Raw genomic sequence first — 46,469 nt, 5'->3', positions numbered from 1 at the left:
GATGGCGGTGAGCTTAAATTGCTCTGTGTACTTATTCATGTTGAAAACCCAAAAAGTTGGATGGGTGTCCAACTTTTGGGGGCAGTTCAATCTGTAGGAGCGAGCTTGCCTCGCGATCTTTTGATCTTCCCAAGCCGGGTCCTCCTTGTATCGGACAGCTTGACCCATATCAACATTGTCTTCATAAAGTAGCGGCACAATGATGGCACCTTGCCAATATTGTGTTCGCCACATCAGAGAAGACCTTCCATGGGTGCCTGGCTTAGCAACATCTCGCTTAAATACAAATTCTGGGCTGTGAATGCGGTGGCTTTTGTCACCACGTTGCTGCTGGTGCTCTACGCCGTGCAACTCGAACAGCAATCACGCAGTAACGCCGCCCACGCCAATGCCAAGGCTCAGGCGCACCTGCTCAGCGTGTGGCCGGCCAATCAGCCACTGCCCGAAGCCCAAGACCTGCTGCCACTGGCGCCCAACACGGTGCCGACCGTCAACGATCAGCCGTTGCCGCAATTAAGCGACGCCAACGGCTGGGTATCGCTCAATCACATGCCGCTGTTCGGGCAAAACCCGCTGTCCGGGGCCGAGGTGGTCAGCCGCGAGAATGGCCAGAAGGTCGCCGTGCTGGCCTATGCGCCCAGCCTGGCGCAAGTGTTCGTCGAGCGTTTGCCCAATTATGCAGCGGCCGTCCTGGTGCTGATGCTGGCCATGCTCTGCGCCTCTCAATTGTTGATTCGTTTTCTGCTCAGCCAGCTCAACACCCTCAAGGATGTGATGCTGCACGTCGAAAAAACCGGCGATTTGTCGGCCCGCGTGCCGTTGGCCTGCACCGATGAAGTCGGCCAAATGGCCAGCGCGTTCAATGCCATGCAGGCCGGTTATCAGCGGGTGGTCAACACCGTTGCAGACACCGCCGCGCAACTGGATGCCGGGGCCGCGCGCCTGGCCAGCAGCATGAACGAAGTGCAACACGGCATGCTCGGCCAGCAAAGCGAGACGGACCAGGCCGCCACGGCCATCAATGAGATGACTGCCACGGTCCATCACATCGCCCAGCACGCAGGTGCCACCCGTGATTTGTCGCAAACCGCCGATGACCTGGCCGGCAGCGGGCAACAAGTGGTCAGCCGCGTGCAAACCTCCATTGCCAACCTCTCCGATGGCGTGCAAAAAACCGCCGAGATGATTCAGCAACTGGCCCAGGACAGCCAGCAGATCAATAGCGTGGTCAGTGTGATCCACAGCATCGCTGAACAAACCAACCTGCTGGCGCTCAACGCTGCCATCGAAGCCGCCCGGGCCGGCGACATGGGCCGTGGTTTTGCCGTGGTGGCCGACGAAGTGCGGCACTTGGCCAAGCGCGTGCAAACCTCTACCGACGAAATCACCAAGATGGTTTCAGCCTTGCAGGCCGGCACCCGTGATGCCGTGGACTTTATGCAAGAAAGCTCGTTCAAGGCCGACGATTGCGTGCAACAGGCTCAAGAGGCAGGCGCAGCCTTGGCCGAGATCACCCACGCGGTGGCGCAAATGCGCGAAAGCAATACGCAAATCGCGGTCGCGGCCGAGCAGCAAAGCCAGGTGGCCGAAGAAATGAACCGCGCCGTGGTCAGCATTCGTGATGTCACCGAAGACACCGTGCAACAAACCGTCGATTCGGCGACCACCAGCAATCAGTTGGCAACACTGGCCGGTGAGCTGAATCGGGCCATTGGTCAGTTAAAGCTATAAGGCCTATAGCCAGAGTCGATTCGCCGTTCGCCCGGCTCGCCCCTATTCTTGGCTCATCCGGTTCAGACAAGACTGAACCCTTGAACCAAGGAGAGAAATCATGGGCAAACGTCATCCTGATCTACCCGCCTGGCAATGGCGCTCTAACCCACAAGGCACCCGCAGTGCCAGCCATCAGGCGCTGAGCCTGCTGGCTGTGGCGATGATGGTGTTGGCGTTCCTGCTGCTGGCCACCGGCGTATTCAGCAACGATGCTTCTGGCGCCGTGATTGGCCTGGTGGCGCTGTTCGCCGGCATGGCCATTCAGCACCAGAGCCGCCAGTTGGATGCCAAGGCTGAGCAGGCACAGCGCAGCAAAACGTTTTAACCGAAGATGGCGACGGTCTGGCGACTGATAGCAATCAGCTCGCCATTGGGTGCCCACAGATTGGCCGCCACATGGCCATAGCCGTCACGGGCATGTTCGATCACCGCCAGGTATTTGCACCAGTCAAGGGTGTTGGCGTCGGGTAGCGGCTGCACAAACTCCACCGTCCAGGTCAGCGTGCTGCCCGCCGTCGGTTTGTTGAGCAACGGCAACAACGCCGGAGGCCAGGTGTCGATCAACGCCAGCAGATGGGTTTCTGTGAGCGACTGCTCTGCCACCTCACCGGCAAAACGCACCCAACCGCCCATTTCACGTGTGCCGCGCCCGGTAAACGGAATGGCGCCCACGGCAAACGCCATCGACAAGTGCCGCATGAACTCCGGGGTCACCCCTTTGATGTAGGGCAATAGCGGGCATTGCTCTGGGGCTTTCATGTCCGGGGCTGGCAAGCTGTCTACCTTCACCGCCGACTCGCGGGCACCACCAAAACTGCCTTGCACCAGTGTCACCACCTGGCCGTTTTGCACGGCCCGACCCAGCACCTGGCTCACTGCCTTGCCTTCGCGGAGCACCTCGACTTCAAAACTCACCGGCACACCCGGCTCGGCGGGCCCGACAAACGTCACCGCCAATGAGCGCAACGCCCGCTCGCTGGACACTTGAGCGCGCATGGCTTCGTACTGCAACGCCACCATCAGCCCACCAAAACTGGCCCGCCCCTGCCCCCAATCTTCAGTGATGGTCACATCCAGGGGGTTTTTACGTACAGCGTCGACCAATTCAGAAAACTGCATACACACCTCAACGCTGAACAATAGGCCGTGATACTACTGACCCGCCCGCCTCGGCACAGCGCCTATATGCGCCAAATGAAGCAGTGAAAAACACAAATCCGTAGGAGCTGCCGAGGCACGAAGGCTGCGATCTTTTAAAGATCAAAAGATCGCGAGGCAAGCTCGCTCCTACAGAGGTGCTTAGCGCAATTTGGCCAACACCCGGTCGGCGCGTTTCTCGCCTCGGGCCAAGGTGGCGCGCCATTGCTCAACGCACGGCTGCAAGTCAGGCTGTTGCTCAGCCTGAGCGAGCCACTGCCAGGCGTCATGCCATTCACCCAAGGCCTTTTGCGCGTCTTTCAGGTGTTTCATCACGGCCTTGGGCACGCGGTCCAGCTCGGGATAGGCCTCGGCGCCATAACGCACACGCTTGATCAACAATCGGACCTTATGCCGGTCGTGGGCCGGGTCTTTCAGGGCTTTGTGCAGCGCCTGCCATTGCTTGGCCAAAATCGCCTCAATGCGTTGGCGCAACCCGCGCAACAAGCACTCGCGCTCGCTGGCGCGCAAAAAGCGTGGGAACGCCTCGAGGATCATCAGCAATTGCGACAGCTCAGTACTGGCCGCCACCCGCGGGTAGCTGCCGGCCAATTGGGTTAACCGGCGCTTGGCCAGGGTCGGGTGGCCCTGTTGCTCCAGGTGCGCCGCCAACACTTCAAGGTCACGCAGCGGGGTTGTCAAAACGCCGACCTGCGAGGCCGACATTTCAAGCTGGACCACGCCCGGCAACCCCCGCAGCGGACGTAACAGGCTGCGCAAACGACGGACCGTGGTGCGCAGGTCATGCAGTGCTTCAGGATCGGTTTGGGCCTCTAAACGCGCCTGGCAGGCCAACAACTTGACCTCCAGGCGCAAGCAGTTAGCTACGATCCGATTAACCAAATCAGACATCCCTACTCTCCCTCGTCAGGTTGGCGCCTCAACGCCCGGCGCGGGACTCCTGGATATAGAAGCGCGCCTTCTCGGCCTTGGTCGTGCAGCCTTCAAAGGCCTCGAATTGTTGCTGAGTTTTCGCCGCCGTCAGCAAAGACAGGGCTTTGGAATAGCTGACCGTACCGGCAAAGCCTTCGGCCTTGGCCAGGTCCAGTTCGTGCCAGGCCGCGTCTAGCTGCGTGCCGCAACTGTCACGGTAAACCTTCTTGCCCGCGCAACCGACCAAAGCAATCGCCATTAATGGCACACAGATCCAAGCTTTCATGGGGCAAATCCTCAAATAATTGTTCAGTGCTAAGACGGGCAACCGGCCTAAAAGTGCCGTAACGCAAAACGTCGTGGAGCAAGACTAGCTCGCCAAACCGCTTTGAGCTGTCACTGACTCACACAAAAAGGCATTGTAAGCACTTGTCTTGCAAAGGACCGGCTCATGAAAAAACGTATTGCACTGGTATTGGGCTCCGGAGGCGCGCGGGGCTATGCCCACATCGGGGTCATTGAAGAGCTTGAAAGCCGGGGTTACGAGATTGCCTGCATTGCCGGCTGTTCGATGGGCGCCGTGGTGGGCGGGATTTATGCCGCCGGCAAGCTTGACCAGTACCGCGACTGGATTCAAAGCCTGGATTATCTGGATGTACTGCGCCTGGTGGACGTGAGTTTCCGCCTCGGGGCCATTCGTGGCGAGAGAGTCTTCGGGCAAATTCGCAACATTGTCGGCGAGATCAATATTGAAGACCTGCGCATCCCTTATACCGCCGTCGCTACCGACCTGACCCATCAGCAGGAAATCTGGTTTCAAGAAGGCTGCCTGCACCAGGCCATGCGCGCCTCGGCAGCCATCCCCAGCCTGTTTACCCCGGTGATGCAGGGCAATCGCATGCTGGTCGATGGCGGTTTGCTGAACCCGCTACCCATCGTTCCGGTGGTGTCCAGCCACTGCGACCTGATTGTCGCCGTCAACCTCAACTCCACCACGCAAAACCATTACCAGCTCCCGGTGATCCCGCGCCCGGCGGCCTTTAAAGGCCGGTTTAACAACCTGATGAATTCGCTGGGCTCGCACATGCCGTTTCGCACCCGCCAGGCAGAGCACCTGCTCGACCTTGAACAGGAGATGCTCAAGCCTGCCACCGAACCAGAAGCCGAAGTGCCCTTTAATCCCTGGATCGACTCAGCGACCCCCAAGCCTGCGCCCACCCTTGGGGCCAACACGCAAGGCGCGCCAAAGTCCGCCACGGGTTCAGTCATCATCGACAACGTCGGCCCGGCGTCGCTGCTGGATCTGATCAACCAGAGCTTCGAGGTGATGCAGACCTCTTTGGCGCAGTACAAAATCGCCGGATACCCGCCGGATATTTTGATCAACGTGCCAAAACGGGTGTGCCGCTTCTTTGAGTTTTACAAGGCCGCCGAACTGATCGCCTTAGGCCGGGAAATTGCCAAAGACACGCTGGACCGCTATGAATCTGACCAGCGCTCGCAACCCTGACGCGGCGTCAGCTCAACAGCCGGTAGCCCACACCGGCCTCGGTGGCGATAAAACGCGGCGAGGTCGGATCATCGGCCAGTTTTTGCCGTAAATGCCCGATCACGATCCGCAGATAATGGCTGTTCTCGACATGGCTCGGGCCCCAGATGTCCTTGAGCAATTGCTGCTGGGTAATTACCCGCCCCGGATGGCTCGCCAGTTGCGCCAGCACCGCGTATTCCTTGCGGGTCAGGCCCACTTCTACGCCGTCGAGCAGCACCCGGCGAAACGCCAGATCAATGATCAAGGGGCCCAGTTCAACTGCCGCTTGCCGGGTTTCTCCGCTGGGTGCCTGACGCAACAAGGCGCGGATGCGCGCCAAAAACTCCTGAATGCCAAACGGCTTGGTCACGTAGTCATTGGCGCCACCGTCCAGCGCCTGGACTTTTTGCGCTTCGCTGGCGCGCACTGACAACACCAGCACCGGCGCCGTCGACCACTCGCGAAACTCGCACAACACCTGCTGGCCGTCCATGTCCGGCAAGCCGAGGTCGAGCACCATGACGTCCGGTTTGTTCAACGCCGCCTGGCTCAAGCCTTCGGCTCCGGTCGCCGCCTCAAGCACGGTGTAGCCCTGGGACACCAGGCTGATGCGCAAAAACTTGCGGATCTGAGGTTCGTCATCAATGACCAAAATCGTCGCAGGCTGGCTCATGGCAATTCATCGCAACAAAAGTAGGGCCAAAGAGTATCAGTCTTCACGCTCCGCCTCTTCCTGATCCATGGCCGGTTGATCGCGCAGCGGCAAATACAGGGTGATACAGGTGCCCTGCCCGTCGATGCCTTCACCGACAGTAATGCGCCCGCCATGGGCGCCGACCATGCCGAGGCAAATGGCCAGACCAAGCCCGGTGCCCTGCCCGCCTCGGTCGCCACGGGCAGCGGTGTAAAACATGTCAAAAATCTTGGCACGGTCTTCTTCGGGAATGCCCGGCCCTTGATCACTCACCGCAAACCACAACTCCCCTTCATGCGCCCCGGCGCTCAGGCGCAGTTGCCCATGGGGCGGTGAAAAGCGTGCAGCGTTCTCCAGCACATTGACCAAAGCCTGTTCGATCAACGCCGCATGCACATGCAACAGCGGCAATTGCGGCGGCACGTCCACTTGCACCTGCAACGGCGCCAGCACGGCACGCAGCCGGTTCAAGGCACTGCCCACGATGTCGGCGGGTGACACCCAGTCACGGGCCAGTTTCAAGGCGCCGTGGCCCAAGCGGGTCATGTCCAGCAGGTTCTGGATATAGCGATCCAGTCGCTCAGCTTCATCGCGGGTGCCTTCGAGCAACTCACGTCGATCTTCCAGCGCGATCGCTTCCCCCAGCGCCAGCAGCGTGTCGATGCTGCCGCGCATGGTGGTCAGCGGGGTGCGCAAGTCATGGGACACCGAGGCCAGCAAAGCACTGCGCAATTGTTCGGTTTCGCCATGCAGGCGCGCAGCTTCCAGGTCTTGCGCCAACCGCGCACGGGCCAGCGCCTGGGCCAGCGGCTGACTCAAGGCCATCAACAGGCGCCGACGTTGGCCACTGAGGGTTTGCCCGTCTTTGGGGCTGACGCCGAGCAAGGCCAGCGGCCCTTCTTCAGCGCTGATCGGCCACCACCACCAATTGCCCATGGGCAACGTGCCCGTGCCTTTGCCTGCCGGTTGAAGGTGTGCCCAGGCCCAGTCCGCAGCGGCGCGCTCGGCTTCGTTGAAATGCAAAGGGCCGCCGGTTTCGATGGTCCAGTCGCCTTTGTCATCGCGCTTGAGCAGGCACATGTTGAGCTCTTTCCAGCCACTCAAATGCTGGGCGGCGGCATTGATGACTGCCTGACGGTCCGTGGCGGCGGTAAGCTTGCGCGACAAGTCGAGCAACTGCGTGGTCTCTTCCTGGGTGTCGCGTAAGGCTTGCAGTTGTCGGCGTTGGCGCGCGGCCAGGTTACCGGTAAGAGCCGCCATCAACAGAAAGAACAACAGCGTGAGCACGTCTTCTTCGCGCTGGATGCTGAACGAGAAATTGGGCGGGATAAACAGAAAGTCATAAGCCAGAAATGACATCGCCGCACAGGCCAGCGCTGGCCCAAGGCTGCTGCGCACCGCCACCAGCAACACCGCCGCAAGAAACACCAGCGAGATGTTGGGCAACGCCAACACACTGGAAACCCCCCAGGCCAAGGCGCTGGCAAGCACCGTGGCCACCAGCGCCAGACCATAGTCAAACCACACCAGCGTGTGCTTGCCACGGGTCACCACCGGCGCGGGCGATTGCTCGTGGTCGAGCACGTTAATTTCCAGGCCATGGGCATCGCGCAGCAAGCGCGCTGCCAGCCCGCCGCCAAACATCCGGCGGCGCCAGGTCAGCCGCGACTGGCCCACCAGCAGCAGGCTGGCCCGGCGCTCGCTGGCGTGCTGGATCAAGGTTTTGGCCACCTCGCCCGCACGCAGCAACACCACTTCGCCGCCCAGGCGCTCGGCCAATTGCTGGGCACTCTGCAAGCGCAGGCGCGATTGCTCGTCACGCACGGTGCCGTTATCCACATGCACCAGGCTCCAGGGCAAATGCCGCCGCTCTGCGACCCGGCTGGCATGGCGAACCAAACGCTCGGCATGCACATCACCGTCCACGCCCACCAACAGCCGCCCGCGCAGCGCCGGGGCCGATTGCCCTTGCTGCCGATAGCCTTTGTCCAGCTCATCGTCGACGTACACGGCGGCGGTCTGCATCGCCAGCTCGCGCAGGGCGTTGAGGTTGGTCTGGGAGAAAAACGCATCGATGGCCGCACGGGCCTGCTCAGGCACATAGACTTTGCCTTCACGCAGACGCTCCAGCAGCTCACGGGGTGGCAGGTCGATCAACAGCAGCTCATAGGCTTCCTGGACGATCCAGTCGGGCACGGTTTCACGCACTTGCACCCCGGTGATACCGCGCACCTGGTCGTTGAGGCTTTCGAGATGTTGAACGTTGACCGTGGTATAGACGTCGATACCCGCTGCCAGCAACTCCTGCACGTCCTGCCAGCGCTTGGCATGACGGCTGCCGGGTGCATTGCTGTGGGCCAGTTCATCGACCAGCACCAGCTTGGGCTTGGCCGCGAGCAGGCCATCGAGGTCCATTTCTTCGAGCTGCACGCCGCGATACTCCGAGCGCAGCATGGCCAGTTGAGGCAAGCCGTTGAGCAACACTTCGGTTTCAGCGCGGCCATGGGTTTCGACCACCCCGGCCAACAGCGTGACCCCTTGGCGCAATTGGGTGTGCGCGGCCTGCAGCATGGCGTACGTCTTGCCAACGCCGGGGGCCGCGCCCAGAAACACTTTGAGCCGGCCACGGCCTGCGCGTGGCAAGTCAGCTAACAACGCATCGGCGCGACCGGAATGGCTCATGGGTTTGTCCTGATGAATACATAAACTGTAGGAGCGAGCTTGTCTCGCGAGTTTTAAAGATCGCGAGGCGAGCTCACTCCTACAGGAGATTTACTGCAACTGCGCCAACGCCTGGTTCAGCAACAGCACATTGACCACCGGCGGGCCTATCAACGGTTGTTCGATGTGTTGTTCAAGCAACTGTTCAACCGTTTGTACCGGCAAGTGCCGAGCCGCTGCAACCCGTACCAGTTGATAGCGAATTGCCTCCGGTGGCAAGTGCGGGTCCAGACCGCTGCCCGACGTGGTCAGCATGGCCATCGGCACCGGGCCTTGATCCGGCACGGCAAGCTGCGCTGCACTCTCCTTGACCCGTGTGGCCAGGGCCGGGTTGCTCGGCGCCAGGTTGCTCGCCGAGCTCGACACCGTGGCAAACGCCCCCGCCGAAGGCCGAGGGTGGAACCAGTCATCACCGGTAAAGTCTTGCGCAATCAATGCCGAGCCCTTGACCTGCCCGGCGCTGTCACGCACCAGGCTGCCGTTGGCTTGCTGCGGGAACGCCACTTGGGCGATCCCGGTCACGACCAGCGGGTAAGCCACGCCGGTAATGACAGTCATCAACAGCATCAGGCTCAAGGCCGGACGTAATAAATTTGCCATGATCAATCTCTCCGAAAACGCTTAAACCAAGTGCAGCGCAGTGAGCAGCATGTCGATCAGCTTGATGCCGATAAACGGCACCACCAGCCCGCCCACGCCATAGATCAGCAAGTTGCGACGCAGCAGGTGTGCAGCGCTGGCCGCCTGTACCCGCACCCCGCGCAGGGCCAAGGGGATCAACACCACGATGATCAAGGCGTTGAACACGATGGCCGAGAGAATCGCGCTCTGCGGGCTGGCCAGGTGCATGATGTTGAGCACGCCCAACTGCGGGTAGATCGAGGCAAACAGCGCCGGCAAGATCGCGAAGTATTTCGCCACGTCGTTGGCAATCGAAAAGGTCGTCAGCGCGCCTCGCGTCACCAACAGTTCCTTACCGATCTGCACCACGTCCAGCAGCTTGGTCGGGTCGCTGTCGAGGTCGACCATGTTGGCCGCTTCACGCGCCGCCTGGGTGCCGTCGTTCATCGCCATGCCCACGTCAGCCTGAGCCAGCGCCGGGGCGTCGTTGGCGCCGTCGCCGCACATCGCAACCAGGCGGCCGTCGTTTTGCTCATGGCGAATGCGCGCCAGTTTTTTCTCGGGTGTGGCCTCGGCCAACACATCATCCACCCCGGCTTCGGCTGCGATTGCGGCGGCGGTCAACGGGTTGTCGCCGGTCACCATCACGGTCCGAATGCCCAGCTTGCGCAGTTCGGCAAAGCGCTCGCGAATGCCGGGTTTGACCACGTCCTTGAGGTGGATCGCGCCAAGCAAACGGCCCTGGCCACAGACCAGCAACGGGGTGCCGCCACTTTGTGCGATTTTGTCGATTTCACGGGACAACGCAGGCAGCACTTCGTGACGTTTCATTCCGACAAAGGCCAGCACGGAGTCCACCGCGCCTTTGCGGTACACCCGGCCGTGGTAGTCGATGCCCGACAAGCGTGTTTCGGCGGTAAACGGCACCGCTGTGAATTCCTCGGCCGCAGGTTCAGTGAAGCTGTGCAAGCCGCGAATGAATTCGACGATGGACTTGCCTTCCGCTGTGTCGTCCGCCAGCGACGCACGCAGCGCCCCTTCGGCCAGCTCTTTGGCGGTCACACCGGGTGAGGCATACAGAGCGGCGCAACGGCGGTTACCAAAGGTGATGGTGCCGGTCTTGTCGAGCATCAGTACATGCACGTCACCCGCTGCTTCAACCGCGCGGCCCGATTTGGCGATCACGTTAAGGCGCACCAGACGGTCCATACCGGCGATACCGATGGCGGACAGCAAGCCACCAATGGTGGTCGGGATCAGCGTGACCAACAGCGCCACCAGAAACACCAGCGGCAGGCTGCCACCGGCATAGAAGGCAAACGGTTGCAGGGTCACCACCACGATCAGGAAGATCAGGGTCAGACCGATCAGCAGAATATCCAGGGCGATTTCGTTCGGGGTTTTCTGTCGCTTGGCGCCTTCGACCAGGGCAATCATGCGGTCCAGGGTCGACTCGCCGGGGTTGGTGCTGATGCGCACCAGCAGCCAGTCCGACACCAACCGAGTGTTGCCGGTGACCGCCGAGCGATCCCCGCCCGACTCACGGATCACCGGCGCAGACTCGCCGGTAATCGCGGCCTCATTGACGGCGGCAATCCCTTCGATCACCTCGCCGTCACCGGGGATCATCTCCCCGGCCTCAACGCGCACCACATCGCCTTTGCGCAGACGGGTGGCCGGCACGATTTCAAAGCTGCCCGTGGTGGTCCGGCGGCGAGCACTCAAGCCCTCACTGCCGGCCTTGAGGCTGTCGGCGCGGGCTTTACCGCGACCTTCGGCCAAGGCTTCGGCAAAGTTGGCGAACAACACGGTGAACCACAGCCAGATGGCGATTTGCACGGCCACCGCAGTGGGCACCGACGCCTCCGGCATAAAGCACAACACTGAGGTGAAAATGGCGGTCAGCTCAACCACCAGCATCACCGGCGAGCGTTTCAACTGGCGCGGGTCGAGCTTGACGAAGGCTTGCAGCAACGCCGGGCGCCAGAGGTCGGCAAACGCCGTTTTAGGGGTTTGCGGCGCCTGGGTTTCAGGCGTAGGCGTCAATTTTGAAACAGGAGCAGGCATAGTCATGATCGTCTCCTTAGAAGCCCATAGTCAGTTGTTCAGCGATGGGACCCAGTGCCAGCGTCGGCAAGAAGGTCAGGCCGCCTACCAGCAAAATGGTCACGGTCAGCAGTGCCACAAACAGCGGGCCGTGGGTCGGAAAGGTGTTTTGGCCAACCGGTGCGGTTTTCTTCATAGCCAGGCTGCCCGCCAGGGCCAGTACCGGGAGGATGTAACCGAAGCGTCCGAGCAACATGCCCAGGCTCAGCATCAGGTTGTAAAACGGCGTGTTGCCACTGAGCCCGCCAAACGCCGAGCCGTTGTTGGCACTGGCCGAGGTGAAGGCGTACAAGATCTGGCTGAAACCGTGTGGGCCGGGGTTACTCACCGCCGCCACTGCGCTGGGCAATACCGCCGCAATGGCGGCCAGCACCAGCACACCCACCGGCATCACCAGCAGGGTCACCACCAGCAATTGCACTTCTTTGGCCTGCAGTTTTTTACCGAGGTACTCCGGGGTGCGGCCGATCATCAAGCCAGCAAGGAACACCGCGATCAGCACGTTGAGCAACATGCCGTAAAGCCCGGCACCGACACCGCCGAAGATCACTTCGCCAACCATCATGTTGACCATCGCCACCATCCCGCTCATAGGGTTAAGGCTGTCGTGCATGGCGTTCACCGAACCGTTGGAAGCGGCGGTAGTGGTCTCGGCCCACAGCACTGTGGCGGTGGTGCCGAAGCGGACTTCCTTGCCTTCCAGCGGCGCAGTGTGCTCAACCAGCGGGCTGTTCAGCGTCGGGTTGGGCTGGTACTCGGCATACAGCGCGGTGCCACCACCGATCAGGAACAACGCCAGCATGCAGGCCATGATGGCCCGGCTTTGGCGCAAGTCTTTGACGTAATGGCCAAAGGTGAACACCAGCGCCACCGGGATCAGGATGATCGACGCCAGTTCAAACAGGTTGCTCCAGGCTGTCGGGTTCTCGAACGGGTGCGCCGAGTTGGCACCGAAGAAACCACCGCCATTGGTGCCCAGTTGCTTGATCGCAATCTGGCTGGCAGCCGGGCCCAGCGGGATCACCTGGTCGACACCTTGCATCGTCACAGCGTTGACATAGTGAGCAAAGGTTTGCGGCACGCCCTGCCACACCAGAAACACTGCCAACACCAGGCACAACGGCAACAGGCCGTACAGCGTGGCGCGGGTCATGTCCGCCCAGAAGTTACCCAGCGTTTTGGTTGAGCGGCGGCTGATACCGCGACACAGCGCAACCAGGACCGCAAGACCGGTGGCCGCACTGACAAAGTTCTGCACGGTCAGGCCGACCATCTGGCTGAGGTAACTGAGCGACGCTTCGCCGCTGTAACTTTGCCAGTTGGTGTTGGTGACAAAGCTCACCGCCGTGTTGAACGCCAGCGTCCACTCTTGCCCCGGCAAATGCTGCGGGTTGAGTGGCAGGTACTGCTGAAACAGCAGAATCGCGAACAGGATGACAAAGCCCGCAAGGTTAAAGGCCAGCAGCGCCAGCATGTACTTGACCCAGCTTTGCTCGCTGTTCGGGTCTACCCCGGCAATGCGATAGCACACGTTTTCGACGGGCCCCAGTACCGGGGTCATCCAGGTACGCTGACCTTCCATCACTTTGTAATAAAAGCGCCCCAGCCACGGTGCTGGCAGTAATACCAGAACGAAGAAGGCCAGAATCAGCGCATAGTCATAACTGTGCATATCCGCTCCTAGTTCTGATCTGCGCGCAACAGCGCAACCAACAGATAAACGAACAGCCCCACTGCCAGCAGCAGGGACACCCCATCCAGAACGCCCATGACAACTCTCCCAAAGCGGCACGTGCCGCGTGTAGGAAGAGTGTGTGCAATGTGGGCGTAAAGGATCGAGATCGAGAGGGGTGCGGGGGCGTAAAGAAGGCGTAAAAAAATCAATGACCCGTAGCAATTATCTCTACGCAGGAAACCTTTTGCTCCGCAAGTTGTAACGTGGTCCCGTTAGAGCGGTTGCCCAGACAAACCGACTCCAGGCTGGCGGCGACCACCATTTCAGCCTGTATTTTCTATTAAGCCTTTACTCAGGACCAAGAGCCAAATCGTTCCCAAACGGTTCCGTACCTATAGCCTCCAAAGTCGGCCCCCTGCACGACTGCTACATACGCCTCGCCTTTAATCAAGGGATGAAACGAAGCACCCGCCGCGTACTTAGAAGCTGTTTGTTGATATACCGCAGGATTGTTATCTATACCTTCCTTCTGCAAGCGAAAAACTGTTATCTCCACTTGATCGAAGTCGTAAGCGCTATTTACATCCAACATGATGAAAGCGATCCTATCTAAACCACTACCATAAATAGGTATACTCTTTATTTTAGGCTTTCCAGAACCACTTGCGGCACCAAGCGCAATAACAGGAGCGGGAGCATTTGTATTAACGCTTATCACTTTAGACCCTGTAATTTTCCCTTTAGCATCCAACGCACGAACAGCCAAATTGAACATCTGATTCCTCGCGGCGGGGATTTCAATATTATGGCAACCATTAGATAATGTGTGCGGATACGCCGTAAAACCCCTTCCAAGCAAATCGATCTGATATTGCATCACTCTCTCATTTGACTTAATGATTAAATAGACTTTTTCCGAAATATAGTTATACCCACTCTGCTCAAGTTCAGGCGCATAAAACGGCGCAGCATCAACATTGTAATTTATACACCTCTCAATCAAACCATGATCAAGCTCCGAGATGCCGCCCGGCTGACCATTTCTCATAGCAGGAGGACTGGCATTAGCCACACAGAGTGTTGAAGAACACTCTGTGTCCGCATTATGAATCACATAGACCTGCATTGTAGTTTTCTGATTGACACCTGCAGGCACAGTTGTATTGATCCAGCCTTGCCAGCGACAAGGCCATATCAAATCATCCTCCGCACATTCATCCCAACTGAGAATAATGTTTTTCCCCCAATAATCATGGTGAATTTTACCCAGCGTTAAAAGAGCCGCCTTGCGGGGGATCAATCCCGTTGACTGCAAGCCATTGACGAAGAGATTTTTTAGCTGTACATAATCGAATGCTCCGCTGAGCGAATAACAATCACGAATATTCAAAACAAGGATTTCATTGATAGCAGTTGAATCAGACGCGCTGTAATAGGCATTACACCAATCTATCAAGCTCTGCACTGTATTAGCGGAAGGTTGGTTGTTGTAGTGAAATACCCACTGCCCGGACCCGATTTGGCAAATACGTAAATCCAGAGCCCTGACACCGGCCTCAATCTGGATATCCCAAAGCGCTCCAGATGAATCAGGAGTACTACGTGTGTACGCTTGGGCATCGAATTCAAACGTACCGGAATGCATAGTTGAAGGGATTTTCAGCTCATGTAATTTTAACGTAGCCAACACAGAATGATACGTTGTCATCCAGTGTTCTACGTCACCTGAAGTCAGGTTTTCCACGGCCTTGCTATTGGCTATTGACACATTCATTGTGTATACCCTCTGAAGATTTTCCGGTTACACAGAGATACCGATGACACTCACTGGGTGCACAGCAACAGAACACTATCTGTTGATATCAAGGTGTGACAGCTGAACTGCATTATTCATAGAATTAATAATATCGACATACTGAGACAACGGTAATGGCACCGCCATAAAACCATGCACCGACACATCATCAGTTCCAAAAACTCCGGCTATGACAGCAAAGCTGCCTGGAGCGACCGTGTCCGGCTCAGTATAAACACCACTGTCCTTATCAAGGCTGCCTTCGCCGGCCAATAAAGTCCAACGGGCAGGTGTTAAAGGTCCCTTACTGCTTAATAGGTTAAATTTCAAACTCCTCTGCTCCGACTCACTCAACTCCTCTATTCCTACTGGCGCAGTTAAAGGATTATGCTGAATAAGCACATGAATATACGCCGTTGCATTGCCATTTTTCACCTCAATGACATCCACCGGGTAAGATACATCCGAACTAACTATGCCACCGGCGGTATACAGCCGTTGATTGACTTGACCTGATACCTCGGTCAATGTAGACCCCCACTCGGGAGTCATTAAAGTAAACGTCAGCGGTGCATTATCCAGTGCGATGGCTGACAGTTCCTTGGTTTTACTGAGATCACACGTTAAAAATAAATCGCTAACCTGAATAAGGCTGCGCATGACCGATATCAATGCAGAGCTTTTCACTATTTGTCCCCGCAAGACGCCTGTCACGGTGATCATTACTGTCAGGACCCCGCTGGCCAGGTGCGCTTGTGTCGGCGCCGTATAGTAGCCAGTTGAACTGATTGTGCCGACCTGCTCAGCTTTTGCGTCGACGTCTCGTACCGACCAGCCAGGGTTGCTTAATACTTGAGACACCTTAAATTGTATGTGGCCGCCTGCTTCAATCGTGTGCCTCAAAGGGGAGATGGAGACAGACGTCAGAAGAGGATCAATGTGACCAAACAGGGCAAGATCCCCTGGGACAAATGCCTGAGTCAGTTGCAAAGCATTTTGACCTGAGAACAACAGGTTTCGAATGAGATAAGTATCCACTGACGGAATGTCAAATTTTTTGATGACGCTCTTAAGAACACCTCTGATACACCCTTCAATTGCCGCTTTATTAGCGGCCTTACCGTCCGCATTCCAATAATCCCCACCATCATTTAGAAAATTTATCTCGCTGCTTTCTTTTAAAACTCTTGCATCACCAAAACTAACAATACCCGTCAGCGTATTAAGTAATAGATCACACACCAATTCGATATTAAAGCCATATTGATACCCCACCCGCCAACTGTTATTTATCACGTACTCATCTACACCAGCAGCCCCCCACGTGACACGCACATCCAAACCTTCAGCCCCGGTGCTTACACGTAAATTATGAGAACTATCACCCTGAAATTTATAAGCAAGTGTTTCAATATTCGCATAAGCAATTCTTAGTACAGGGTTCCCCCCTATACTGTCTTGCCCCCAGTATGAAAAGGGAGCATTAATACCGGTTACACCTCCACCTGCAGTCGCCATCAAACCACTGCTGATACCAGCATCAAAACCCTGGCGCGACAACACAAGCCCATTCCCTATCGCCGCTTCCAATACGGGCTTTATCACTTTTTCCATGAATACCCTGCTCGACAGCAAGACAGTAGCGGTATATAGATCTCCATTTTGATCCGTTGGAATCAGGTAGTCGCTTGTTTCATTTGGGAATGCAACGCCATCCTTTCCACCGGCCAAAGTAACAAACAACATGATCGCCCCATCACCATATTCTGGGGTCTGCATCAATGCAGAAGGCGCAGACGCTCTCGTTTTTATCTCAAAATTTTGAGGTGTCAACACACCATTCGGTAAACAGTTTAATGTTCCCAGCGAAAAGCGCTTTTGTTCTGCATCCAGCGCTTTAAAATATTCTTTAAACAGCCTACCGACGTCATCTTGAGAACTGCTGCCGACAACAAAGTTCGCTTTGAAGTTGTCGGCTTTACCTATATCAATCAATACTTCACCACCCGCACCTACCGACCCTTTGGTCAGCGGTTGATCCATCCATATTTGCGGCCCTCCCACCGGTAAAACCTGTTTTATTCGCGAGACATATCTACCCCCACCCGGGAGTGTGTTAGTGCTAACTATCATACCGCCGATCATATCCAGGGTCAGACGTGTGCGCGGTGGCTGCTCAAGGCTGGATATTTCAAAGGATAGTTTAGGGGCACCTAATTTCAGACCAAAAAGATGCTCAATATAACTTCCATCTCCCCAGACCATCTCCATCGATGCAGGTTCAATAATACCTTCACCCGTGCTGTACCGCTCAACATATAACTGATAAAGGAGTTCGTTAGTTTTGCGTTGATCGTACATCACCACGGCATCCCAACCTACCGTGCAGGATTTTCCTTGCATGGACTTTAACAACTCACCCAATGGCCTTTTGCTCATACTCGCCCCTTAAAACACAGCGACTCCCATTAAAGGATGTCGCACACGTTCAGACACTCCATATTGACATCGTACAAACTAAAACAATACATAGCGCAATCTCTTATGGACACAAATAGAGAGTATCAACCCCCAGCCAAGGCACTATTCAAGCATCACCAAGGACACTTGTACGCTATTTACCGCCCCCCGAACACTAGCAGAAGTACTAGGTTTTTCAAAAATCCAGTCAAAACGTTTTAAACTGCAGAGGTGAAAAATTGAGTACTTTGCTCCCACCAAAACCTGATAACGTAATGAACACACCTTTTCAAAACGCCCAGTAAATTTTAGCCGGAGGGATACATCGCCTGCTTTTAAACCACCTTATATAGCCCTTAACTACTTGTAACATACACACTTCAAATACTCATACCCGAATGCTAACCACTGCCTTTCGAATCGAACGACCTGTTATGTGTAATCGATGATCAAAGCCCCCCGCGATTAAAGCTCCACCTAAATTCATGAAAGTGCCCACAATACGTTCAGCCCCCGTCGTTTCCGAAAACCAACGCCCGGCTGAACGTGAATGTGCACCGGCGTTAGAAATATTTCCATCAGCTACTAAGTGTGCATCGCCCAGATAAGCACGGGCGTGAGGAACACTCAGACTTTGATCTGCGTGTGAAATAAGGTTCTCATTGGTTTCGAATAGCCGCTTGATAAAGGGTTCATTTTTTGGGACTTCGTCAAGCCCATTACTCAGGAGATTCCTGCTATATGCAATTGACTCTGGAACAGCGTCACTGCGTGTCAATGACTTTCTGACAAGGTCGAAAGCTTGTTTCCATGAGCCAATATTGTCACTAGCCGCACTTGAGGCCGTCACTCCAAGAACACTCAACAGTTTTGCAGGCAAACGAATATGCCCCGTTGGATCCCGCCAATTGACCGGATCACCCGAACAATACGCGTAGGCATTAATACCGCCTTTCGCAAAGGGGCTCAGCGAGTCAGGGCTGTTAAATCGCATCAGTACCGGGTTATATGCCCGATGACCATTGCCCAATAAATAATGACCGGTCAAGGCCTCAGGCAATTCGCCGTTAAACCCCACCAACGCCCCTGCACTGTCGAGAGACCGGGAATAACCATATGGGCTATAGACAACGTTACTAACCGGATGCCGTGGCTTGACAAGGCTTATGGCAGAACCGGACAAGTCGGTTGTCAGTAAGCTGGTCCCTGTAGGGTCAAGCTGTGCAAGCGCTTGATGATTATTACGCAACAGCGAAGAGACCACGTTGCCCTGAATGGCCGTTACCCACTGATCTCTCTGATAGAAACGCAACCTGACAGGCTCACCCGAACGCGCGCACATTGTGCAGCGATCAAGGGGATCGTAGTTAAAGCTGATGATTGAAACCGTCATCGTTTGACACTCCAGTAAATGAAACTGAAGTGTCAAACATGTGGTTGCATGGGACTCCTGACGGTATGACTAGGTTGTGTGCCCAAACATGTAAATCAATATCAGTACGATGCTCACCTTAGCGCAGCAAAGGACTGTCCAGCACACTGGAGTTCCCACCCAGCACACTTTCGCTGAGCTGGATAAACGACGCAGTGTTGACCTTGTCCATGCGCATCAGCGCCCTGCTCACGTCATCCAGCGAGCGCTTGTTGTGGGTTTGCAAACGTATTTCGCGGTCCAGCGCCTGCAACACAGTCACCGCACGTGCCTGCATCGCCTGGTTAACGGTCGCTGCGCGCAAATGAGTAACGCCTTTACCGGCCGCATTGAGCCGATGCTGCAGGGTCTGGTAACGCTCATCGCTCATGCCGCCCGCACGGCGCAGCAGTTCAATGGCGTAGTACTCACTGAGACCGTCAACGATCCACTCATGGCTTGGCTCGGCATTAATGCCGGCAAACACTTGCACCACTTCTCGCAGCAACGGGCTGCTGCCGCTTTCGCTGACCAGCGGCAAGACGCTGGAGAGATAAATTGAATTGTGGTCTGCCGTACTGCCTCTCCACATCGGGCTGGCCGCCCCCACGATCAACAGTTTAGGGGGGTTACGCGGGAACACGGCTTGCACTTGCGGCCACACAAACGTCAGCAAGGTGATGACATCCATGCGGTGCATGCCCTGCCCTTTTGGCGCCGATACGGTCACTTCGGTTTCACCCAGGGTGGTACGCCGGGTGCCTAGCGTGCCAGCGAGCATCCAGCCTGTAGGCCGATCAAACACCCGGGAAGCATCGTCAATACGAAAGCGGTTCTTACCGATACGCGGCCACGCGGTTTCAACACTTTTCCAGCCCTTAGGCAACTCAAACTCAAGCCGCGAGACCAACTCGGTGCCGTCTTGTTGATCGAGGCTTGCAGGCGGGACCAACTGTTCACCGCGAAACAAAGCCCACGTCGGGGTCATGAGGGTGTCGTAGCTGCCATTTTTGAGCGGGTGATTCAACCGCACGCGGTAAGTGAGGCTGGCCTTGCCCGGCCCCGGATGCCACAGGCCACGGCTGTGCTCGGGGTCCGGGGTCAATTGCCATTGCCCGTCCGCCTTGAAATCGCTGTAACTGTCGGGCACCCCCAGGTCGAAGTCCAGGCTACGCACCGCAGAGCCATCAGCCAGGGTCACGCGCACCTGCGCCTGATTGCTCTGCGGCATCAGTTGCACGTGGTAATCCAGGTCGACTTTTTTGCCCGCCCACAGCGGGCCGCTGGCGATGATCAGCAACACGCCCAAAGGCCATTTAAAACACAGCGGCATACACACTCCTTTGCACCGCTCCGGCACTTAACCGGCGCGGAAAATCAGATGATCTTCCCAGTCGTCTTCCGGCACGCTGCCCTCGGCCAGCATGTGCCCGGATTGCGAAATGCGCTCATGGTGCACGGCCTCAGGGTCCCCGCAGACCAGGTGGTGCCAGAGCGGCAAGTCCTTGCGCTCGCTGACCAGCCGGTAACCGCAGGTGGGCGGCAGCCACTTGAACTCTTCAGCCTTGCCGGGTGACAACTGGATGCAATCAGGCACGCTGTCACGGCGGTTGGCATAGTCGCTGCACTGGCAGGTTTTCATGTCGAGCAATTTGCAGGCGATACGGGTGTAGTAGACGCTGTTGTCCTCTTCATCCTCGAGTTTTTGCAGGCAGCACAGGCCACAGCCGTCGCACAACGACTCCCACTCCTCTTGATCGAGTTGATCGAGGGTTTTGCGGATCCAGAAGGGTTTTACGATTGCGGCCATGGCTCAAACATCAACATCAGGGAGTGGAAAAGGCCGCCAGTCTAGTGCCCAAGCTGCCGTGGGCCAAGCGCTTGTGACTGACGGCGTAACAGGACTTGTCAGCTGGCAGACATGACAGTAGTTTTGCGGCTGGTCAAATCCACTCAGGAAACTCGAATGCCAACCTCCAACCGCGTTGCCGAACACCCGATTCACGAGCAATTCACCCAGCGCTGGTCACCGCGCGCCTTTACCGACGCAACCCTGGACAAGCCAACCCTGCTGAGCTTTTTCGAAGCGGCCCGCTGGGCCCCGTCGGCGTACAATGCACAGCCTTGGCGCTTTTTGTTCGCCCTGCGCGGCACCCCTGAGTTTGAGCGTTACTTGAGCCTGCTGGTTGAGTTCAACCAAGGTTGGGCCAAGCACGCCGCGGCATTGGTGGTGATCGTGTCGAAAACCACCTTCGCCGCACCGGGCAGCACAGAAGAAAAACCTGCACCCACCCACGCCTTTGATACAGGCGCCGCGTGGGGCCAACTGGCCTTGCAAGCGCACTTGAGCGGTTGGCACACCCATGGCATGAGCGGTCTGGATTTTGAACGGGCTCGCACCGAGCTGAAGATCCCTGAGGGTTACGCGGTTCAGGCCATGGTTGCCATTGGCAAACTGGGCGACAAAGCGAGCCTGGTGGACTACCTGCAAGCCAAGGAAGTCCCAAGCCAGCGCGAGCCTTTGAGCAAGCTGGTGGCTGAGGGTGATTTCAGCCTGTAAGGGGGGGCGGGTTGAGGGCACTACACCTCTGGCTGCGCAACGGCCTACTACGCCCAAGCTCTTAAGTCGAACCAATACCCTGTAGGAGCGAGCTTGCTCGCGATCTTTCAAGATCAAAAGATCGCGAGCAAGCTCGCTCCTACAGTGGGGGTGAGTTTTCAGTGAATGGAGCCTTTAGTACCCGCGTGCGAAGTCCACTTCTCCACGCAGCGGCTCGCCCGCTTGGTACGCGCGCAGGTTGTCGATGAACAGTTGCACCATCATCGGCGGTGAGGTGGGTGCCGAGCTGTGGCCGGTCAGCAGCAGACCCCAGGCAGTCCAGAACGGGTGTTTGGCCGGTAATGGTTCTTGGCGGCAGACGTCAATGATGGCGCCGGCCAGGTGCCCCAGACGCAGTGCTTCAACCAAGTCTGCATCCACCACCGCCACACCCCGCCCGGCATTAATGAAGACGGCGTTGGGGTTGAACAGAGCAAATAGCTCGGCATCGTACAGGTCGTGGGTTTCAGGGGTGTTGGGCAACAGGTTGATCACGTAGTCCATCTGCGTGACCAAACGCGGCAGATCATTCAAGGTCGCAACCTCGGTGAACGGCGCCTGTTCCCGCGCGCTGCTGGCAATGGCGTACAACTCAACGCCGAATGGTTGCAGGAACTGCGCCACGGTCTGGCCGATGTCACCTGCCCCGACGATCAAGACCTTGCGCCCGACCAGGCTCTGGCCCGTGCGATTGTCCCATTTGCGCTCGACCTGGCTGACCAGCCGCGCCATCACTTCACGTTCGTGACCGAGCATGTAGGTCAGTACGTATTCGGCCATGACCTGACCAAAAATACCGACCGCACGGCTCAGCCGGTAATCGCGCCCCAACCCTTCAGCGAGTAATGGGGTGATCCCCGCCCATGTCGATTGCAGCCATTGCGGCGTATGCCCTTGGCGCAACAGGGTGGCCATCAGGTCTGGCTGGCCCAGCCACACCGGGCAGTCGGCAGCCAACTGCGCCAGTTGCGCCGAGTCGCCGCTGGTGTGCACTTGCAGTTCAGGGGCCGCTTGTTGCAAGAGTTGGGCGTACAGCGAGTAATCTTGCTCGGCAATCAGGACACGCATGCTTCTAACCTTATTAAAACCATTGCCAGCCGCCGCGCCCGGGTTTGCTCCATTGCGTTCAGCCACCGGCAATCAAAGTGAGTCTGTTCTGCACCAGTGCCTTTACACAGGGTCGTTACGACGCAACAGCTCTTCAGGCAAGTGCTCGATGTATTCGTCTTCGGCCGGCGGCATTTGCAGGTGGTAGCCCTGATTGACCAGATTTTCCAGGACTTTGCCGATGTCTTCACGGGCCAGTGTGCGCGCCGGGGTCAGCACCAGGTCGAAGGCGTGCTGCGGTTTGCCAAAACCACTCAACAGGGTTTCTGGCACACGCTCCAGTGCTTCGGCTTTTAACACGTACAGGTACATGCCGTTGCGTTTTGGGCTGCGGTAGATCGAGCAAATATGTTTCAAGACGGTTCTCCAGCGTCGGCCAGGCAATCAAGCAGCGCCTGGCCCATCAACTCACGGCGCCAACCGCGCAGTGAATCGGGCAATTGATAAGGCCCCTCGGGGTAGCCGCTTTTGAGCAGGGCTTCGAGGGTTTTCTTGCGCAGCATCAGCTCAGGCGCAATGTTCAGACGCTCAGCCTCGGCCTGACCGATGGCACGCAGGCGCTTGACCAGCGCAGCAGCCTCGACCGGCAACGGCTCAGGCACGGCCGGGGGCCATTGGTCCGGGCCCAGGCTGCTTGCCCGCTTGATCAGATCCAGCAGGAACTCGCCATCCTGACGCACCGTGCGCGGGTGCATGTCTTCAATGCGCGCCAGGGTCACTAGGTTATCTGGCTGGGTTTTGGCCAATGGCCACAGCGCATGCTCACGCACCACACGGTTGCGTGGCAGGTCCCGGGCACGGGCTTGCAGCTCACGCCAGGCGCACACTTCGCGCAACACCGCGAGTTGCTGACGCGAGAGTTTCCAGGCCAGTTTGGCCTCTCGGTACACCTCGTAAGGGTCGACCTCACGGCGCAGGTTGGCCACCAGTTCGGCGCCGTCCTCCAGCACCCAGTTGTACTTGTCATCCGACAGGCGCGGACGCAACTGCACATACACCTCAGCCAGATGCTGGGCATCTTCAGCGGCGTAGCTGATCTGCGTTTCCGACAACGGGCGTTGCAACCAGTCAGAACGGGTTTCGCCTTTAGGCAGGTCGAGGTCGAGCACCTCTTTGACCAGCCTCGAATAACCCATCGAGAAGCCCAGGTTCAGATAGGCCGCTGCCAGTTGGGTGTCGAACAACGGCGCAGGCAAGCTGCCCGTCAGGCGCAACAGCACTTCCAGGTCTTCACTGCACGCATGCAGCACTTTAACCACCGCCGGGTTTTCCAGCAGTGCAGCCAGCGGCTGCCAGTTGTCGATGGTCAAGGGGTCAATCAGAAAAGCCCGTTCGCCGTCGCCAATTTGAATCAGCCCGGCAATCGGGTAAAAGGTGTCGACCCGCATAAATTCGGTGTCGAGGGCTATGAATGGCAAGTGTTGCCATTCGGCACAATGTTGGCCGAGGCTATCGTTGTCGCGAATCCAGTGAATATCGATGGCCACACGGCTCTCCCTTGAAGAATGGCGCGCAGTATATATCGCTACCAGGGTATTCCGAGCATCGACTCGCAATCTTGGCGACGAAAAAACCTACGCATTAAAAGGCTATGACCTTCAATACTTCGTTATTTTTTGTCAGTAACTTTATCTCCGCCCATGACTTGACGCGTTTCAGCCTCTAAAATATCGCGCTTGATTTACCCCGATGGCGTCGTTACGAAATATGACGTGACAAGGTAATGAGTGAATCTGGCGTTGTGCCAGGCGCTATACCCACTAATAAAATCGAGACTGCCCTGTATGCGCATTACCCGAACACTCTCCACTGCAGCCTGCGCCCTTGCGCTGAGCACCCTTGCCAGCATTGCCCATGCCGAACCCTTTGCCCCCGACATTGAAGACAGCGTGCAAAAAGCCGCGAAAGCGCTGATGCAGCGGTACGAAGTGCCTGGCCTGGTCATTGCCATCAGCGACAAGGGCAAACAGCAGTTCTACAGTTTCGGCCTGGCCTCCAAAGAAACCGATGCCAGAACAACCCCCGACACGCTGTTTGAAGTCGGTTCGATCAGCAAACTGTTTACCGCCACCCTGGCGTCCTACGCGCAAGTCGAAGGCAAGCTGTCTTTCGCCGAGCCGGTCAGCCATTACCTGCCGCAGTTGCAAGGCAGTGCGTTCGGCAAAGTGCCGCTGTTGCATCTGGCAACGCACACGGCCGGGGGTTTTCCCTTACAAGTGCCAGACAACGTAAAAAACGATGAGCAACTGCTGGATTACCTCAAAAACTGGCAGCCGACCTATCAAGCCGGTACCCACCGAACGTACGCCAACCCCAGCATTGGCATGCTCGGCGTGATCGCCGCCAAGAGCTTGCAGGTGCCGTTCAAGTCGGCCATGCAAAACATGCTCTACCCCGCTTTGGGCCTGAGCAGCACCTATCTGAGCGTGCCGCAGGACAAAATGCCGCTGTATGCCCAAGGGTATGACAAGCAGAACCAGCCGCGCAGGCTCGCCCCGGACGTGCTGGCCGACGAAGCCTACGGCGTGCGGACCAGCGCTCGCGACCTGATTCATTTCGCGCAACTGAACCTGAACACGGGCAAGCCCGCATCGGTGATCGAACGTGCGGTGCAGAACACCCACACCGGCTACTTCCAGATCGGCCCCATGACCCAGGACCTGATTTGGGAGCAATACCCTTACCCGGTCACGCAAGCAGACCTGCTGGAAGGCAACTCAAACACCATGGCCTATGAGACCAACAAGGCCGTGGCATTGAACCCGCCGCTGGCGCCACAAAAAGCCGTATGGCTTAACAAAACCGGCTCCACCTCGGGCTTTGGCGGTTACATCGCGGTACTGCCCGACAAACAGCAGGCCGTGGTGATACTGGCCAACAAAAACTACCCCAACAGTGCCCGCGTAGAGCTGGCCTACGCTATTTTCAAGGCGCTGAATTAAGCGCCTTTGCGCAACACATAAATGCTGCCCTGCGCAAAGCCGGGCAGCACATCGTAATGTTTGAGGATGCTGAAGCCCGCCAGGGCGAACTGCGTTTCAAGCTCATGCTTGCCGATGACCACCCGCTGGCTGTCACGCTGGCGGGTGGTGCGCCCGACCGACACCGACACAATCAACGTGTCGCGGCTTACCCGAGAGAGTTCACGCAAAATGGCCAGGCGATGCTCGCTGTCACTGACGTGATGAAACAGCTGCATGCAAAAAATGCTGTCCACGGCGTTTTCAGACAAATCGATGGAAAACACCGAGCTTTTAAACAGCGTGATGCGTTTTAGCAGGCTGGCAGGATGATGAGTTTGTGCATGGTCGAGCATGCCTTGCGAAGCGTCCGCTGCCAGAATGACCCGGTTGTCGTGCTCGGCCAGCACCGGCCAAAAACGCCCGACGCCACAGGCCACATCGAACACCAGCCCCGGCTCCCCCGCCACTTTAAGTGCCCGGCGAACCAGTCGTTGCTCACGCCACCCTGCCAGACGCCGGACGAGCCCTGATGGCCGCACGGCCAGGCAGACCTGCGCATGTTCGCGGTCGTAACGCTCGGCGAACTCAAGCTCAATGGTGGAAGGTAGCTGCGATGACATGGCCCGCGAACTCTTGTGTTTAGGGATATTCAACACAAAGGTTAAGGGCCAACCAGTGAAAAAAATGTTAGGAAAGTATGAAAAGCAGCGTGAAACATGCACGTATTAAACATCCTGTAGCCGCTGACGAGGTACGAGGCTGCGATGGGTTGCAAAGCGACCCCAAGCGGCGGTCCTGCGGCCCGCATCGCAGCCTCGTACCTCGTCAGCGGCTACAAGGGCACTGCCTCGCGATTACGCCTGCTGCAAATACCAGCGCCAGTCCTGCTCGCCCACTTCGCCCATGAACTGGCGGTACTCGCCGTTTTTCACGGCCAGATACACCTTCAGGAACTCCGGGCCAAATGCCTCTTTGGCCCATTCCGATGCTTGTAGGGCGCGTAAGGTAGTCAGCCAGTCGGTTGGCAGCAATTCGCTGGCCTGGGCGTAGCCATTGCCTTCAATCGGCGCACCCGGATCACGCTGCTCACGGATCCCGCGATGAATACCGGCCAAAATGGCCGCAGCGGCCAGGTACGGGTTGGCGTCTGCGCCACAAATTCGGTGCTCAATGTGCCGCGAATACGCCGGGCCGCCGGGGACACGCAAACTCACGGTGCGGTTGTCGACTCCCCAGGTCGCGGCCAGCGGCGCGTAGCTGTTGCTCTGGAAACGGCGATACGAGTTGGCATTCGGGCAAAACATCAGCAACGAGTCGAGCAAGGTACTGAGCATGCCGCCCACCGCGTGTTTGAGCAGCGGCGTCCCGGCCGGTGCCTCGCTGGCGAACAGATTGTTGCCGTCCTTGTCGGCCAGGCTCACGTGCATGTGCAGACCGGTGCCAGCGAGGTCATCAAACGGCTTGGCCATAAAACACGCGACCATGCCGTGCTTGTGCGCCACGCCCTTGACCAGGCGCTTGTAGCGCACGGCTTCGTCCATGGCCTGCAAGGCATCGGCGCGGTGTTCAAGGGTGATTTCGACCTGCCCCGGTGCATATTCAGAAATCGCCGTGCGCGCCGGTATCCCTTGCAGTTTGCAGGCACTGTACAAGTCAGCGAGGAACGGCTCGATTTGCTCCAGCTCACGCAGCCCGTACACCTGGGTTGCACGTGGCCGCTGACCGTCGGCATCACGGGCCGGTTGCGGGCGCCCGTTGCTGTCGCGCTGTTGATCAAGCAGGTAAAACTCCATCTCGGCCGCCATCACCGGGTAGTAGCCGTCAGCTTTGAGGCCATCAATAACCTTGGCCAGCAAATGCCGCGGGTCGGCCACTGTGGCTGGCATGCCCTGGGTCGGGTGCATGCTGACTTGCACGGCGGCGGTGGGGATCAAGCGCCACGGCATGCGCTGCAAACTGCCGCTGATCGGGTAGGCCCGGCAGTCAATATCGCCCACGTCCCACACCAACCCGGTGTTCTCGACGTCATCGCCGTTAATGCTCAGGCCCAGAATCGTGCTCGGCAGCGGACGCCCGCTTTCATACACCGCCAGCAACTCATCGCGGTGCAGCAACTTGCCGCGCGGCACACCGTTGTTGTCGATGATAAACAGCTCGAACATCTCGATATCCGGGTTCAGTTCCAGAAAGTCGAGGGCTTCATTCAGCGGGGCAAACGGGGTCGTAGCAGTCATGGTCATGCTCATCATTTCGTATCAGACAGGCGCACGGGCGCGCCGAGGCAACTGCGCCTTTTCAAGGCAGCAGGCAGTCAGGACTTAATGCGAAACACGAGTATCCGGCGGGCGGGCATGCCGGCAGTGGAACAGGGCCCAAAAGGCCAATTTGGAAGGGAGTGCACAACGGCTGGAGGGGCAAGGGGCAAAGTAACGGGACCGAACGCCACGCAATAGCGGTGTCTGCGACACACTGCGTCGTTCATGCGCTCCTCGCGAACCACCCATACCTTCGACCTTGGTCAACACTGAAGTCGTAGCCTCACACGACTGGGTGACCCGATGCAACACAGAGTTTCAGATATTCAGTTGCAGGCTGACTAAACATTAATCGCCCAGCCGCGCGCTAGAGAGCGGCACGGTTGTGGCACATGAACAGATTTTCATCGAACGTTTTAAAAACCGGCAAGGTCGGATGCAGTGTCTATCCTGCTTGGGCAAAGGTAACCCAAGCCATCTTTTATCTGACTTTGAGAGGCGTCCTCCGTGTCCAGAACAGTAGCCGATTTCATCACCGAGACTTTTCAGCAAGCCGGCGTTAAACGTGTGTATGGCGTGGTCGGCGATTCTTTGAACGGCTTTACCGACTCACTGCGCCGCCAGGAGCAGATCAAGTGGATTCACATGCGCAATGAAGAAGCCGCAGCCTTTGCCGCAGGCGCTGAAGCGCATTTGACCGGCGAACTGGCGGTGTGTGCCGGCAGTTGCGGGCCTGGCAACCTGCATTTGATCAACGGCCTGTTCGACGCCCATCGCAGCGGTGTGCCGGTGCTGGCGCTGGCCGCGCATATTCCGGGCAGCGAAATCGGCATTGACTACTTTCAGGCCACGCACCCCGAGAGCCTGTTCAAGGAGTGCAGCCACTACGTGGAGCTGGTATCACGTCCCGAGCAACTGCCGCAAATTCTGGAGCGCGCCATGCGCATCGCCATCGCCAAGCGCGGGGTAGCGGTGGTGGTGATTCCGGGGGACGTGGCGCTGCAGGAAACCGAAGCCGAAGTCCCGAACTGGCTCACCCCGACTCAGCCGCTGGTGCGCCCCAGCGACAGCGATATCGATGAGTTGGCGGCGTTTTTGAATGACGGCAAAAAAGTCACCCTGCTGTGCGGCGCCGGTTGCGTCGATGCCCACACCGAGATCCTCGCCCTGGCCGAACGCCTGAACGCACCCATCGTGCATGCGTTGCGCGGCAAGGAGCATGTGGAGTACGACAACCCGTATGACGTCGGCATGACCGGGCTGATCGGTTTTGCCTCGGGTTATCTGGCCATGAAAAACTGCGACACGCTGCTGATGCTCGGCACCAACTTCCCCTATCGGCAGTTCTACCCGGAGCACGGCCACATCGCGCAGATCGACCTGCGACCCGAAGCGCTGGGCAATCGCTGCGGCCTGGAGTTGGGGCTTCTCGGCGATGTGAAGCTGACGTTACAGGCTGTACTGCCCAAGCTGGCGCAAAATCCGGATCGCGATCACCTTGAATCAGCCCTTAAGGATTACAAAAAAGCCCGCCAGGACCTCGATGCCCTAGCTGAAAGCGGCCCCAACAGCGACATCATCCACCCGCAGTACTTGAACCGTCTGGTCAGCGAACTGGCGGCCGAGGATGCGATTTTCACCTGTGATGTCGGCACCCCGACCGCATGGGCCGCCCGTTACCTGAAAATGAACGGCCAGCGCCGCCTGGTCGGCTCGTTCAACCACGGCTCGATGGCCAACGCCATGTTGCAAGCCATCGGCGCGCAGGCGACCTTCCCTTACCGGCAGGTGATTTCAATGTCGGGCGATGGCGGTTTCACCATGATGATGGGCGACTTTTTGACCCTGAATCAGGTGGGTTTGCCGGTCAAAGTCATTGTGCTGAACAACGGCACCTTGGGCTTTGTTGAGATGGAAATGAAGGCGGCCGGTTTCCCGGACGTGGGCTGCGACCTGGACAACCCTAACTTTGCCGCGATGGCCGAAGCCATGGGCGTCAAAGGGATTCGCGTCGAGCACCCGTCCCAGCTGGAAGCCGCATTGCGCGAAGCCTTCAGCCATGACGGCCCGGTGCTGGTGGACGTAGTCAGCGCCCGTCAGGAGCTGGTGATGCCACCGACAAAAACCTTCGAACAAGCCAAGGGCTTTAGCCTGTTCATGCTTAAAACCGTGATGGATGGCCGCGCCAAGGAGTTGATTGATCTGGCCAAGGTCAATCTATTGCGCTGAACGAAATAGCGGCGCCTTGGGGCGCCGCTGCTGTGGCTTAGAAAATACCCCGGTAAATCGCTTCAACCTCCTGCTCGTTCATGTCGCACGGGTTGCTGTCGATCAAGCGCCGAATGCCCACCACCACCTCGCTGGCCATCACCGCCAGCGACGGCTCATCCACCTTCAACGCAGACAAACGCAGCTCCAGACCGCTGTCCTCGACCAGGCTTTCAATGGCTCGCACAAAGGCTTCTGCGGCGCTGGCTTCGTCGGCAAAATGCTCGCCCGGCAACAGGTGCGCCGCCAGTTCGGCGTATTGGCGCTGAGCCGTGGGCAAGTTAAAGCGGAGCACCGGGGCCATGACCAAAGCGTTGGCGTGGCCGTGGGGGATGTGAAAGCGCGCACCCAGCGGATACGCCAGGGCGTGAATCGCCGCCACCGACGCATTGACGAACGCCATGCCCGCCATCAACGACCCTTGCAGCATGGCCGTACGCGCTGGCAGGTCCGTGCCGTCAGCCAGCACTTTGCGCAGGTTGCTGCCCAGCAAGCTCAATGCGGCCGTGGCCAGACCATCGGAAATCGGGTTTTTCCGGGTGCGGCTGGTGTAGGCCTCAATCGCATGCACCATGGCGTCCAGCCCCGTGGCCGCCGTCACTTTGGGCGGCAGGCCCAAGGTCAGCAGCGGGTCGAGAATGGCCACGTCCGGCAGTAATTGCGGCGAATAGACCGCCTGTTTTTTGTTCTGCGGATCGGTGATCACCGACACCCACGTCACCTCCGAACCGGTGCCCGAGGTAGTCGGCATCAGCACCAGCGGCACCCGTTTGCCACGGGCTTTGTCGGTGCCGTAGAGGTGTTCCAGCGGCTGTTCGCTGTTGGTCAGCAGAGCGACCAGCTTGGCGGCGTCCAGTGAACTGCCGCCGCCCAGGCCCAGCACGCCGTCGGCCTGGAAAGCTTTGGCCTCGCGGGCGGCTTGCTCGACCACGGCTGAAGACGGGTCCGGCGTGACGTGATCAAACACCGCCACCGCGCACCCGGCGGCTTCGAGTACCGCTTGTGCGCGCCCGGCAAAGCCGAGGCTGACAATCCCCGGATCGCACACCAGCAGCACCCGCTGCGCCCCCAGGCCACGGAACACAGTGCCAAGTTCTTGCAGTGCCCCAGCTTCGCAAATGATGCGTGGCACGCTTCTGAATTCATGGTTCATCGCTGACTCCTGTTAACTGATGAAATGCACCGCCTCGCGATCTTTTGATCGTTTAAAAGATCGCGAGGCGAGCTCGCTCCTACAGGGCCCGGCGTTTACAACACCGAGGTGTAGAGGGCGTGGATGTCGTCGCGGTTTAGCGGGCGGGGGTTGTTGATCAGCAGACGCTCGATTTTCAAGGCGTCATCGGTTAATTGATTGATGTCTGATTCGGTGACACCCACTTCGCTCAGGCGCTGTGCAAACGGCATGCGCGCCACCAGCCGGGTCATAAAGTCGATAAAGCCGTCGCACGCCTCACGGGGGCTGGCGAAGCGCTGCCCCGGCAACACCGCACTGGCCAATTGCGCGTACAAGGCTTCGGCGGCCGGGCGGTTGAAGTTCAACACCGGCACCAACACCAAGGCATTGCTCAAGCCGTGGGGCACATGGAAATGCCCGCCCAGCGGATACGCCAGCGCATGCACTGCTGCCACCGGCGCGTTGGCGAAGGCCATGCCCGCCAGCATCGAGCCCAGCAGCATGTTTGAACGTGCCTGCAAATCACCGGGCTCGGCCAGCACGCGGTCCATGTTGGCCGCCAGCAAAGTCAATGCCTGCACCGCCAAGCCATCCGACAGCACGTTTTTTTTGTGTGCGCTGGTATAGGACTCGATGGCATGGACCATGGCATCCACACCGGTCATGGCACTGACAGCAGCGGGCAGGCCGACCGTCAGCCGCGCATCGAGCAACGCGATATCGGGGTACAGCAGCGGGCTGACCACGCCCTTTTTCTCGTGGCTCGGGGTGGTGACAATGGCCACCGCAGTGACTTCCGACCCTGTGCCTGCGGTGGTCGGAACCTGGATCAGCGGCAAGCGCGGGCCTTTGGCCAGGCCGATGCCGTAGATGCCCTCCAGCCTTTGTTCGTGGCCGCAGAGCAAGGCCACCAGTTTGGCGATGTCCAGCGAGCTGCCGCCGCCCAGGCCAATGACCGCCTGCGCACGGCATTCGCGCGCCACCGCCACCGCGTCTTCCACGCAGGCCACCGGCGGGTCGGCCTGCACGTCGCTGTACAACGTGACCTGCAAGCCGCTGTCGCGCATGGCGTTGATCGGCGCGTCGAGCAAGCCTGCACGCAGCAAACCGGGGTCGCTGACCAGCAACACCCGCTCGGCATTCAGTTCTCGGCACAAGGCGCCCAGGCGCAGCGCGCCGTCGATTTCACAGATCACCCGTGGCGTGGTTTCAAAGGTAAATGTTGACATGGCGGTCCCTACCCTGCGGTCACGCTGCCGCGCTCGATGCGAAAGAGCGCATCGACCAGATCGGCAGAATGAGTGTCATCGGATTCAGATATCAGCACGCACAGCCCTTCACGGCCGAGCTTGGCGATCACTTCGCTCAGGCGCCGGGACAACACTGGCGCCACCCCTTCAAACGGCTCATCGAGCAACAGCAACGTGTGCCCCGGCATCAACGCCCGCGCCAGCGCCACCAGCTTTTGTTGCCCGCCGGACAATTGCATGGCCTTGCGCTCACGAAACTGGGCGATCTCCGGAATCAGGCTGTAGACCCACTCCAGACGGCGCTGGCTGTCAGGCAATTTGTTGGCCCAGACCGGCAGCAAGATGTTCTCTTCGACGGTCAGCGCCGGGATCAATCGGCGGTCTTCGGGCAGGTAGCTGATACCCGCTGCGGCGCGGGTAAACCCCGGCCGGTTGCGCAGGTCCTGGCCGGCAAATGTGATCGACCCCGAGTCAGCGTCGAGCAGGCCCATGATGGTGCGGATCAACGTGGTTTTACCGGCGCCGTTATGACCGATCAAACCGACCATTTGCCCGGCGCCCACGTGCAACGACACGTCATGCAAAATCGGCACGCCTTCGATCGAAACGTGCAGGTTGCGAATATCCAGACTCATTGCGCTGCCCTCTTGTGAGCGTTTGGCCCGCCGGTGACAAACTCTTGCACGCGGGGGTTGGCCAGTACCGCTTCAGGCGCCCCGTCGGCCAGCACTTCACCGCTGTAGAACGCCAGAATTCGCGACACGTAGCGGCGCACCACGTCCATGTCATGTTCCACAAACAGCACCGTCACCTGATGCTGTGCGACCACGCGCATCACGGTGTCCATAAGGGCGGTTTTCTCTTCGGCACTGACGCCGCTGGTGGGCTCATCGAGCAGCAGCATTTGCGGGTCACCGATCAATGCCATGGCAATGTCGATCAATTTGCGCACGCCTTGCGGTACCGCCGTGACCAACGTGTCGCGCCAGCGGCTGATGTCGAACTCGGCCAGAATCGCATCCGCCTGGGCAATGCGTGACGCATTGCGCATCGGCGCCAGCAGCGACGGGAACGGGCTTTGCGCGGCCGAAACGGCAATCAGCAGGTTGTCCAGCACGCTCAGTTGGGGGAACAACTGCGCGACCTGGAACGAACGCGCCATGCCCGCCCGGGTGATTGCCCTGGGTGTGCGGCCAAGGATCGACTGGCCGTTGAAGAGGATCTCGCCACGGCTGGGTTTCAGGTAGCCGGTGACCATGTTGATAAACGTGGTTTTACCGGCGCCATTGGAGCCAATCACCCCGACCACTTCGCCTTTGTGGATGCGCACGTTGACGTCTTTGGCCGCCGTTACGGCGCCAAATTCCTTGCACAGCCCTTGGGTTTCAAGAATGCAGTTCATGCCTTTGCCCTCCGCGCTTGCCCGGTGAACAGGCTCCACAAGCCTTTAGGCAGGAACACAATGATCGCCAACAGGGTGAAGCCCAGAATCATCTGCCAACTGTGCGGCACCAGCTCGATGGCGTAGGTGCGCACCACGGCAAACAGAATGGCCGCGATAAACGGCGCGGCGACGTGGGCGGTACCGCCCAGCAGGGCGATGAAGACGAATTCGCCGGAGGTGATCCAGTAGGCCATTTCCGGGTCGATGTGCCCGGCCGACAACGCCATGAAACCGCCACCCAACGCCGACACGGCAGCGGCCGCGACGTAGTTCATGTACAGCACCCAGCGCGGTGACTGGCCGAGGTATTCGACGCGCACTTCGTTTTCACGGATGGCTTCGCACATCATCCCGGCGCTGCTGCGGCTGTAGCGGTGCAGCAACACCGCCAGCAGCCCCGAGCAGGCGACGATGATGATAAACAGCGCTAGCGGCGCCTGCCCGGCAGCAGGTGTCCAGCCAAACAGGGTCCAGGCCTTGACGTTGAAACCGTCCGTGCTGCCCAGCGCCGAGCTTTTGACCAGCACGCCGTACAAAATCATCGAGAACGCCAGCGACAGCATGGCGAAGAAAATCTCCCGGTAGCGGGTCATCAACAGCCCCAGCAGCATGGCCAGCAACACTGCCGCCCCCACTCCGATCAACAGCAGCAGGGCCAGGTCGGTGATATCCAGAAAGTGCCCGCTCATGCCCACCGCGTAACCGCCGATGCAGAAGAACAAGCCCTGGCCAAAGGTCACCAGCCCGGCGCGCATTTGCATGACCACGCCTTGCACCACCATGGCCTTGGCCAGCGCCATGGTCAGCAGAAACACCAGCCATTGCGGGGCAATCACACCGCCTGCGGCCAGCAGCACGGCAACGCCGAGCAGAATCAATTCGGTTTTACTCAGGCGCATTTAGATTTTCCTCGCCAGTACACGGCCGAACAGCCCTTGAGGACGCACCGCCAACACCAGCGCCATCACCCCGTAGATCACAAAAAGTTCGAACTCTGGCGCGTAATGCACGGCAGCGGCGCGGCTCAAGCCCACCAGCAAGGCGCCCACTGCAGCGCCTTCGATGCTGCCCATGCCGCCGATCACCACCACGGCAAATGCCAGCACGATAACTTCAACGCCCATGCCCGGCACCACCGAGATCGCCGGTGCGGTCAAGGCGCCCGCCAACGTGCCGAGCATGGTGCCCAGCACAAACACCAGGGTGAACATGCGCCGCACGTTGACACCCATGGCCATGGCCACTTCGCGGTCGTGGATCACTGCGCGCAGCACCTTGCCCTGGTGCGTACGCTCCAGCCATAACCACAGGCCCAGGCCCAGCACCAACGAGATGCCCACCAGCATCAAGTCGTAATTCGACACCTTGAGCCCGGCCAGCGCGCTGCGGCCCATCTCGGCATAGGGCTGATAGGCGAAATACGGATTCACGCCCCAGATCATCTTCATGGTGTCTTCGAGGATCAGCAGCAGCGCGTAGGTGATGATCACCATCAGCACTTCGTCGCGGCCGTACATAAAGCGCAGCAGGCCGCGCTCGATGATCAGCCCGACGATCAGCCCGGCCACCAGCGCGCAGCCGAGCATCAGCAGATACCCGACCCAGACCGGGCCAATGCCGTTATTGAAATACCAGCCCACCAGAGACGCAGCGGTGTAGGCGCCAATGGCGTAAAAGCTGCCGTGGGCCATGTTCAGGATGCGCATCACCCCGTAGATCACCGTGAGCCCGGCCGCGACCAGAAACAGCCACGAGGCATAAATGGTGCCGTCAATCAGCACCGCGAAAAGACTCATCATTGAGGTCCTACCTTGGCAAGAAGGTGGCAATACCTGTAGGAGCGAGCTTGTCTCGCGATCTTTTGATCGTTTAAAAGATCGCGAGGCAAGCTCGCTCCTACAGTGGCCGTTAACGGATCAGTTGCACTGCGCGCCGGGGAAGCCGGCCTTGATCCAGTCCAGCGCGGTGGTGCCATCCGGCGGGGTCACGCACTCGCCCGAGAAAGCGATGACGTTTTGCACGCCGCCCTTTTTGGTCGCCGGGTCGTATTGGTATTCGCCGTAGGCAATCCCTTGCATGGCTTGATGGCCATCGGCGCGGGCCATTTGCACGGTGCCGGACACCGACTCAAAGGTCGCACCCTTGAACGCCTGGGCGATTTGCAGCGGGGTCGGGATTTTGCCTGGCTCAACCTTGGCGTTTTCCGCCGCGTGCTTGAGGCCCAATATGGCCTGGGCCATTTTGCTGGCCGGGTACGTCGGCGCGGTTTTGTAGGCGGCCTGGTACTGGCCTTTGAACCAGCCGTTGAGGGTGTTATCCGGCGCAAAGGCACCGAACGGGCCACGGCCACCAATGATCATGCCGTTAGGCGCCTGATCCTTATAACGGTCGATGGCCGACTCGCCGCAGGTCAGTACCGCCGTGGCGTCTTCGAGCAAGCCACGGGCGTTGGCTTGCAACACCAGAGCTTCCATGTCGCCGCCCCAGAAGCTGGAGTGGATGATGTCCGGGCGCTTGACCGAGATCGCGGAGATTTCAGCGCCGTACTGGCCCTGGAACACTTTGGGCATTTGCGACTCCACCACTTTGGCCTTGGGCATCAGTTGCTCCATGGAGTGGGTGAAGTCGTTCCAGCTGTCCTGGCCCCAGGCGTAGTTCTGCTGAATACCGGCGACTTTCTGTGCGTCCGGGCGCACCTTGGCCAGGTAACGGGCGGCGCCAATGTTGTCCACCGCCGCATCGAGGCTGGTGCGGAACACGTACTGCGGGGTTTTGTCTTCTTTGAACAACTGCGAGGTGCCGCAGTCGTAGAACACCGTCATGGCGCCCAGCTCTTCGGCAACCGGCGCAATGGCCAGGCAGTCTCCGGAAGAGATATAGCCCACCACCGCATCGACCTTCTGGCGCTGCACCAGGTTGCGGAACTCCTCGACCTGCTTGGCCGCCCCGCCCGCTTCGTCAATCATGACCATTTCAATTTCGGCACCGTTGATGCCGATCTTGTCGTAAGGCGCAGGCAACTGGCCTTTGTTCAAGCCTTCGACCAGCACCTTGGCGGCATTCGCTGACGGCTCGCCAAATGGGCCAGCGGCCGGCCCCGACAAGAAGGTCACCACGCCAATGCGGAACTTGCCGTTTTCAGCAGCCTGTACCCCGGCGCTTAATGACAGCGCCAGCCCGGCAGCCGTGATGGCAAAGGCCAAAGGGTGTTTCAACATGCTTTTCTTGGAATTATTCATGCTTGCTTCTCGGTCAAGGTGCGAGCCGCTAGGGCTCGGCGACGGGTTTACGCGCGGCCAAACGCCGCTTCAGGGTGGCGCTGTCGAGCTGTAGCTCTTGCGCCGAATACACCGACCAGTCACCCAGCATCAGTTGGGCAGGCGGGTAATCGGTATTGCTGACCGGCGTGCCAATGGCCTGGCTCTGCTGGATTTGATGGGTCACCGGGTCGATGCGTGAAAAGCTGCCGGGCGGGTCTTCGGGCAAGGCGATGTCCAGGCCTTCGAGGGCACGGATCAGGGCCTGGGTGTCGGTCACCCCGCCGGTTTTCTCAAAGGCTTTGGCCATCACCATCACCACGCTGTAGGCGCCTTGCGCGGCGTAGGTCGGGTAGCGCCCGCTCAACTGATGAAAGCGCTCGACAAACGAGCGGTTGCGCGGGGTGTCGGGCCAGTTGTTGTGGTGGCGCGCCGACAGAATCAGCCCGGCTGGCGCCTTGTTGCCCAGCGACACCAGAAAGTCGTAATTGGCCCCGGTGTCGAAGTTCGCCAGCCGCGAGGTTTCCAGCAAGCGGCTACCGGCGGCCTGTTTGACAAAGGCATGGAAGTCGCCGCCCCAGATCGCCGAAACGATGATGTCGGGCCGGGCCTGTTCCAGCGCGGTGATGTACGGCGAGTAATCAGGTTCGTACAGACGCGGCCATAACTCGATGACGTCATCGAACTTCACCCCCAACTGGTTCAGGGCTTCGTGCAAGTCATCGCGGGACACATGGCCGTATTCGTAGTCAGGGCCAATGAACGCCAGACGCTTCCAGCCGGTTTTTTTCTGCAAGGCTTGCAGGTACCGCGCGCCTGCCGCCATGGAGGTCCAGGTGTCATTGGTGACGCGAAAATAGTACGGATGGCCGTTTTCCAGGGTCATGCGCGACGAGGCGTGATCGGAGCCGATCATCAGCACTTTTTCCTGGCGGGCCAGTTGGCTGACGGCCAGCGCCACACCGGACGAAACCATGCCGCACAGCACTTGCACGCCGTCCTTGTGAATAAAGCTCTTGGCCAGGCTGACGCCGTAGGAGGCTTTGGACTGGTCGTCATCGACAATTACCCGCAGGCGCGGCACGGGCTCACCGGCCACGCGGCGGGTTTGCAATTCATTGAGTGCGACTTGAATGCCGAGGATGCTGTCGTGGCCATAAATGGCGGCGCGCTCGGTCATCGGGTACAGGCAGCCCAGGGTCAGGTCGGCGTCAGCGGCCGGCACGCCTAATTCCAGACGGCCGACGTCGGCGCTGGACAAGGGGCTGGCAAGCAGAGTGCTCAGGGTCAGGAGGCCACAGGCCCATTGACGCAACGGGGACATAAATTCCTTTGGGCGTTGAAAACGCCTCTTGTTGGAGTGCGGGAAGGGACAGAGCAAGGGCTGTGCCAACACAATAAAGACTGTAGGAGCGAGCTTGCTCGCGAGCTTTTAAGGGTCAAAAGATCGCGAGCAAGCTCGCTCCTACAGGTTTTTAGTGTTCCGTTGAGCGGTTTGCGCTCAACACGCGCGCGGGTGTGAGCGCTTAGCGCTCAATGCCCAGCCGTTGCAGGCGGCGTTTGAGCGCGTGGCGCGAAATGCCGAGCAATTGCGCGGCCAGACCTTTGTGGCCCGCCGAGCGGCTGAGCGCATCGGTCACCAACTCGCGCTCGGCACGTTCGAGCTGGTCGCCCAGCACGCTGGATGCCTCCACCTCTTGCCCTTGCAAGGGCGCGGGCAGCATCGCCGCGCTGATGCCTTGGCCCGGCAACAGAATGGTCAGGCGCTCAACCAGATTCTTCAGTTCGCGCACGTTGCCGGGCCAGCGATGACGGCGCAGCGCCGCCACGCAATCGGGCAAAAACTGGATCGGACTGACGCCCTCTTCAACCGCCTGGCGCTGGGCAAAATACTGCGCCAGCAACAGCAGGTCTTCGCCGCGCTCACGCAAGGCCGGGATGTCCACCGTGATGACGTTCAAGCGGTAAAACAGGTCTTCACGAAACCGCCCCAGACGCACATCGTCGGCCAGGTCCCGGTTGGTCGCCGCCACCACCCGCACGTCGGCACTGCTGGCCTGGCTGGCGCCCACCGCACGGTAGCTGCCGTTTTCCAGAAAGTGCAGCAACTTGGCTTGCAGGCTCAACGGCAACTCGCCGATTTCGTCAAGAAACAGCGTGCCGCCGTTGGCCTGGCTGACCAGCCCGGCGCGCTTTTGATGGGCGCCGGTGTAGGCGCCTTTCTCCGAGCCGAACAGCTCGGCCTCGATCAACTGCTCGGGCAAGGCGGCGCAGTTCACTTCGATAAACGCGCTGGCAGCCCGTGAACTGTGCGCGTGCAACGCTTGGGCGACCAAGGTCTTCCCGGTTCCGGACTCACCCAACAGCAGAATCCGCGTGGCCGAGCTGCGGGCAATCCGTTGCACCGCCGCGTGCAGCGTGCTCATGGCCGGGCTTTGCCCTTGCAGGCCGGGCACCGGTGACTCAGGCGTGTCCAGGGCCAAGGTGCTGCTGATGGTGGCGAGCAAGTCATCCAGCTCAAAGGGTTTGGTCAGGTAATCAGTGGCACCGCTCTTGACCGCCTGCACCGCCGCCCGGGTATCGCCGTGGGCAGAAATCATGATCACCGGCAGGTGCGGGCTGCGCTGGCGCAAGCCATCCAGTGTGGCCATACCGTCGATGCCCGGCAGGCCCAGGTCCAGCAAGACAATGTCGATGTCATCCAGCACCTGTTGCAGCGCCGCCTCGCCACTGTTGGCCGTGCTGATACGCATGCCCTCCCCGCGCAATGCATAGCTGAGCGAGCGCACCAGCGCTTCTTCATCGTCGACGATTAACACGTGAACATCAGGCATCTGTGTCTCACTTTTACGTATTCAAAATGATCGGTAGCCGCTGACGAGGCCCGCAGGCGGCTACAAAAACCGGGTGAACGCAGGGAAATCGAGCGCCACCTGTGTGCCCTCACCCACGCGGCTGACGATGTGCATGCGCGCGTCGTTGGCCTCCAGCAGTTGCTGGCTGATGCTCAATCCCAAGCCGGTGCCCTGGGGTTTAAGGGTGAAAAATGGCTGGCGAATCTGCTCCAGGTGTTCGGGCGAAATGCCGCAGCCCTGATCGATGATCAACACCCGCACCCGCCCTTGGCCTGTCTCGGCGCACAAGCGCACCACGCCGCCCTCCGGGCTGGCCTGCACAGCGTTCAAACACAGGTTGAGCAGCACTTGGCGGGCTTGATCCGGGTCGACGAACAATTGCAAATCCCCTGCCGACTCGCACAGCAGTTCGATATTGCGCGCTTGCAAGTGGGGGGCGACCATCGCCGCCGTGTGCTCGAACAGGTGCGCCACCGAGACCACCCGCGGTTTGGCCGGGTGCGGGCGGCCATATTCGAGCAGGTCATTGGTGACCCGTGACAAGCGGTCGATTTCCTTGACCAGGTCACTCAGCAGGTGCCGCCGCTCGGGTTCTTGCTCGCGGCGCAGCAAGGCTTGCACCGTGGTTTTCATGGTCGCCAGCGGGTTGCGCACTTCATGGGCCACACCCGTGGCGAAGGTGCCCAATACGGCGAGGTTTTCGCTGCGTACGGTCTGGTCCATGACCTGCGCCAGACGTTCGGCCATCACGTTAAAGGCGCGGGCCACATGGCTGATTTCATCGTCCTTGGGTTGTAGCGCGAGGCGATAGCTCAAGTCGCCCATGGACAGTTGATGGGCACCTTGCAGCAAGGTGCTGACCCGCGCGCGCAACTGCCGCGAGAGGGTAAAGAAGACGATGAGGATAAACCCGATAAATCCCGCCGCCACCCAGTACAGCCACCAGCGCGCATCGTTCAGGGGCTTGAGGATGGCCCCCGGCTCGACACTGAACACCAGTTGCCAGCCGGGCAAAATCATCGGCCCTTCGTGCCATTGCCCCGGCGCCTTGACGGGCCGCCCGGTGGGGTCGATAAACGCACCGCCAGGCACGCGCAACAAAGGCGCAACCACGCCGCCCATGCCCGCGCTGACCAGCAACTCGCTCAAGGAGGCCAGGCGCAAATGCAGGGCTATGCGCACCTTCTGGTTGGTACGCCCGATGCGGATGCTCTTGCGGATCAGAAAGCTGCCCGAGCCGCCCGCCTTGGGCAGCAGCGGCCCTATCACTTCGACATCGCCGACCCATTGCACCGGCAAACCGGCGATGGACCAGTGTTCACTGCCCCAGTACGGCTCCCCCGACGCAGACTGGCCCGGCAGTACTTTGATCAAGCGGTCCTGCTCATCAAAAAACAGCACGCCGTACATAAAGGGCAAGTCCCCTTCCAGCTTGAGCAGCGAGTCGACGTCGCTGATCAGCCGCGATTGATCAACTATGAATTCAGGCATGTTGGGGTGATTGGACAGCGCCGAGAGCTGGTAGAAGCGATCATCCAGAAAGGAAGACAAGCGGTTGGCCGTCGACAATGCCTGGGCATCCAGCCGCTCGCCGGTGAGGCGGTTGAGCAAGTCCTTGGCCAGTTGCTCATAAAAAATCGCCAGGGTAATCAGCGCCACGCTCATGACCACAACGGACAGCAACGTATAGCGCGCCACCAGGCTACGGTGTGGCCGGGCAAGCCACTGCAACAACACATGGAGGGAAGAGTCGGGGTTCATGGCGTTCTTGATTGTTTTTGTAATGGCCCCAGCATAGGGATCGACCCTTGGGCCTGTCCATGACTGCGTGTTGCAGATTTCGTGGCTCATCGCCTAATATACGTTTCGCTTACATTCCATATACATTTCATATTGGGTCATTTGATGGGCATCGTAAAAATCTCGGACGCCATGCACGAAAATCTGCGCATCGCCAGCAACGCGCTCAGTCGCTCGATCAATGCTCAGGCAGAGCACTGGATGCGCATTGGCATGCTCACAGAGCTGTACCCGGATCTGGATCACAACCAGATCAGTCGTTTACTGATTCGCGCCGAGCTTGAGGGCGGTCTCGATTTAAAACAGCTGTGCCAATTGGCTGATTCGGCACAGGCTGCAGCAGGAGCCCGCCCATGAGAGCGCACGTGGTTATCAACACACCGGCCCAAATCGCCCAGTCCAAAGTCGCCGGCATGCTCGCGGCTGAAGTACTGGCGATGATCACCCCGCACGTCAAAGCAGGGGTGACCACCGACCAGCTCGACAAGATTTGCCATGACTACATCGTCAATGTGCAAAAGGCTATTCCCGGCAATGTCGGCTACCACGGCTTCCCGAAAACCGTGTGCACCTCGGTCAATGAAGTGGTGTGCCACGGCATCCCGTCGGGCCGGGTGCTGCACGATGGCGACATCGTCAACATCGACATCGCCGTGGTGAAGGATGGCTGGTACGGCGACACCAGCCGCATGTACTACGTGGGCGAACCGAGCCCGCAAGCGCGGCATCTGGTCAAGACCACGTATGAGGCCATGTGCGCCGGTATTCGCCAGGTTCGCCCCGGTGCAACCCTGGGCGACATTGGCCACGCGATCCAGACCGTTGCCGAAAAAGAAGGCTTCAGCGTGGTGCGCGAGTACTGCGGCCACGGCATCGGCAAGGTTTATCACGACGAACCGCAGATCCTCCATTACGGTTATCCCGGCCAGGGCATGAAGCTTAAAACCGGCATGATTTTCACCGTCGAGCCGATGCTCAACGCGGGCAAGCGCCACGTCAAAACCCTGGCTGACCAGTGGACCGTGGTCACCAAGGATTTGTCGCTGTCGGCCCAGTGGGAACACATGGTGGCGGTGACCGACAACGGCTTTGAAGTGCTGAGCCCTTGGCCTGATGCGATTGAGGAGTTCGCGCCGATTACCTGAGTTGCAAGCACAATGGCGCCTTCTGCAAGCCACTTGGCGCCTTGCTGCTAGTGTGTAAAGGCGGCCAGCCGAGCATTATTTGTTCAGGCGCTGAGGCAGGTGTTTCAGCGGTTTCTAACGAAGAGGTGTTCGAATGTCCAAGATCTGGTTTATCACTGGCAGTTCCCGTGGCCTCGGTCGCTCCATCACTCTGGCTGCCCTGCGCGCCGGGGACCGTGTTGTCGCCACCGCCCGCAAGCCTCAGCAACTCGATGACCTGGTGGCCGAGTTTGGCGATGCGATTTACCCACTGGCGCTGGACGTGACCAACAACGAGCAGGTGGAACAGGCGGTTGACGCCGCCGTGAAGCATTTTGGCCGCCTCGATGTGGTGGTCAACAACGCCGGTTATGGCGATCTGGCTGCGGTCGAAGACGTCACCCTGGAAGACTTCCGCGCCCAAATCGACACCAACTTCTACGGCGTGGTGTATGTGAGCAAGGCGGTTGTGCCGGTCCTGCGTCACCAGGGCAGCGGGCACATTTTCCAGGTCTCGTCGCTGGGTGGGCGCATCGGCATGGCTGGCCTGGGCGCGTACCAGAGCGCGAAGTGGGCCGTCGGCGGCTTCTCCACCGTGCTGGCACAGGAAATCACCCCGCTGGGCATCAAAGTGACCGTGCTTGAGCCGGGCGGCATGCAGACCGATTGGGCCGGCCCGTCGATGACCATCCCGCCTATCAGCGAACCCTACAAACAATCGGTCGGCGCACTGGCCGAGCTGCTCAACTCCCCGGGCATTTTGCCGACCCGTCCGGACCGCGTGGCTGAAATTGTGCTGGAACTGGCCCTCAAGGATGACGCGCCACTGCGTCTGCTGATCGGTAGCGACGCGGTGCAGTACGCTGCCAAGGCCGCGCAAGACCTGGCCGAATCGGATAAAAAGTGGCACGACCTGAGCGTGTCAGCCTCTAACTGAGCCACCCCTGACTGACCTGACATAAAGGAGCCCCCATGTCTGACGCAAGCCGCCCCATCGCCTCTCGTTTCAATGTGCCGGATGCCTTTTGGCAAGGCCTGAAACTGATCGGGCTGGAGCCTTCAGTGGTCCTGCGTCAGGCACGGCTCCCCGTCACGCTGTGCATACGTGAACTGCGTGACCGGCGTCAGGTGAGCACCGAAGAATTCTTTCGCTTGTGGGCCGCCGTGCAGGTCCTCAACCCTGACCCGGCCGCCGCTGTGTTGCTGGTGACCCGGCTTGATTTTGCGACCTTGCCGCCGTCCAGCTTTGCTGCCTTTATCGCCCGTGATTATCGCGACGGTTTGCACCGCCTGGCCCGCTTCAAACAACTGTGCACGCCGGAACGGCTGCTGGTTAATGAAGACGGCCAGACCTGCACCGTCACCATTGACTGGCTGCACACCCCCGAGCTACCGCCCAACCTGCTGGTGGACGCAGCCTTTGCCACCTTCGTAGAACTGGGTCGCCAAGGTACTCGCGTGCACATTACGCCGCGCAAGGTCGAACTGGCCCGTGCAGACGATGGCAGCCCTGCGCTGAGCGAGTTCTACGGCTGCCCTGTGCAGTATGGCGCCGAGCGCAATGCCTTGGTGCTGGACGTGGCGGATCTGGATCGGCCGTTTCCGGGCCATAACCCGGAGCTGCTGGACATGCTCAACCCGGCGCTGATAGCTGCACTGGCCGAGGCCACGGCGTCGGCCAGCATCAGCCTGCAAGTCAAGGCGGCACTCAAGCGCATCCTCGCCAGCGGTCGCCCGGAACTGGCCGACGTGGCGCGGGAACTGGGCATGAGCGAGCGCACTTTGCAGCGGCGTATTACTGAAGACGGCACGAACTTTAGGCAACTGATGCTGGAGACCCGCCAAGAGGTGGTGCGCCATCTGCTCAGCGAACCTTCAATCGAAATTGAAGAAATTGCCTGCCTGCTAGGCTACGAAGACACCAACTCGTTTTATCGGGCGTTTCGTTCATGGGAAGGCACAACGCCAGCGCGTTGGCGCGCCTCGCAAGCCTTGCAACCCATGTCGTCCTCCACTCACTGACGCTAACGGACTACTGAGATGAACATTGTGATGTTTGGCGCCACCGGGATGGTGGGCCAAGGGGTATTGCGTGAGGCACTGGCTGCACAGGACGTGACCCATGTCCTGAGCATTGGCCGCTCTGACAGCGAAACAAGCCACCCCAAACTGCGCACCCTGGTGCATGCCGACCTGCTTGACTACTCGGCCATTGAAGACCTGCTGACGGGCTTTGACGCCTGCTTTTTCTGCCTCGGCGCCTCGGCAGTGGGTATGGACGAAGCCGGGTATTCACGCATCAACCACGACATCCCGCTGGCGGCCGGCCAAGTGCTGTCGCGCCTCAACCCGCAACTGACCTTTACCTATGTGTCGGGCGCCGGCACCGGCAGCCAGTCAGCCATGTGGGCGCGGGTTAAACGGCGCACCGAAACTGACCTGCTGGCGTTGCCGTTCAAGGCGGCTTACATGTTTCGCCCTGGGGTGATCCAGCCGTTGCACGGCGCGCGTTCGAAGACGCCGATGTACAACGCGTTCTATGTGCTGACCTCGCCCTTGCTGTCGATTGCTCGCAAGTTGCTGCCCAAGTACGTGTTATCGACTGAAGAAATCGGCTTGGCAATGCTCGAAGTCGCGCGCCACGGTGCGCCGAAAAGCATTCTGGAGACGGCGGATATTCGGGGATTGGTGAAGGGCTGAGTCAATCGCATGTGTGTGTGTGTGTAGAAGCGAGCTTGAGAGGGATGGCTATGATTCGTGACGCATTACCCGAGGATGCGAAACGCATCGCTCACGTTCATGTCAGTAGTTGGCAACACGCTTATCTTGATCTGATGCCCACTGACTATTTAGCCTCCCTTAGTGCGACATTGCCTCAAAGAGAGACCTATTGGGCCCGCACAATTGAAAGCAAAGACGCTGACGTTTTAGTCGCCGAAGTGGAGGGAATCGTTATTGGTTGGCTTTCACTGGGGCCTTGTCGTGATGAAAACACGCCCGAAGCAGCATCGGGAGAAGTCATGGCGATCTACGTTTTGGCAGAATATTGGAGTAAGGGTATTGGCGCCCAATTGTGGCAGGCGGGCTTTAAGCGTTTGCTTGATCAAGGTTATAAACGCATCACCTTATGGGTTTTATCTGGCAACGAAAGGGCCATTCGTTTCTATAAGGGCCTTGGTGGAACAGAAGAGCCTGGCAGTTGCCGCACGCTCGTGCGTGGTGGCGTGACGCTGGATGAGGTGAGGTATGTTTGGAGCAATTGATTTTCTCTTACGAGCGTGTTCCGACAACGAGTTGTCGACTGAAGAAATCGGCTTGGCCATGCTCGAAGTAGCGCGTCATGGTGCGCCGAAAAGCATTCTGGAGACGGCGGATATTCGGGGATTGGTGAAGGGCTGAGTCAATCACATGTGTGTGTGTGTAGGAGCGAGCTTGCCTCGCGATCTTTTGACCTTTTAAAAGATCGCGAGGCAAGCT

Annotated in this window: 43 protein-coding genes; 13 read left to right on the top strand and 30 right to left on the bottom strand. The window is 59.0% G+C overall.

The genetic code is table 11. The annotated features are described in order from the left end of the window. Window positions 1-234: hypothetical protein (locus AAEZ03_RS18735; protein WP_350580621.1), on the bottom strand; the 234-nt coding region annotated here is incomplete at its 3' end. A 15-nt stretch (window positions 235-249) separates the two neighbouring features. Here AAEZ03_RS18735 and AAEZ03_RS18730 point away from each other — a divergent pair. Together AAEZ03_RS18730 and AAEZ03_RS18725 are read left to right on the top strand one after the other, a co-directional pair. Beyond that, window positions 250-1,731 carry a methyl-accepting chemotaxis protein gene (locus AAEZ03_RS18730; protein ID WP_350580619.1) on the top strand — a complete coding sequence of 494 codons (1,482 nt, stop codon included), beginning with the start codon at window positions 250-252 and terminating at the stop codon, window positions 1,729-1,731. Window positions 1,732-1,831: 100 nt separating this feature from the next. Beyond that, window positions 1,832-2,098: a terminase gene (locus AAEZ03_RS18725; protein ID WP_350580617.1), complete on the top strand. Its 267-nt coding sequence runs from the start codon at window positions 1,832-1,834 to the stop codon at window positions 2,096-2,098. Here AAEZ03_RS18725 and AAEZ03_RS18720 read toward each other — a convergent pair. From AAEZ03_RS18720 to AAEZ03_RS18710, 3 genes are all read right to left on the bottom strand, one after another. After that, window positions 2,095-2,892, bottom strand: a complete 798-nt coding sequence (locus tag AAEZ03_RS18720; RefSeq protein WP_153334616.1) for an acyl-CoA thioesterase — start codon at window positions 2,890-2,892, stop codon at window positions 2,095-2,097. The genes AAEZ03_RS18725 and AAEZ03_RS18720 overlap by 4 nt on opposite strands. 180 nt (window positions 2,893-3,072) lie before the next feature. Beyond that, window positions 3,073-3,822, bottom strand: coding sequence for a CHAD domain-containing protein (locus AAEZ03_RS18715; RefSeq protein ID WP_350580615.1), 750 nt, complete (start codon window positions 3,820-3,822; stop codon window positions 3,073-3,075). A 28-nt stretch (window positions 3,823-3,850) separates the two neighbouring features. Further along, the gene (locus AAEZ03_RS18710; RefSeq protein WP_153334620.1) at window positions 3,851-4,129 is read right to left on the bottom strand and encodes a hypothetical protein; all 279 of its coding nucleotides are present in this window, start codon (window positions 4,127-4,129) and stop codon (window positions 3,851-3,853) included. Between the two features lie 165 nt (window positions 4,130-4,294). On the opposite strand from AAEZ03_RS18710, the gene AAEZ03_RS18705 reads away from it, so the two are divergent. Further along, window positions 4,295-5,353: a patatin-like phospholipase family protein gene (locus tag AAEZ03_RS18705; RefSeq protein ID WP_278941545.1), complete on the top strand. Its 1,059-nt coding sequence runs from the start codon at window positions 4,295-4,297 to the stop codon at window positions 5,351-5,353. 7 nt (window positions 5,354-5,360) lie between these two features. On the opposite strand, the gene AAEZ03_RS18700 is transcribed toward AAEZ03_RS18705, so the two are convergent. The 11 genes from AAEZ03_RS18700 to AAEZ03_RS18650 form a co-directional block, all read right to left on the bottom strand. Beyond that, window positions 5,361-6,047 (bottom strand): response regulator, encoded by a 687-nt coding sequence (locus AAEZ03_RS18700; protein WP_262126848.1) that lies wholly within the window; start codon window positions 6,045-6,047, stop codon window positions 5,361-5,363. Between the two features lie 36 nt (window positions 6,048-6,083). Continuing rightward, entirely contained in the window at window positions 6,084-8,750 is a 2,667-nt protein-coding gene (locus AAEZ03_RS18695) for a DUF4118 domain-containing protein (RefSeq protein WP_278941542.1), read from the bottom strand. Between the two features lie 90 nt (window positions 8,751-8,840). Then, on the bottom strand, window positions 8,841-9,389 hold the full coding sequence (kdpC, locus tag AAEZ03_RS18690) for a potassium-transporting ATPase subunit KdpC (RefSeq protein WP_153330578.1): 549 nt from the start codon (window positions 9,387-9,389) through the stop codon (window positions 8,841-8,843). A gap of 21 nt (window positions 9,390-9,410) precedes the next feature. After that, complete coding sequence (gene kdpB / locus AAEZ03_RS18685) at window positions 9,411-11,483, bottom strand: potassium-transporting ATPase subunit KdpB (RefSeq protein WP_350580610.1); 2,073 nt, start codon at window positions 11,481-11,483, stop codon at window positions 9,411-9,413. Window positions 11,484-11,493: 10 nt separating this feature from the next. Beyond that, window positions 11,494-13,188, bottom strand: coding sequence for a potassium-transporting ATPase subunit KdpA (kdpA, locus tag AAEZ03_RS18680; protein ID WP_314918762.1), 1,695 nt, complete (start codon window positions 13,186-13,188; stop codon window positions 11,494-11,496). A gap of 8 nt (window positions 13,189-13,196) precedes the next feature. Next, a complete protein-coding gene (gene kdpF, locus AAEZ03_RS18675; RefSeq protein WP_048368646.1) occupies window positions 13,197-13,286 on the bottom strand; it encodes a K(+)-transporting ATPase subunit F in 90 nt (29 codons plus the stop codon). Window positions 13,287-13,543: 257 nt separating this feature from the next. Beyond that, complete coding sequence (locus tag AAEZ03_RS18670; RefSeq protein ID WP_350580607.1) at window positions 13,544-14,965, bottom strand: PI-PLC domain-containing protein; 1,422 nt, start codon at window positions 14,963-14,965, stop codon at window positions 13,544-13,546. A gap of 75 nt (window positions 14,966-15,040) precedes the next feature. Then, window positions 15,041-17,425, bottom strand: coding sequence for a hypothetical protein (locus tag AAEZ03_RS18665; RefSeq protein WP_350580604.1), 2,385 nt, complete (start codon window positions 17,423-17,425; stop codon window positions 15,041-15,043). Between the two features lie 409 nt (window positions 17,426-17,834). Further along, the gene (locus tag AAEZ03_RS18660; protein ID WP_278939050.1) at window positions 17,835-18,839 is read right to left on the bottom strand and encodes an RHS repeat-associated core domain-containing protein; all 1,005 of its coding nucleotides are present in this window, start codon (window positions 18,837-18,839) and stop codon (window positions 17,835-17,837) included. A 118-nt stretch (window positions 18,840-18,957) separates the two neighbouring features. Further along, on the bottom strand, window positions 18,958-20,190 hold the full coding sequence (locus tag AAEZ03_RS18655; protein WP_350580601.1) for a hypothetical protein: 1,233 nt from the start codon (window positions 20,188-20,190) through the stop codon (window positions 18,958-18,960). 27 nt (window positions 20,191-20,217) lie between these two features. Beyond that, window positions 20,218-20,667: a YcgN family cysteine cluster protein gene (locus AAEZ03_RS18650; RefSeq protein ID WP_278939048.1), complete on the bottom strand. Its 450-nt coding sequence runs from the start codon at window positions 20,665-20,667 to the stop codon at window positions 20,218-20,220. A 156-nt stretch (window positions 20,668-20,823) separates the two neighbouring features. On the opposite strand from AAEZ03_RS18650, the gene AAEZ03_RS18645 reads away from it, so the two are divergent. Continuing rightward, complete coding sequence (locus AAEZ03_RS18645; protein WP_048368650.1) at window positions 20,824-21,417, top strand: nitroreductase family protein; 594 nt, start codon at window positions 20,824-20,826, stop codon at window positions 21,415-21,417. A gap of 174 nt (window positions 21,418-21,591) precedes the next feature. On the opposite strand, the gene AAEZ03_RS18640 is transcribed toward AAEZ03_RS18645, so the two are convergent. The 3 genes from AAEZ03_RS18640 to rnd form a co-directional block, all read right to left on the bottom strand. Beyond that, window positions 21,592-22,524: a D-2-hydroxyacid dehydrogenase gene (locus AAEZ03_RS18640; protein WP_350580598.1), complete on the bottom strand. Its 933-nt coding sequence runs from the start codon at window positions 22,522-22,524 to the stop codon at window positions 21,592-21,594. A 102-nt stretch (window positions 22,525-22,626) separates the two neighbouring features. Beyond that, complete coding sequence (locus AAEZ03_RS18635) at window positions 22,627-22,920, bottom strand: YcgL domain-containing protein (RefSeq protein WP_282363845.1); 294 nt, start codon at window positions 22,918-22,920, stop codon at window positions 22,627-22,629. Beyond that, window positions 22,917-24,050 carry a ribonuclease D gene (rnd, locus tag AAEZ03_RS18630; RefSeq protein WP_048368653.1) on the bottom strand — a complete coding sequence of 378 codons (1,134 nt, stop codon included), beginning with the start codon at window positions 24,048-24,050 and terminating at the stop codon, window positions 22,917-22,919. Before rnd ends, AAEZ03_RS18635 begins: the two co-directional genes overlap by 4 nt. A 303-nt stretch (window positions 24,051-24,353) precedes the next feature. Here rnd and ampC point away from each other — a divergent pair, with 303 nt between their 5' ends. After that, window positions 24,354-25,505: a class C beta-lactamase gene (gene ampC, locus AAEZ03_RS18625; protein ID WP_502947932.1), complete on the top strand. Its 1,152-nt coding sequence runs from the start codon at window positions 24,354-24,356 to the stop codon at window positions 25,503-25,505. Here the strand turns inward: ampC and AAEZ03_RS18620 are convergent. Further along, on the bottom strand, window positions 25,502-26,146 hold the full coding sequence (locus tag AAEZ03_RS18620; RefSeq protein ID WP_350580591.1) for a class I SAM-dependent methyltransferase: 645 nt from the start codon (window positions 26,144-26,146) through the stop codon (window positions 25,502-25,504). The two genes, ampC and AAEZ03_RS18620, sit on opposite strands and share 4 nt — an antisense overlap. A gap of 234 nt (window positions 26,147-26,380) precedes the next feature. Next, window positions 26,381-27,760: a glutamine synthetase family protein gene (locus AAEZ03_RS18615; RefSeq protein WP_048368803.1), complete on the bottom strand. Its 1,380-nt coding sequence runs from the start codon at window positions 27,758-27,760 to the stop codon at window positions 26,381-26,383. 528 nt (window positions 27,761-28,288) lie between these two features. Between AAEZ03_RS18615 and poxB the strand changes: the two genes are divergently transcribed. After that, on the top strand, window positions 28,289-30,010 hold the full coding sequence (gene poxB / locus AAEZ03_RS18610) for a ubiquinone-dependent pyruvate dehydrogenase (protein WP_350580588.1): 1,722 nt from the start codon (window positions 28,289-28,291) through the stop codon (window positions 30,008-30,010). 37 nt (window positions 30,011-30,047) lie between these two features. Here poxB and AAEZ03_RS18605 read toward each other — a convergent pair whose 3' ends face one another. The 10 genes from AAEZ03_RS18605 to AAEZ03_RS18560 form a co-directional block, all read right to left on the bottom strand. Continuing rightward, complete coding sequence (locus AAEZ03_RS18605; protein WP_350580586.1) at window positions 30,048-31,202, bottom strand: iron-containing alcohol dehydrogenase; 1,155 nt, start codon at window positions 31,200-31,202, stop codon at window positions 30,048-30,050. A gap of 95 nt (window positions 31,203-31,297) precedes the next feature. Next, complete coding sequence (locus tag AAEZ03_RS18600; RefSeq protein ID WP_350580583.1) at window positions 31,298-32,452, bottom strand: iron-containing alcohol dehydrogenase; 1,155 nt, start codon at window positions 32,450-32,452, stop codon at window positions 31,298-31,300. Between the two features lie 8 nt (window positions 32,453-32,460). Further along, window positions 32,461-33,108 (bottom strand): ATP-binding cassette domain-containing protein, encoded by a 648-nt coding sequence (locus AAEZ03_RS18595; protein ID WP_123750328.1) that lies wholly within the window; start codon window positions 33,106-33,108, stop codon window positions 32,461-32,463. Then, window positions 33,105-33,875: an ABC transporter ATP-binding protein gene (locus AAEZ03_RS18590; RefSeq protein ID WP_048368660.1), complete on the bottom strand. Its 771-nt coding sequence runs from the start codon at window positions 33,873-33,875 to the stop codon at window positions 33,105-33,107. Before AAEZ03_RS18590 ends, AAEZ03_RS18595 begins: the two co-directional genes overlap by 4 nt. Further along, the gene (locus AAEZ03_RS18585; RefSeq protein WP_153357155.1) at window positions 33,872-34,816 is read right to left on the bottom strand and encodes a branched-chain amino acid ABC transporter permease; all 945 of its coding nucleotides are present in this window, start codon (window positions 34,814-34,816) and stop codon (window positions 33,872-33,874) included. The genes AAEZ03_RS18590 and AAEZ03_RS18585 overlap by 4 nt, the downstream gene beginning before the upstream one ends. Further along, window positions 34,817-35,716: a branched-chain amino acid ABC transporter permease gene (locus AAEZ03_RS18580; RefSeq protein ID WP_048368662.1), complete on the bottom strand. Its 900-nt coding sequence runs from the start codon at window positions 35,714-35,716 to the stop codon at window positions 34,817-34,819. It abuts the gene before it with no gap. 117 nt (window positions 35,717-35,833) lie between these two features. After that, window positions 35,834-37,156, bottom strand: coding sequence for an ABC transporter substrate-binding protein (locus tag AAEZ03_RS18575; RefSeq protein ID WP_153375314.1), 1,323 nt, complete (start codon window positions 37,154-37,156; stop codon window positions 35,834-35,836). Window positions 37,157-37,184: 28 nt separating this feature from the next. Beyond that, a complete protein-coding gene (locus tag AAEZ03_RS18570; protein ID WP_048390071.1) occupies window positions 37,185-38,498 on the bottom strand; it encodes an ABC transporter substrate-binding protein in 1,314 nt (437 codons plus the stop codon). Between the two features lie 202 nt (window positions 38,499-38,700). After that, window positions 38,701-40,008 (bottom strand): sigma-54-dependent transcriptional regulator, encoded by a 1,308-nt coding sequence (locus AAEZ03_RS18565; RefSeq protein WP_350580576.1) that lies wholly within the window; start codon window positions 40,006-40,008, stop codon window positions 38,701-38,703. A gap of 60 nt (window positions 40,009-40,068) precedes the next feature. Continuing rightward, entirely contained in the window at window positions 40,069-41,790 is a 1,722-nt protein-coding gene (locus AAEZ03_RS18560; protein ID WP_350580574.1) for a sensor histidine kinase, read from the bottom strand. Window positions 41,791-41,934: 144 nt separating this feature from the next. On the opposite strand from AAEZ03_RS18560, the gene AAEZ03_RS18555 reads away from it, so the two are divergent. The 7 genes from AAEZ03_RS18555 to AAEZ03_RS18525 all read left to right on the top strand — a co-directional run bounded on the left by AAEZ03_RS18555 (window position 41,935) and on the right by AAEZ03_RS18525 (window position 46,391). After that, window positions 41,935-42,186, top strand: coding sequence for a ParD-like family protein (locus AAEZ03_RS18555; RefSeq protein ID WP_048368667.1), 252 nt, complete (start codon window positions 41,935-41,937; stop codon window positions 42,184-42,186). Continuing rightward, window positions 42,183-42,974, top strand: a complete 792-nt coding sequence (gene map, locus AAEZ03_RS18550) for a type I methionyl aminopeptidase (RefSeq protein ID WP_350580571.1) — start codon at window positions 42,183-42,185, stop codon at window positions 42,972-42,974. The genes AAEZ03_RS18555 and map overlap by 4 nt, the downstream gene beginning before the upstream one ends. Window positions 42,975-43,107: 133 nt before the next feature. After that, window positions 43,108-43,929, top strand: coding sequence for an SDR family NAD(P)-dependent oxidoreductase (locus tag AAEZ03_RS18545; RefSeq protein ID WP_350580569.1), 822 nt, complete (start codon window positions 43,108-43,110; stop codon window positions 43,927-43,929). Between the two features lie 35 nt (window positions 43,930-43,964). After that, the gene (locus AAEZ03_RS18540) at window positions 43,965-45,014 is read left to right on the top strand and encodes an AraC family transcriptional regulator (RefSeq protein WP_153375306.1); all 1,050 of its coding nucleotides are present in this window, start codon (window positions 43,965-43,967) and stop codon (window positions 45,012-45,014) included. Between the two features lie 18 nt (window positions 45,015-45,032). Then, window positions 45,033-45,692, top strand: coding sequence for an NAD(P)H-binding protein (locus AAEZ03_RS18535; protein ID WP_350580567.1), 660 nt, complete (start codon window positions 45,033-45,035; stop codon window positions 45,690-45,692). Window positions 45,693-45,742: 50 nt separating this feature from the next. Further along, the gene (locus AAEZ03_RS18530; RefSeq protein WP_048390094.1) at window positions 45,743-46,255 is read left to right on the top strand and encodes a GNAT family N-acetyltransferase; all 513 of its coding nucleotides are present in this window, start codon (window positions 45,743-45,745) and stop codon (window positions 46,253-46,255) included. Next, window positions 46,239-46,391, top strand: coding sequence for a hypothetical protein (locus AAEZ03_RS18525; RefSeq protein ID WP_227024788.1), 153 nt, complete (start codon window positions 46,239-46,241; stop codon window positions 46,389-46,391). The genes AAEZ03_RS18530 and AAEZ03_RS18525 overlap by 17 nt, the downstream gene beginning before the upstream one ends. Window positions 46,392-46,469: the final 78 nt, after the last annotated feature.

The sequence above is a fragment of the Pseudomonas sp. HY2-MNA-CIBAN-0224 genome, from assembly GCF_040310285.1.
Lineage (GTDB): Bacteria > Pseudomonadota > Gammaproteobacteria > Pseudomonadales > Pseudomonadaceae > Aquipseudomonas > Aquipseudomonas helleri.
The sequence above is the reverse complement of the archived record's forward strand: the minus strand, read 5'-3'. Positions and strand labels throughout refer to the sequence as shown.

What these genes read in the sequence shown, in the direction of transcription:
- AAEZ03_RS18730 (WP_350580619.1), top strand. Translation starts at nt 250, where the DNA reads ATGGGTGCCTGGCTTAGCAACATCTCGCTTAAATACAAATTCTGGGCT.
- AAEZ03_RS18725 (WP_350580617.1), top strand. Translation starts at nt 1,832, where the DNA reads ATGGGCAAACGTCATCCTGATCTACCCGCCTGGCAATGGCGCTCTAAC.
- AAEZ03_RS18720 (WP_153334616.1), bottom strand. Translation starts at nt 2,892, where the DNA reads ATGCAGTTTTCTGAATTGGTCGACGCTGTACGTAAAAACCCCCTGGAT.
- AAEZ03_RS18715 (WP_350580615.1), bottom strand. Translation starts at nt 3,822, where the DNA reads ATGTCTGATTTGGTTAATCGGATCGTAGCTAACTGCTTGCGCCTGGAG.
- AAEZ03_RS18710 (WP_153334620.1), bottom strand. Translation starts at nt 4,129, where the DNA reads ATGAAAGCTTGGATCTGTGTGCCATTAATGGCGATTGCTTTGGTCGGT.
- AAEZ03_RS18705 (WP_278941545.1), top strand. Translation starts at nt 4,295, where the DNA reads ATGAAAAAACGTATTGCACTGGTATTGGGCTCCGGAGGCGCGCGGGGC.
- AAEZ03_RS18700 (WP_262126848.1), bottom strand. Translation starts at nt 6,047, where the DNA reads ATGAGCCAGCCTGCGACGATTTTGGTCATTGATGACGAACCTCAGATC.
- AAEZ03_RS18695 (WP_278941542.1), bottom strand. Translation starts at nt 8,750, where the DNA reads ATGAGCCATTCCGGTCGCGCCGATGCGTTGTTAGCTGACTTGCCACGC.
- kdpC (WP_153330578.1), bottom strand. Translation starts at nt 9,389, where the DNA reads ATGGCAAATTTATTACGTCCGGCCTTGAGCCTGATGCTGTTGATGACT.
- kdpB (WP_350580610.1), bottom strand. Translation starts at nt 11,483, where the DNA reads ATGACTATGCCTGCTCCTGTTTCAAAATTGACGCCTACGCCTGAAACC.
- kdpA (WP_314918762.1), bottom strand. Translation starts at nt 13,188, where the DNA reads ATGCACAGTTATGACTATGCGCTGATTCTGGCCTTCTTCGTTCTGGTA.
- kdpF (WP_048368646.1), bottom strand. Translation starts at nt 13,286, where the DNA reads ATGGGCGTTCTGGATGGGGTGTCCCTGCTGCTGGCAGTGGGGCTGTTC.
- AAEZ03_RS18670 (WP_350580607.1), bottom strand. Translation starts at nt 14,965, where the DNA reads ATGAATGTGTCAATAGCCAATAGCAAGGCCGTGGAAAACCTGACTTCA.
- AAEZ03_RS18665 (WP_350580604.1), bottom strand. Translation starts at nt 17,425, where the DNA reads ATGAGCAAAAGGCCATTGGGTGAGTTGTTAAAGTCCATGCAAGGAAAA.
- AAEZ03_RS18660 (WP_278939050.1), bottom strand. Translation starts at nt 18,839, where the DNA reads ATGACGGTTTCAATCATCAGCTTTAACTACGATCCCCTTGATCGCTGC.
- AAEZ03_RS18655 (WP_350580601.1), bottom strand. Translation starts at nt 20,190, where the DNA reads ATGCCGCTGTGTTTTAAATGGCCTTTGGGCGTGTTGCTGATCATCGCC.
- AAEZ03_RS18650 (WP_278939048.1), bottom strand. Translation starts at nt 20,667, where the DNA reads ATGGCCGCAATCGTAAAACCCTTCTGGATCCGCAAAACCCTCGATCAA.
- AAEZ03_RS18645 (WP_048368650.1), top strand. Translation starts at nt 20,824, where the DNA reads ATGCCAACCTCCAACCGCGTTGCCGAACACCCGATTCACGAGCAATTC.
- AAEZ03_RS18640 (WP_350580598.1), bottom strand. Translation starts at nt 22,524, where the DNA reads ATGCGTGTCCTGATTGCCGAGCAAGATTACTCGCTGTACGCCCAACTC.
- AAEZ03_RS18620 (WP_350580591.1), bottom strand. Translation starts at nt 26,146, where the DNA reads ATGTCATCGCAGCTACCTTCCACCATTGAGCTTGAGTTCGCCGAGCGT.
- AAEZ03_RS18615 (WP_048368803.1), bottom strand. Translation starts at nt 27,760, where the DNA reads ATGACTGCTACGACCCCGTTTGCCCCGCTGAATGAAGCCCTCGACTTT.
- AAEZ03_RS18605 (WP_350580586.1), bottom strand. Translation starts at nt 31,202, where the DNA reads ATGAACCATGAATTCAGAAGCGTGCCACGCATCATTTGCGAAGCTGGG.
- AAEZ03_RS18600 (WP_350580583.1), bottom strand. Translation starts at nt 32,452, where the DNA reads ATGTCAACATTTACCTTTGAAACCACGCCACGGGTGATCTGTGAAATC.
- AAEZ03_RS18595 (WP_123750328.1), bottom strand. Translation starts at nt 33,108, where the DNA reads ATGAGTCTGGATATTCGCAACCTGCACGTTTCGATCGAAGGCGTGCCG.
- AAEZ03_RS18590 (WP_048368660.1), bottom strand. Translation starts at nt 33,875, where the DNA reads ATGAACTGCATTCTTGAAACCCAAGGGCTGTGCAAGGAATTTGGCGCC.
- AAEZ03_RS18585 (WP_153357155.1), bottom strand. Translation starts at nt 34,816, where the DNA reads ATGCGCCTGAGTAAAACCGAATTGATTCTGCTCGGCGTTGCCGTGCTG.
- AAEZ03_RS18580 (WP_048368662.1), bottom strand. Translation starts at nt 35,716, where the DNA reads ATGATGAGTCTTTTCGCGGTGCTGATTGACGGCACCATTTATGCCTCG.
- AAEZ03_RS18575 (WP_153375314.1), bottom strand. Translation starts at nt 37,156, where the DNA reads ATGAATAATTCCAAGAAAAGCATGTTGAAACACCCTTTGGCCTTTGCC.
- AAEZ03_RS18570 (WP_048390071.1), bottom strand. Translation starts at nt 38,498, where the DNA reads ATGTCCCCGTTGCGTCAATGGGCCTGTGGCCTCCTGACCCTGAGCACT.
- AAEZ03_RS18565 (WP_350580576.1), bottom strand. Translation starts at nt 40,008, where the DNA reads ATGCCTGATGTTCACGTGTTAATCGTCGACGATGAAGAAGCGCTGGTG.
- AAEZ03_RS18560 (WP_350580574.1), bottom strand. Translation starts at nt 41,790, where the DNA reads ATGAACCCCGACTCTTCCCTCCATGTGTTGTTGCAGTGGCTTGCCCGG.
- AAEZ03_RS18555 (WP_048368667.1), top strand. Translation starts at nt 41,935, where the DNA reads ATGGGCATCGTAAAAATCTCGGACGCCATGCACGAAAATCTGCGCATC.
- map (WP_350580571.1), top strand. Translation starts at nt 42,183, where the DNA reads ATGAGAGCGCACGTGGTTATCAACACACCGGCCCAAATCGCCCAGTCC.
- AAEZ03_RS18545 (WP_350580569.1), top strand. Translation starts at nt 43,108, where the DNA reads ATGTCCAAGATCTGGTTTATCACTGGCAGTTCCCGTGGCCTCGGTCGC.
- AAEZ03_RS18540 (WP_153375306.1), top strand. Translation starts at nt 43,965, where the DNA reads ATGTCTGACGCAAGCCGCCCCATCGCCTCTCGTTTCAATGTGCCGGAT.
- AAEZ03_RS18535 (WP_350580567.1), top strand. Translation starts at nt 45,033, where the DNA reads ATGAACATTGTGATGTTTGGCGCCACCGGGATGGTGGGCCAAGGGGTA.
- AAEZ03_RS18530 (WP_048390094.1), top strand. Translation starts at nt 45,743, where the DNA reads ATGATTCGTGACGCATTACCCGAGGATGCGAAACGCATCGCTCACGTT.
- AAEZ03_RS18525 (WP_227024788.1), top strand. Translation starts at nt 46,239, where the DNA reads ATGTTTGGAGCAATTGATTTTCTCTTACGAGCGTGTTCCGACAACGAG.